This window comes from Candidatus Tisiphia endosymbiont of Empis tessellata (assembly GCF_964031035.1).
In the GTDB taxonomy this organism is placed as follows: domain Bacteria; phylum Pseudomonadota; class Alphaproteobacteria; order Rickettsiales; family Rickettsiaceae; genus Tisiphia.
On sequence record NZ_OZ034997.1, the window covers coordinates 519042 to 576712 of the forward strand.

General features: G+C 32.0%; 61 protein-coding genes, 1 tRNA gene and 9 pseudogenes (2 of these 71 cut by a window edge). 38 read left to right on the forward strand and 33 right to left on the reverse strand.

Going from position 1 to position 57671, the window contains the following annotated elements; translation table 11 throughout:
• From lpxD to AAHM86_RS02660, 7 genes are all read left to right on the forward strand, one after another.
• A protein-coding gene (lpxD, locus tag AAHM86_RS02630; protein ID WP_342268199.1) for a UDP-3-O-(3-hydroxymyristoyl)glucosamine N-acyltransferase crosses the window boundary here: on the forward strand, positions 1-562 show its 3' portion. 467 nt of this gene lie to the left of the window's left edge; the window shows 562 of its 1029 coding nt (coding positions 468-1029); the start codon falls outside the window, past its left edge; its stop codon occupies positions 560-562.
• A gap of 123 nt (positions 563-685) precedes the next feature.
• The gene (fabZ, locus tag AAHM86_RS02635; RefSeq protein ID WP_341755216.1) at positions 686-1120 is read left to right on the forward strand and encodes a 3-hydroxyacyl-ACP dehydratase FabZ; all 435 of its coding nucleotides are present in this window, start codon (positions 686-688) and stop codon (positions 1118-1120) included.
• 2 nt (positions 1121-1122) lie between these two features.
• Positions 1123-1941: an acyl-ACP--UDP-N-acetylglucosamine O-acyltransferase gene (gene lpxA / locus AAHM86_RS02640; RefSeq protein WP_341751114.1), complete on the forward strand. Its 819-nt coding sequence runs from the start codon at positions 1123-1125 to the stop codon at positions 1939-1941.
• Between the two features lies 1 nt (position 1942).
• On the forward strand, positions 1943-2770 hold the full coding sequence (locus AAHM86_RS02645) for an LpxI family protein (RefSeq protein WP_342268200.1): 828 nt from the start codon (positions 1943-1945) through the stop codon (positions 2768-2770).
• Positions 2771-3086: 316 nt separating this feature from the next.
• Positions 3087-4445, forward strand: coding sequence for a PleD family two-component system response regulator (locus tag AAHM86_RS02650; protein WP_342268201.1), 1359 nt, complete (start codon positions 3087-3089; stop codon positions 4443-4445).
• 48 nt (positions 4446-4493) lie between these two features.
• Entirely contained in the window at positions 4494-4700 is a 207-nt protein-coding gene (locus AAHM86_RS02655) for a palindromic element RPE1 domain-containing protein (RefSeq protein WP_342268202.1), read from the forward strand.
• Complete coding sequence (locus AAHM86_RS02660) at positions 4697-5200, forward strand: RNA pyrophosphohydrolase (protein WP_342260079.1); 504 nt, start codon at positions 4697-4699, stop codon at positions 5198-5200. Before AAHM86_RS02655 ends, AAHM86_RS02660 begins: the two co-directional genes overlap by 4 nt.
• Before the next feature lie 106 nt (positions 5201-5306).
• Here AAHM86_RS02660 and AAHM86_RS02665 read toward each other — a convergent pair whose 3' ends face one another.
• The gene (locus AAHM86_RS02665) at positions 5307-5786 is read right to left on the reverse strand and encodes a Na+/H+ antiporter subunit E (RefSeq protein WP_342268203.1); all 480 of its coding nucleotides are present in this window, start codon (positions 5784-5786) and stop codon (positions 5307-5309) included.
• A pseudogene (locus AAHM86_RS02670) lies at positions 5773-7201 on the reverse strand (DHA2 family efflux MFS transporter permease subunit). Before AAHM86_RS02670 ends, AAHM86_RS02665 begins: the two are co-directional and overlap by 14 nt.
• Positions 7202-7360: 159 nt before the next feature.
• On the opposite strand from AAHM86_RS02670, the gene AAHM86_RS02675 reads away from it, so the two are divergent.
• Positions 7361-8257, forward strand: a complete 897-nt coding sequence (locus tag AAHM86_RS02675; RefSeq protein ID WP_342268204.1) for a hypothetical protein — start codon at positions 7361-7363, stop codon at positions 8255-8257.
• Between the two features lie 142 nt (positions 8258-8399).
• Here AAHM86_RS02675 and AAHM86_RS02680 read toward each other — a convergent pair whose 3' ends face one another.
• From AAHM86_RS02680 to AAHM86_RS02690, 3 genes are all read right to left on the reverse strand, one after another.
• Complete coding sequence (locus tag AAHM86_RS02680; RefSeq protein WP_342268205.1) at positions 8400-10025, reverse strand: hypothetical protein; 1626 nt, start codon at positions 10023-10025, stop codon at positions 8400-8402.
• Between the two features lie 141 nt (positions 10026-10166).
• Complete coding sequence (locus AAHM86_RS02685) at positions 10167-11588, reverse strand: DASS family sodium-coupled anion symporter (RefSeq protein WP_342268206.1); 1422 nt, start codon at positions 11586-11588, stop codon at positions 10167-10169.
• A 12-nt stretch (positions 11589-11600) separates the two neighbouring features.
• Positions 11601-11870 carry a BolA family protein gene (locus tag AAHM86_RS02690; RefSeq protein ID WP_342268207.1) on the reverse strand — a complete coding sequence of 90 codons (270 nt, stop codon included), beginning with the start codon at positions 11868-11870 and terminating at the stop codon, positions 11601-11603.
• An 81-nt stretch (positions 11871-11951) separates the two neighbouring features.
• Between AAHM86_RS02690 and AAHM86_RS02695 the strand changes: the two genes are divergently transcribed.
• The 3 genes from AAHM86_RS02695 to AAHM86_RS02705 all read left to right on the forward strand — a co-directional run bounded on the left by AAHM86_RS02695 (position 11952) and on the right by AAHM86_RS02705 (position 15691).
• Positions 11952-13199, forward strand: a complete 1248-nt coding sequence (locus AAHM86_RS02695) for an EAL domain-containing protein (protein ID WP_342268208.1) — start codon at positions 11952-11954, stop codon at positions 13197-13199.
• Positions 13200-13686: 487 nt separating this feature from the next.
• Positions 13687-14319, forward strand: coding sequence for a lipoyl(octanoyl) transferase LipB (gene lipB, locus AAHM86_RS02700; RefSeq protein WP_342268209.1), 633 nt, complete (start codon positions 13687-13689; stop codon positions 14317-14319).
• A 43-nt stretch (positions 14320-14362) separates the two neighbouring features.
• Positions 14363-15691, forward strand: a complete 1329-nt coding sequence (locus tag AAHM86_RS02705; protein ID WP_342268210.1) for a DUF2748 family protein — start codon at positions 14363-14365, stop codon at positions 15689-15691.
• Positions 15692-15827: 136 nt separating this feature from the next.
• On the opposite strand, the gene AAHM86_RS02710 is transcribed toward AAHM86_RS02705, so the two are convergent.
• From AAHM86_RS02710 to AAHM86_RS02740, 7 genes and pseudogenes are all read right to left on the reverse strand, one after another.
• Positions 15828-16406: a ribonuclease HII gene (locus tag AAHM86_RS02710; RefSeq protein ID WP_342268211.1), complete on the reverse strand. Its 579-nt coding sequence runs from the start codon at positions 16404-16406 to the stop codon at positions 15828-15830.
• Positions 16407-16765: 359 nt separating this feature from the next.
• Positions 16766-17464, reverse strand: a complete 699-nt coding sequence (locus tag AAHM86_RS02715) for a hypothetical protein (RefSeq protein WP_342268212.1) — start codon at positions 17462-17464, stop codon at positions 16766-16768.
• Positions 17465-17936: 472 nt separating this feature from the next.
• Positions 17937-19337: pseudogene (locus AAHM86_RS02720) on the reverse strand (ComEC/Rec2 family competence protein).
• Positions 19338-19358: 21 nt separating this feature from the next.
• The gene (locus AAHM86_RS02725; RefSeq protein ID WP_342268213.1) at positions 19359-19676 is read right to left on the reverse strand and encodes a hypothetical protein; all 318 of its coding nucleotides are present in this window, start codon (positions 19674-19676) and stop codon (positions 19359-19361) included.
• Between the two features lie 59 nt (positions 19677-19735).
• Positions 19736-21616, reverse strand: a complete 1881-nt coding sequence (locus AAHM86_RS02730; protein WP_342268214.1) for an LTA synthase family protein — start codon at positions 21614-21616, stop codon at positions 19736-19738.
• A 196-nt stretch (positions 21617-21812) separates the two neighbouring features.
• Positions 21813-23114, reverse strand: a complete 1302-nt coding sequence (locus AAHM86_RS02735; protein ID WP_342268215.1) for a sensor histidine kinase — start codon at positions 23112-23114, stop codon at positions 21813-21815.
• Positions 23098-23778 carry a response regulator transcription factor gene (locus tag AAHM86_RS02740; RefSeq protein ID WP_342260065.1) on the reverse strand — a complete coding sequence of 227 codons (681 nt, stop codon included), beginning with the start codon at positions 23776-23778 and terminating at the stop codon, positions 23098-23100. The genes AAHM86_RS02735 and AAHM86_RS02740 overlap by 17 nt, the downstream gene beginning before the upstream one ends.
• Positions 23779-23831: 53 nt before the next feature.
• Between AAHM86_RS02740 and AAHM86_RS02745 the strand changes: the two genes are divergently transcribed.
• The 5 genes from AAHM86_RS02745 (at position 23832) to AAHM86_RS02765 (ending at position 27345) form a co-directional block, all read left to right on the forward strand.
• Entirely contained in the window at positions 23832-24734 is a 903-nt protein-coding gene (locus AAHM86_RS02745) for a branched-chain amino acid transaminase (protein ID WP_342268216.1), read from the forward strand.
• 25 nt (positions 24735-24759) lie between these two features.
• Positions 24760-25656: a 4-hydroxy-tetrahydrodipicolinate synthase gene (gene dapA, locus AAHM86_RS02750; protein WP_341747639.1), complete on the forward strand. Its 897-nt coding sequence runs from the start codon at positions 24760-24762 to the stop codon at positions 25654-25656.
• Entirely contained in the window at positions 25643-26101 is a 459-nt protein-coding gene (gene smpB / locus AAHM86_RS02755; RefSeq protein WP_342268217.1) for an SsrA-binding protein SmpB, read from the forward strand. Before dapA ends, smpB begins: the two co-directional genes overlap by 14 nt.
• A 98-nt stretch (positions 26102-26199) precedes the next feature.
• Entirely contained in the window at positions 26200-27114 is a 915-nt protein-coding gene (gene sppA, locus AAHM86_RS02760; RefSeq protein ID WP_342268218.1) for a signal peptide peptidase SppA, read from the forward strand.
• A gap of 3 nt (positions 27115-27117) precedes the next feature.
• Entirely contained in the window at positions 27118-27345 is a 228-nt protein-coding gene (locus AAHM86_RS02765) for an HU family DNA-binding protein (protein ID WP_342268219.1), read from the forward strand.
• Positions 27346-27391: 46 nt separating this feature from the next.
• Here AAHM86_RS02765 and AAHM86_RS02770 read toward each other — a convergent pair whose 3' ends face one another.
• Both AAHM86_RS02770 and AAHM86_RS02775 read right to left on the reverse strand, forming a co-directional pair.
• Entirely contained in the window at positions 27392-27697 is a 306-nt protein-coding gene (locus AAHM86_RS02770; RefSeq protein WP_341755193.1) for a hypothetical protein, read from the reverse strand.
• 451 nt (positions 27698-28148) lie between these two features.
• A pseudogene (locus AAHM86_RS02775) lies at positions 28149-28908 on the reverse strand (IS3 family transposase).
• 161 nt (positions 28909-29069) lie between these two features.
• Here AAHM86_RS02775 and AAHM86_RS02780 point away from each other — a divergent pair.
• Positions 29070-29249 (forward strand): annotated as a pseudogene (locus AAHM86_RS02780) (IS5/IS1182 family transposase); the annotation flags it as partial.
• Positions 29250-29266: 17 nt separating this feature from the next.
• On the opposite strand, the gene AAHM86_RS02785 reads toward AAHM86_RS02780, so the two are convergent.
• Positions 29267-29590 carry a hypothetical protein gene (locus tag AAHM86_RS02785; protein ID WP_342268220.1) on the reverse strand — a complete coding sequence of 108 codons (324 nt, stop codon included), beginning with the start codon at positions 29588-29590 and terminating at the stop codon, positions 29267-29269.
• 719 nt (positions 29591-30309) lie between these two features.
• Between AAHM86_RS02785 and AAHM86_RS02790 the strand changes: the two genes are divergently transcribed.
• The 4 genes and pseudogenes from AAHM86_RS02790 (at position 30310) to AAHM86_RS02805 (ending at position 33872) form a co-directional block, all read left to right on the forward strand.
• Positions 30310-31575, forward strand: a complete 1266-nt coding sequence (locus tag AAHM86_RS02790) for a hypothetical protein (protein WP_342268221.1) — start codon at positions 30310-30312, stop codon at positions 31573-31575.
• A gap of 203 nt (positions 31576-31778) precedes the next feature.
• A complete protein-coding gene (locus AAHM86_RS02795; protein ID WP_341747646.1) occupies positions 31779-32405 on the forward strand; it encodes a superoxide dismutase in 627 nt (208 codons plus the stop codon).
• Positions 32406-32744: 339 nt separating this feature from the next.
• On the forward strand, positions 32745-32918 hold the full coding sequence (locus tag AAHM86_RS02800; protein ID WP_342268222.1) for a hypothetical protein: 174 nt from the start codon (positions 32745-32747) through the stop codon (positions 32916-32918).
• Positions 32919-33106: 188 nt separating this feature from the next.
• Positions 33107-33872, forward strand: a pseudogene (locus tag AAHM86_RS02805) (IS5 family transposase).
• A 232-nt stretch (positions 33873-34104) separates the two neighbouring features.
• Here AAHM86_RS02805 and AAHM86_RS02810 read toward each other — a convergent pair.
• From AAHM86_RS02810 to AAHM86_RS02835, 6 genes are all read right to left on the reverse strand, one after another.
• Entirely contained in the window at positions 34105-34485 is a 381-nt protein-coding gene (locus AAHM86_RS02810; protein ID WP_342268223.1) for a type II toxin-antitoxin system VapC family toxin, read from the reverse strand.
• Entirely contained in the window at positions 34472-34729 is a 258-nt protein-coding gene (locus tag AAHM86_RS02815) for an AbrB/MazE/SpoVT family DNA-binding domain-containing protein (protein ID WP_410521563.1), read from the reverse strand. The genes AAHM86_RS02810 and AAHM86_RS02815 overlap by 14 nt, the downstream gene beginning before the upstream one ends.
• Before the next feature lie 510 nt (positions 34730-35239).
• Complete coding sequence (locus tag AAHM86_RS02820) at positions 35240-35509, reverse strand: type II toxin-antitoxin system RelE/ParE family toxin (protein WP_342268224.1); 270 nt, start codon at positions 35507-35509, stop codon at positions 35240-35242.
• Positions 35493-35711: a ribbon-helix-helix domain-containing protein gene (locus AAHM86_RS02825; RefSeq protein WP_342268225.1), complete on the reverse strand. Its 219-nt coding sequence runs from the start codon at positions 35709-35711 to the stop codon at positions 35493-35495. Before AAHM86_RS02825 ends, AAHM86_RS02820 begins: the two co-directional genes overlap by 17 nt.
• Before the next feature lie 210 nt (positions 35712-35921).
• Positions 35922-36266 carry a type II toxin-antitoxin system PemK/MazF family toxin gene (locus tag AAHM86_RS02830; protein ID WP_342268226.1) on the reverse strand — a complete coding sequence of 115 codons (345 nt, stop codon included), beginning with the start codon at positions 36264-36266 and terminating at the stop codon, positions 35922-35924.
• The gene (locus tag AAHM86_RS02835) at positions 36241-36465 is read right to left on the reverse strand and encodes an AbrB/MazE/SpoVT family DNA-binding domain-containing protein (RefSeq protein ID WP_342268227.1); all 225 of its coding nucleotides are present in this window, start codon (positions 36463-36465) and stop codon (positions 36241-36243) included. Before AAHM86_RS02835 ends, AAHM86_RS02830 begins: the two co-directional genes overlap by 26 nt.
• Before the next feature lie 562 nt (positions 36466-37027).
• Here AAHM86_RS02835 and AAHM86_RS02840 point away from each other — a divergent pair.
• The gene (locus AAHM86_RS02840) at positions 37028-38122 is read left to right on the forward strand and encodes a hypothetical protein (RefSeq protein ID WP_342268228.1); all 1095 of its coding nucleotides are present in this window, start codon (positions 37028-37030) and stop codon (positions 38120-38122) included.
• A 250-nt stretch (positions 38123-38372) separates the two neighbouring features.
• On the opposite strand, the gene AAHM86_RS02845 is transcribed toward AAHM86_RS02840, so the two are convergent.
• Positions 38373-38546, reverse strand: coding sequence for a hypothetical protein (locus AAHM86_RS02845; protein WP_342268229.1), 174 nt, complete (start codon positions 38544-38546; stop codon positions 38373-38375).
• 61 nt (positions 38547-38607) lie between these two features.
• Here AAHM86_RS02845 and AAHM86_RS02850 point away from each other — a divergent pair, with 61 nt between their 5' ends.
• Both AAHM86_RS02850 and AAHM86_RS02855 read left to right on the forward strand, forming a co-directional pair.
• Positions 38608-38865 (forward strand): AbrB/MazE/SpoVT family DNA-binding domain-containing protein, encoded by a 258-nt coding sequence (locus AAHM86_RS02850; protein ID WP_410521563.1) that lies wholly within the window; start codon positions 38608-38610, stop codon positions 38863-38865.
• Positions 38852-39232 (forward strand): type II toxin-antitoxin system VapC family toxin, encoded by a 381-nt coding sequence (locus tag AAHM86_RS02855; protein ID WP_342268223.1) that lies wholly within the window; start codon positions 38852-38854, stop codon positions 39230-39232. Before AAHM86_RS02850 ends, AAHM86_RS02855 begins: the two co-directional genes overlap by 14 nt.
• Before the next feature lie 285 nt (positions 39233-39517).
• On the opposite strand, the gene AAHM86_RS02860 is transcribed toward AAHM86_RS02855, so the two are convergent.
• A complete protein-coding gene (locus AAHM86_RS02860; RefSeq protein WP_342268230.1) occupies positions 39518-39736 on the reverse strand; it encodes a hypothetical protein in 219 nt (72 codons plus the stop codon).
• A 463-nt stretch (positions 39737-40199) separates the two neighbouring features.
• Between AAHM86_RS02860 and AAHM86_RS02865 the strand changes: the two genes are divergently transcribed.
• Positions 40200-40760: a recombinase family protein gene (locus tag AAHM86_RS02865; RefSeq protein ID WP_342268231.1), complete on the forward strand. Its 561-nt coding sequence runs from the start codon at positions 40200-40202 to the stop codon at positions 40758-40760.
• Positions 40761-40809: 49 nt separating this feature from the next.
• On the opposite strand, the gene AAHM86_RS02870 is transcribed toward AAHM86_RS02865, so the two are convergent.
• From AAHM86_RS02870 to AAHM86_RS02890, 5 genes are all read right to left on the reverse strand, one after another.
• Positions 40810-41031, reverse strand: coding sequence for a palindromic element RPE1 domain-containing protein (locus AAHM86_RS02870; protein ID WP_342268232.1), 222 nt, complete (start codon positions 41029-41031; stop codon positions 40810-40812).
• Between the two features lie 105 nt (positions 41032-41136).
• Complete coding sequence (locus AAHM86_RS02875) at positions 41137-41379, reverse strand: type II toxin-antitoxin system PemK/MazF family toxin (RefSeq protein ID WP_342268233.1); 243 nt, start codon at positions 41377-41379, stop codon at positions 41137-41139.
• Positions 41355-41633 (reverse strand): ribbon-helix-helix domain-containing protein, encoded by a 279-nt coding sequence (locus AAHM86_RS02880; protein ID WP_342268234.1) that lies wholly within the window; start codon positions 41631-41633, stop codon positions 41355-41357. The genes AAHM86_RS02875 and AAHM86_RS02880 overlap by 25 nt, the downstream gene beginning before the upstream one ends.
• A gap of 249 nt (positions 41634-41882) precedes the next feature.
• Entirely contained in the window at positions 41883-42296 is a 414-nt protein-coding gene (locus AAHM86_RS02885; RefSeq protein ID WP_342268235.1) for a type II toxin-antitoxin system VapC family toxin, read from the reverse strand.
• Between the two features lie 2 nt (positions 42297-42298).
• Positions 42299-42553 (reverse strand): type II toxin-antitoxin system Phd/YefM family antitoxin, encoded by a 255-nt coding sequence (locus AAHM86_RS02890; protein ID WP_342268236.1) that lies wholly within the window; start codon positions 42551-42553, stop codon positions 42299-42301.
• A gap of 338 nt (positions 42554-42891) precedes the next feature.
• Between AAHM86_RS02890 and AAHM86_RS02895 the strand changes: the two genes are divergently transcribed.
• The 4 genes and pseudogenes from AAHM86_RS02895 to AAHM86_RS02910 all read left to right on the forward strand — a co-directional run.
• Entirely contained in the window at positions 42892-44028 is a 1137-nt protein-coding gene (locus AAHM86_RS02895) for an ATP-binding protein (protein WP_342268237.1), read from the forward strand.
• Between the two features lie 242 nt (positions 44029-44270).
• Positions 44271-44429, forward strand: coding sequence for a hypothetical protein (locus AAHM86_RS02900; RefSeq protein ID WP_342268238.1), 159 nt, complete (start codon positions 44271-44273; stop codon positions 44427-44429).
• A gap of 124 nt (positions 44430-44553) precedes the next feature.
• The gene (locus AAHM86_RS02905) at positions 44554-45402 is read left to right on the forward strand and encodes a peptide deformylase (protein WP_342268239.1); all 849 of its coding nucleotides are present in this window, start codon (positions 44554-44556) and stop codon (positions 45400-45402) included.
• Between the two features lie 691 nt (positions 45403-46093).
• A pseudogene (locus AAHM86_RS02910) lies at positions 46094-47278 on the forward strand (IS3 family transposase); the annotation flags it as partial.
• A gap of 28 nt (positions 47279-47306) precedes the next feature.
• Here AAHM86_RS02910 and AAHM86_RS02915 read toward each other — a convergent pair.
• The 4 genes and pseudogenes from AAHM86_RS02915 to AAHM86_RS02930 all read right to left on the reverse strand — a co-directional run.
• Positions 47307-47612, reverse strand: a pseudogene (locus tag AAHM86_RS02915) (IS110 family transposase); the annotation flags it as partial.
• A 67-nt stretch (positions 47613-47679) separates the two neighbouring features.
• Complete coding sequence (locus tag AAHM86_RS02920) at positions 47680-48261, reverse strand: hypothetical protein (protein WP_342268240.1); 582 nt, start codon at positions 48259-48261, stop codon at positions 47680-47682.
• Between the two features lie 204 nt (positions 48262-48465).
• A pseudogene (locus tag AAHM86_RS02925) lies at positions 48466-48726 on the reverse strand (IS110 family transposase); the annotation flags it as partial.
• An 852-nt stretch (positions 48727-49578) separates the two neighbouring features.
• Positions 49579-49749, reverse strand: a complete 171-nt coding sequence (locus tag AAHM86_RS02930; protein WP_342268241.1) for a hypothetical protein — start codon at positions 49747-49749, stop codon at positions 49579-49581.
• A 288-nt stretch (positions 49750-50037) separates the two neighbouring features.
• Between AAHM86_RS02930 and AAHM86_RS02935 the strand changes: the two genes are divergently transcribed.
• The 9 genes and pseudogenes from AAHM86_RS02935 (at position 50038) to AAHM86_RS02980 (ending at position 56735) form a co-directional block, all read left to right on the forward strand.
• Positions 50038-50114: transfer RNA gene (locus AAHM86_RS02935), tRNA-Asp, on the forward strand.
• Positions 50115-50693: 579 nt separating this feature from the next.
• Positions 50694-50927, forward strand: coding sequence for a hypothetical protein (locus AAHM86_RS02940; RefSeq protein WP_342268242.1), 234 nt, complete (start codon positions 50694-50696; stop codon positions 50925-50927).
• A gap of 355 nt (positions 50928-51282) precedes the next feature.
• Positions 51283-51684, forward strand: coding sequence for a hypothetical protein (locus AAHM86_RS02950; protein ID WP_342268243.1), 402 nt, complete (start codon positions 51283-51285; stop codon positions 51682-51684).
• Positions 51685-51834: 150 nt separating this feature from the next.
• Positions 51835-52206 (forward strand): ankyrin repeat domain-containing protein, encoded by a 372-nt coding sequence (locus AAHM86_RS02955; RefSeq protein WP_342268244.1) that lies wholly within the window; start codon positions 51835-51837, stop codon positions 52204-52206.
• A gap of 15 nt (positions 52207-52221) precedes the next feature.
• A pseudogene (locus AAHM86_RS02960) lies at positions 52222-52806 on the forward strand (ankyrin repeat domain-containing protein); the annotation flags it as partial.
• Positions 52807-52836: 30 nt separating this feature from the next.
• Positions 52837-53595 carry an ankyrin repeat domain-containing protein gene (locus AAHM86_RS02965; protein ID WP_342268245.1) on the forward strand — a complete coding sequence of 253 codons (759 nt, stop codon included), beginning with the start codon at positions 52837-52839 and terminating at the stop codon, positions 53593-53595.
• A 15-nt stretch (positions 53596-53610) separates the two neighbouring features.
• Positions 53611-54333 carry an ankyrin repeat domain-containing protein gene (locus AAHM86_RS02970; protein ID WP_342268246.1) on the forward strand — a complete coding sequence of 241 codons (723 nt, stop codon included), beginning with the start codon at positions 53611-53613 and terminating at the stop codon, positions 54331-54333.
• A gap of 154 nt (positions 54334-54487) precedes the next feature.
• Complete coding sequence (locus AAHM86_RS02975; protein WP_342268247.1) at positions 54488-54802, forward strand: hypothetical protein; 315 nt, start codon at positions 54488-54490, stop codon at positions 54800-54802.
• Between the two features lie 82 nt (positions 54803-54884).
• Complete coding sequence (locus AAHM86_RS02980) at positions 54885-56735, forward strand: AAA family ATPase (protein WP_342268248.1); 1851 nt, start codon at positions 54885-54887, stop codon at positions 56733-56735.
• Between the two features lie 402 nt (positions 56736-57137).
• On the opposite strand, the gene AAHM86_RS02985 is transcribed toward AAHM86_RS02980, so the two are convergent.
• A protein-coding gene (locus tag AAHM86_RS02985; RefSeq protein ID WP_342268249.1) for an IS4 family transposase crosses the window boundary here: on the reverse strand, positions 57138-57671 show its final stretch. It continues 906 nt past the right edge of the window; the window shows 534 of its 1440 coding nt (coding positions 907-1440); its start codon lies off the right edge, out of view — the gene reads right to left on this strand; it ends in the stop codon at positions 57138-57140.

The following is a 57671-nucleotide window of genomic DNA, read 5'->3' on the forward strand; positions in this document are numbered from 1 at the left end:
TGGAGTAGTAATAGGTAATAGAGCCTTAATATACTCAAATGTTTCAGTAAGTTACAGTATAATAGGTGATGATGTAGTAATATTAGCGGGAGCGAGAATTGGACAAGATGGATTCGGTTTTGCAACAGATAAGGTAATTCATAAGAAAATTTTGCACACTGGTATGGTAAAAATAGGTAATAATGTTGAAATAGGTAGTAATACTACTATTGATAGAGGATCGATAAATGATACAATAATAGAAGATTTTTGTAGAATAGATAACTTAGTGCAGATAGGACATAATGCTATAATAGGACGGGGGTCAGTTATTGTTGCCCAAGTAGGTATAGCAGGTAGTACTAAGGTAGGAGCATATTGTGCTTTAGGGGGGCAGTCAGGCATATCCGGACATATAGTATTAGGCGATAAAGTCCAAGTAGCAGCCAAATCTGGCGTGATAAAAGATGTTGCACTAGGATCTACAGTTGGTGGATATCCTGCAGTACCAATTAGGGATTGGCATAAACAATCAGTAATTATGAAGCAACTTGTAAACAAAAAAATGAGTTTAGATAACTAAAAAATCTATGTTTGAAGAATTTAAGATAATAGCATGTCGTCCTTTAAATGATTACAAGCTCGATTTAAGATTTGCTGACCTAAAAATGAAATAGCTTACAGATAAGAAAGAGGAATGTATATAATGACAATTAATATTATAGAAATAATGGAAATGCTACCTCATCGTTATCCATTTTTATTAATAGATAAGGTACTAGAATTTAAGCTTCATGAGTCTATTGTTGGTATCAAGAATGTCACTTTTAACGAGCCGCAATTTACTGGTCATTTTCCCACAAAACCAGTAATGCCTGGTGTGCTAATTATTGAGGCTATGGCTCAATTATCTGCTATTTTAGTAGCCAAATCAATGGATTTCAAAGATAAAGATGTTTTCTTTATGACTATTGAAGAGGCAAAATTTCGTAAAGTTGTTGAGCCAGGTGATACATTACATATTTATGCTAAAATAGAACAAAATAGAGGCTCTGTTTGGAAATTTTCAAGTAACAGCAAAGTTAATGATCAGATAGTTGCAGAGAGCAAATTTACTGCAATGGTTAAAAATAGGAATTAACAATGACCTTATCAGCTATACACGTAACTGCCATAGTAGATCCAAAGGCTTCGATTGGTGCAAATGTCAGAATCGGTCCTTTTTGTACTGTTGGGTCGGATGTGGTTTTGGCAGATAATATTGAGTTAAAATCACACGTAGTTATAGAGGGAAAAACAAAAATTGGTGCTAATACAGTTATATATCCATTTGCTTCTATTGGTCAGCCCCCTCAAATACTTAAGTATGAGGGAGAAGAGTCAGAGGTTATCATAGGTAATAATAATACTATTAGAGAATATGTCACTATTCAAGCCGGTAGTAAAGGTGGTGGTATGGTTACCTCTGTAGGTAATAATTGTTTATTGATGGTTGGAGTGCATATAGCACATGATTGTATTGTGGGTAATAATGTAATTCTTGCTAACTATGTTAGCCTAGCTGGTCACGTTAAAGTTGATGATTATGCCATTATAGGAGGACTTTCTGCTGTTCTGCAATTCGTACGTATAGGACAACATTCGATGGTGGGTGGTATGTCTGCAGTGAGCAAAGATGTGATTCCATTTGGGCTAGCTACAAATGAAAGGGCATTTCTTGAAGGAATAAACTTAGTTGGGATGAAAAGACGTGGCTTTGATAATCAGGAAACGCTTGATACTATAAAAGCCGTAGATGAGATTTTTATTGGCGAAGGTATTTTTACTGATAGAATTGAGATAGTTTTAAAGCAATATAAAGGTAATCCTATTGTAGAACAAATTATCACTTTTATAAAACAGGATATTAGTAGAGCATTTTGCCAGCCAAGACAAGTTGAACATGATAAGGTAAGTAAGTAAAATGTTACAAATATACCCTTTAAAGCAAAAGAGTATAGTTGGAATTATAGCAGGAAATGGCTTATTGCCAATTTCACTCGCCAATAGTTTCATTAAGCAAGGCGGGCAATGTTATATCGCAGCTTTGGAGGGAGAAGCAAATCCGTTATTGTATCAGGATTTTACCCACCAATTTTTTAAAATCGGTATGGTTAAGCCAATAATTGAATATTTTCGTAAGTATGATGTAAAAAATATAATTCTTGCTGGTAGTGTAAATCGTCCTAATTTGCGATCAATTAAAGTAGATTTAATGGGATCAAGGTTACTTGCACGCATATTGAAACAAAAATTTTTAGGAGATGATAAACTTCTTGGTATAGTAACAGATTTCCTAGAAGAAAAAGGGTTTAAAGTAGTTTCTAGTTATGAAATATTAAGAACAAATAATGATGTTATGACCATAGCTGTTCCATCTAGAATAGATAATACAGATATCGAACTGGGGATAAAGCTATTAGATAGTATCGGATATCTTGATGTAGGACAGTCAGTAATTGTTGATAATGGGTATATTATAGGTATTGAAGCGGCTGAGGGTACAGATAATTTAATAGAAAGATGTTCATATTTACGTAAAAATTCTACAGGTGGTGTACTTATTAAAATGATGAAGAAAGGTCAAGATACTAGAATTGATATACCTACAATAGGAGAAAAGACAATAAGTAATTTAGCTAATTATGGTTATAAAGGGTTAGCCATACAAAAAGATAAAGTGATTATTCTAGAGATAGAAAGAACTATTGAACTCGCTAATGAATGCGGACTTTTTATTAAACTTATTTAGTGTATCTAAAGAATTAGGGTAATAAATTTTATCTTACAACCCCTACTATAAAATTGTAGTAACTGATTTTCTTGACAAAACAGTACAAAAAATTCAGAATAAAATTCTTTCGCGTATAAATGATAATTTCTAGGCTAGAATACCAAATTTTATTGATCTTTGAAACATCTTCTTCAAATTATTTGAGTAATATTACTTAGTGCTATGAGAAATTCATGCTAAAATAAAAAAAAATTTTTCCAAGAAACATGAGACCTATTACAAAATTCACTTATGTGTAAGGATTTGAAGAGTCTGTAGAAAAATATATTACTTTATGACAGCCAATGTACTAGTAGTTGATGATATAGAATCAAATGTTAAATTACTGGAAGCTAAACTTTTAGGAGAATATTACACAGTCTTTACTGCCAATAACGGCAAAGATGCATTGGATGTTCTTGCCCTTAATAGAATCGATATTGTATTACTTGACGCCATGATGCCTAATATAGATGGATTTGAAATCTGTAAACGAATTAAGTCTAATCCTTACACTATTCATATACCAGTGATTATGGTTACGGCTCTTTCTGATACTGAGGATCGCATAAAAGGTCTTGAAGCTGGAGCTGATGAATTCTTAACAAAACCTATTGATGACACTGCTCTTTTTGCAAGGGTACGATCTCTTGCTAGAATGAAGGCAGTTATTGATGAACTCAAGCTTAGAAACACTACTAATGCTGAATTAGGTGGTGACGTTATAGAGGTAAAAGATAATTTTTCAGATAGTAAAATACTTTTAGTTAACGATGATATAGTGCAGGCAAGAAACATAAATAAAATGCTTCTAAGCCTTACCCCCAATATCAAAATAATATCTGATATTAATGAATTAGAGAAAAATAGCGAATATACCCCGGATTTAGTAATTATCAGCTGCCAATTAGAGCAAGGAGATCCTTTAAGAATAAGCGTGATGCTACGGTCTGATGCTAAATTCCATGATACGGTACTCATATTACAAGCTGAAGAAGAAAATACATCGATAGTTATCAAAGGTTTAGAGCTGGGTATTAATGATTATTTTACATACCCAGTAGACAAAAACGAGCTATTAGCTAGAATCAGAACTCAATTGAAAAGAAAACATTACCAAGATACTTTACGCAATGATTTAGAGTTAAGCGTAAATTTGTCGATCAAAGATGGTTTGACAGGCATATTTAATCGTCATTATTTTGATACACACATAAAGCAAATGGTAAAAAAATCTACTGATAGTAAAAGACCTTTATGCTTACTTATGTGTGATATTGATCATTTTAAGCAAGTTAATGACACTTATGGTCATCAAGCAGGAGACATAGTGCTAAAAACCATTGCTAATGTTCTGAAGAGTATTTTTAGGGTTACAGACTTGGTTGCTAGATATGGCGGAGAGGAATTTGCTATCCTTTTAAATGACATAACGATTGACGAAGCTATGTATATAGCGCAGCGGGCAAGAACAAGAGTGGAGTCTATCGATTTTAAAGTTAAAACGCAAAAAGACCCTATTAAGAAAACTATCTCCATAGGAGTAACTGAATACAAAATTGGGGAATCTATTAGTGATTTTATAGAACATACCGATAAAGCTCTGTATCAAGCAAAGGAGGACGGAAGAAATAAAGTGATAAGAATAATTTAGATACACAAATGAAGACTAATCAGGTATACTATACTTATTAGACCTCTTTTGAAACTCGCTTATGCTGAGGGATTTGAAGGAGACGCTTCACCTCGAACCACAGCGTACTCTAATTCCGTTACGGATTCGAGTACCGCATCGACGTGCAAATCACCAGCAGAAGTAGAGTTTCGAAAAGGGTCTATTATAAAATTAGCTTATGAGAGGGTAGTTCTTAAAGAAGTCTACCTTTCATATAAAAACCTAAAATCATGAAAAATGAAACTATTTGTAAATGTTATCGTGAATTGCCATATAGGCCAAGTGTAGGCATGATGATAATAGATAGTGCTAATAGAGTATTTGTTGGTAAAAGAATAGATACCAAAATAGCAGCTTGGCAAATGCCTCAAGGTGGTATAGATCTAGGAGAAACACCTAGTGTTGCTGCCCTTAGAGAAATGTTCGAAGAGATAGGTTGTAATAAAGGTTATATTATTGCAGAAAGCAAATATTGGTATAGTTATGATGTACCTAAAATTTTAATACCTAAATTATGGGGTGGTAATTTCCGAGGTCAAAAACAAAAATGGTTTCTAATTAGGTTTACCGGTACTAACGAAGATATTAATATTAATACTCATAACCCAGAGTTTGAGGAATGGCGTTGGGCTAAGTTTGATGAGTTATTATCAATTATAATTCCCTTTAAACGCAAGCTTTATAAAGCTGTAGTTAAGGAATTCGCCCCTATCGTTCATGATATAGTCAATTGATGAGAATTTGGTGATATGTCGTCTTCGATCGCTCGCCTATTATCTATAGGCTTCGCTCTATCGTTCCTGCTATCCAATTCTCCTGAATTGACTATAGTCGTTCTTTTTAGTCGTTCTTTGAAATGTGCTGAACTCTTTTACTCATAGTAAAATTACCAAATTTTAGATTGTCGATTGATGATTGTTCTAGAGCATGAACTAATAACATACCATTTGATATGTTAAGTGTTACAGTTCCTGGTGTAAGAGTAATAGAATTACCATATATTACAAGACTTGTATCGTTTTTTTGTTCTGAATTAATCCACTCAAAGACTGGCTGTAGATTAAGATTTCTACGCCATATAATCTTCATTACTCCTAAGCTAGATACAACTATTTCTTTAATTAACCAAATAAAATATAATATAGAACGATAATTTAAATATATCCTATCAGGGATCAAATTGAGTTTTATTGCCACAAGATAAGATATACTGGGGATAATCAAGAAAACCAACAATGCAAAAATATCATTAGGTACTCCTGTTAGACCAAACAACACCAATAACAAAGTAATTAAAGTAAAGATTTTAGTGTGCATCATACTTTCCTCCACCTTTAACAGTTGATGTAAACGGTAGAAAGATCATTACCACAAAAAATAATGCACTTATAATACCAAAAATGCTATTTATCGCAATTACAAATGCTTCCTTATTTATATTACTGGCTAACCAAAAATACGAAGCCTTTTCTGGATCAACCACTTTACTATCCAATAATTGTCCTAGAAATTGTAATTTCATTAGAATAGAGGGTGAAGTGGAAGAAATATTCTCATTTAAATATTGGCTAAAAATCTTAGTTTTATCTGTAATAAGGGTGCTAATAATCGCAAGACCAACAGCTCCTCCAAGATTACGAGTAAGATTATACAACCCACTAGCATTCCCCACCTTGTCTTTACTCATACTGCCTAAAGCAATATTATTAGTAGGTAAAAAGCAAAACATCATCGCCAGTCCCCTAATAAATTGTGGTAAAAAAATTCGGCAAATTTAGCATCTGCTGTTAAAAAACTATTTAGGTAGCAACCTAAACTAAACGTAGCTAGACCGATAGCCAAAATAATTCTTAAATCTAATCCAGAACTAAGCATTTTTCCTGCAAGTGGAGCTGACAGAAATTGTGCTATACCAGTAACCATCATGGTGAAACCAATTTGTACAGTATTAAAACCAGCTATTGTAAATAAAAATAAAGGTAATAAATAGACTGCACCATACAATCCTATACCTATGACAAAAGAGTAGATACAACCAAAGGTAAAATTTTTGTTAGCAAAAGTTGTTAAATCTAAGATTGGATTAATAAATGTCAGTTCTCTAATAACTAGCATAATAAATCCAACAATAATTAGTATGATAAGGAATAATATCAAATTATCTTCTATCCAACCTTTCTTATTTCCTTCTTCTAAAACATATTGCAAAGAAGCAAGAGTAACAGTCAATAAAATAATGCCAAGATAAGTTTTCAGTAATGTAACCACCAAGTGTTGGGGCTATTGTTACGACTAATCCTACTATCACAGTAACTACGGGGCGTTTTGAGGTAGGAAAAATTATAAATATTGTAACTAAAAACAGTTGGTATCATTGCTCCACCAAAAAATCCTTGTAAAGCTCTAAAAATAATCATTGTTTCTATATTGCTGGCTAGAGAACATAGAATACTCATAACGGTAAAACCAAGAGCAGCAATAAAATAAGAAATTCTAGTGGAGAGAAGCTTGGCTGTAAAACCGGTTATTAGTATTATAATCACTTCTGCTATAAGATATGATGTTTGAACCCAAGATAATTCATCACTAGAAGCAGAAAGACCGGCTGCAATGACTGATAAAGAACTGGCAACAATTTGAATATCCAACACTGCCATAAACATTCCTACTATGATTGCAAAGAATGCAAGTAACTGCTTATTTGATAGTGGGGGATGGTCAAGATCTTGTTGCATAGAAAATGAAACCTAATTATAGCATATCACTTATATCACAAAAGTAACAATCTTACAAGCAAATATCCTCAAAAAATATATATTTGATAAAATTATTTAGTAGTATCTAATAGAATAAACTATAATAACTTATGTATTTAAATAGCGGGTTAGTTACATATGTCCAAGAAAAAATCTAATGATTTGAGTAAGAAAATACAAAATATTAATGAAAAATTTGAGAAAACACTTGGCGAGTTAGATAAGACATTGTTGGAATCCGAGATGGTGACAGGTATGATTAATGACTCATTAGATAGAATGGGTGGTTCTGTTTCTTCTTCGGAAGCAGATAAGTTGATGGAAGAAATACAATCTGAAGTTAATTTAGATAATAAATATGCTGAATTAGGTAAACGAAAAGATCGAGAAATAGAAGCTAGACTTAATAAATTAAAAAAATATCCAACTCCAACTGTGGAAGGTCCAATTCCAACTGTAGACGATTTGCGAGAAACACTGAAAAAATTAAAAGAAGATGAGAAAAAAATACTTCAGTCAACAAAACCAATAGGTAAAGCCCCACGCCCAAGGAATAATAATTTAGCAGCTAATTCTCGTAGGGTACAGGAGCAGAAACCATCTAAGCCACCGGAAATTAACAATAATAATAGACGATACGATGTTCCAAGGGAAAACGCTATTTTGGATGATATAAAGCCGGAAAAAAGCTGGTTTGCAAAGATTATAGATAAGGTTGTTGATATTGTTAAAGAACTCTTGAACAATTCACAAAATCAAGATACTCCATCTCCTAAACAACAAAATATACAGGAGTTTAGGCAGAGAAGACAAGAAATATTAGCACCAGTAATACAGGCACAAAAGGAAGCAAAATTATTAAAAGAAGAACAAAAAGTGAGTAGAGAAGTATTCAAGGCAAAAAGACTAAGGCATAATTTAGCAAAGCATGATAATAATAAACCTTTGCGTTCTAGTACTTCATCTATTACTTCACCACCTAGTACTCCTCCAGTAAAACCACCAGTAAATAAGAACGATAGGGGTGGTAGGTAACTTACTATTACCCACATCTTTTAAAAGCCATAAACTTTGAAGCTATTGACGTCATCCTGAATTTATTTCAGGATGACGTCCCATGAGTTCAAAGATGTGGGTAATAGTAATGGTATACTCAAATCAGAAGAGTATGGGTAAGTCACACAGAATGTTGATTATGGTTACCTATAGAATTACTTCTCTGCAGTTTTTTCCGATGAAGAAAGCGTTCTTCTTCTTGTAATAAATTTGGTACAGATTTACTTTTTCGTAACTGTGCTATAACCTCAGGTGTTACGATCTCTTTAGCAGATTTTTTAGCAGCCTCCATAGCTTTCGTTAATGGGCTATAATCCCTTATTACCTTAGGTTGTTTATAAAAAGGATTATGTGTCCTACCTAGATCTTTTAAAAGGCTTAGTGTACCTTTTGCAGCTGCTGTCAGCATATTATTACTTTTGTTCTTTTCTTTAGTTTCAGGTTCAGTTGCTTTTTCATTAGGTTTTTCTTCAAACTTATTGACTGTTGTATGAAGTGTAGCTCGTTTTTGCTCATCGGTTAACTTGTTATAATTTTTGTCAAACATCAGTTCAGTTAAAGCTTGTTGATATATATCAAATTTATTTTGTTTTTGCTCATCGGTTAACTTAAAATAATCTTTATCTTGTATTAATTCAGCCAAAGCTGCAGTTTGGATATGTTGTTTTTGGGTGATCTCACGTAGTTCTCGTAAATTCCTATAATAGGCAACATCATCCTTACGGAGTTCATCATTAATATTGATTTTAAATGCTGTAGTAAGGTTAGCTGAGTCCTTTTCAGTTACACCTGAGCCAATTATAGAAATAGCTGAAAGTGTACCACTTTTTAGTGCTGTAAGAATCTTAACAGGATTCCCACTAGTAGCAGCAGTTATGTTAGACGCTAAATTAGCGGCATTTTGAAGATTATCAACTATAAATTTGCTTGCACTAAATGCCATTTCTACTTTAGGATCTACATAATAGTAATGTTTATCTTTGCCATTTGGAACATGGTTATTTGGGACATGTAATTTCTTTTCCAATGCCTTGGCTAATTTGGGATCGAGTAGTAGTAAGTATTGTTGCTTGTCTATGTCTCCTCGATTTTGCATCAATAGGTCATTTTCTTGTGCAAGTTTACGGAGTCTTCTTGTTTTAATAACATCAACTACTATTTCGCTAGTTACTCCAACTAATGCTATTGTAGCTGCGACCAAGGCTACTGGAGGGGAAACCCCGGCTAGTGTTACTATTGCAAGTGCAATTGTAACAGTACGACCTATAGCACTACCAAATAGCACCTTAGCCAATTTTGTATCTAACAGCCACTCTATACTCTTGAAAGGTCTCGTACTCCTTGTCCAATCCCAAGCAGCTTTAATTTTATTTAAAAATCTCTTAAATTTTGATTCTGTCTTTGGTTCTGTACTTTCCTGTTCTAAAGATTTTGCAAATTCATCTGAAATTTTAACTTCATTTGTTTTAACCGATTTTAATCTTTCACTTTTCTCTTGCTCAATTATATGTAAATCATCTTTACTTTTTACAGATTTTTGAGAGGGAGTACGTTTTAACTTATTTTCACGTTCAAGCTCCATATCATCAAAGCTTTTAGAAAGCTCTGCTTTTCTTTGCTTGGGTTGCACTGTTTGATTGTCCAACGTATTAGCTATTTCTATCTCTTTAGGCACAGTTGTAGTACTATCTATCTCAGAACTTTCAAGGTTTTCAAACGGCGTAGATTCTTTTTTGTCATCTGTCATAATATATAACCTATTGGTATTAGACTCTTATCATATTTAATCTTAAAAGAGAGTCTAACAGCAAATTATACAAGGTTAAAGACTAATTTTATAATAAATAAAATTAGTCAGCAATGATTGCTATATATTCTAGTAGCAATTCTACCACAAACCTAGTGTTTTCCACCACATACCGCCTATAAAAATCCATATAATGCCATATACTAGACTCAAAACTAAACCAAGATACCACCATGTTCTGATCTTCATATATCCTGTCTCAAAATATATTGGAGCACTACTGAGTCCATAATGAGTAAGACCCGAAGATAATATTGATAAAAAACTAAGTAGCAATGCAGATAGTAAACTAGGCATTTTAGCATGTATAAATAACGCTAGAAAAGTAGGAAAAAGTATAGCAATATGGGTTGTAGTACTGGCAAAAAAGTAATGTATATAAAAATATATTATAGAAAGTATAATTATACCAATCATTGGAGAGAAAAAACTTAATAAATTGTCTCTAAGTTTATCACTAACCCATGATATTAAACCAAAATCAGACAAAAAACTTGAAATCATAACTAAAGTGCCATACCAAATAAAGGTATGCCATGCCCCTTTATCTGCAAGAGTATCTTCAAACTTAATTATTTTGCATAATAATAAAATACATACTCCCAACAGTGCAACTGTAGTAGCTGATAATCCCCATTTGCTGCCAAACATCCATAAAAAAATTAGAATTACAAAAGTTATTAGCATAATAATCTCTTGCAATGATATATCACCTATTTCTTGCAATTTTGCCTTAGCTATTTGTATAGCAGATGGATCGTATTTAATTGAGGGTGGATGTAGATAATAAAGAATAAGAGGCATGACAGCAAGAGAAATTACGCCTGGCACTATAGCTGCTATTGCCCAATCACTCCATGAAATTATAATCCCAGCATCAGCTGCAAACTTAACAGCTAAAGGATTAGCAGCCATAGAGGTAATAAACATAGCACTAGTTATCACATTTGATTGAAAGACTACTTTCATGAGAAATCCGCCGTTTGAAACGGATGTTTTGTAATTTGTTTTATCAGAGTAAGCGGTGCAGAGTGACTGAGCGATAGGAAAAATTATCCCTCCTCCCCTAGCACATACACTAGGAATAAAAGGTGCAAGTATAAAATCAACAATTACCAAAGCATATGAAAGACCAAGGGTACTTTGTCCGACAAGTAGAATGATGTGATAAGCTATCCGTTCCCCACAACCTGTTTTTATAAAACCCTGAGCAATAAAAAAAGCAAACAGCACCAGCCATATAATGCTATGACTAAACCCGGATAGACTTTGTTCTAAGGAAAGGGTTTGCGTCAGAATACAACAGAGTATGCTAAATAAGGCTATAGCACCCATAGGTAAAGGATTAAGAATTATAGCTGCAATAGTGGTAATAAATATAATAGAAAGATGCCACACCTTAACATCAAGTCCTTCAGGGGCCGGTATATACCATATTACACAAGCTAAAATAACAAGCATTAGAATAGGTAAATTTTTGTTCCAATTACACATATTAAGCATAATAAATTTATTTCAAGATCGAGTAAGGTGAGTGGGGGTTTTCGTATCAATTGATAATGCGTGTAGTCCGCTCGCTAGTTCATCTGCTAAAAGATTGTGAATTATTTTATGCTGTTCTAGCAAACTTTTTCCTATAAAAACTGCTGTAAAAATTTTGATCTTAAGATGACTTTCAGTAATGCCACCATTATGGCTGGCATGTTTGTAACTTTCGTCAACTATTTCGCAATAATGTGGTTTTAACACATCTAGTTTTCTTTTTATTCTATTTATTTTGGTCATAGTTATATATATATAAAACTTTTACTTGTATCAAGTCTACTGGGATTTTAGTATTTAGCAAATATTATTATTTAGTTGGTTATGGCAAAATTAGATACAAAAATTAGAAATTTGCAATCTGAGCTTGATAAAGCCGGGCATGGGTATTGTATCTCTTTTAAGTTATTAAATTACGACGAATTGAATGCTATGATGGGAGGAGATATTTATATAATTGACAAATTTAATAAAATTATTTCTGAAGTTTGTAATAAATTAATTACTGCTCCTTCTATATCAGTTTATAAACAAATTGAGCATGATAGAATATTGTTGCTTTTACCCACACTAGACCAAAATCTAGTTAAGGAAGTTGTCCTAAAAATATATTTATTATCTCAACTTTATGTCGATGATCTATTACCTGCAGTTTATATGAATTGCAGTAGTGCTAGCATAGAGTTTCCCAAATTTACCAATAAAGCTGAAGAAGTATATAATCTATTAAATTGGCTAGGTTCTTATCAAGGTGACCAAAGTTATTATCGTGAGTATGATAAATATTATAATATAGAGTGTGTTAAAGAGTCTAATAAGCAGCTGAATCTCTTAAGAAAAGCTTTATTAAACAAAACAATGGTTTTTGCTTATCAGCCAGTTATTGACCGTAAAACAATGAAAATTCATTACTATGAATGTTTACTAAGGATTCCTGACACAAATAACAATCTATTTTCTGTAGGAGCAATAATTCTAGAAGCTGAAAAGAAAGGTTTAATTTTTATAATAGATCAAATAGTGCTAGAAATGGCAATCAAAGAACTAGATGCTAACCCTAGCTTAGTGCTTGCAGTTAACATTTCAAATATTGGTATATTAGATGCTTCTCTCCTAGAGATAGCAGAAAAACTATTACAAACATATGATGTTTCAGGAAGGTTAATTATTGAGATTACTGAGACTACCCTTAATCAGCATTACCAACAAATAAAATCCTTTATGCAAAGACTAAGAAAATACGGTTGTAAATTTGCTTTGGATGATTTTGGAGCTGGGTTTACTTCATTTAAACAATTACAAAATCTACCGATAGATATTATTAAAATTGATGGTAGTTACGTACGTAACATCACTAGCGATATACAAAGTCAAGATTTCATTAAACGATTAATTAAAATTTCTGAGAATTTAGGCGTTCAAACTGTAGCAGAATTTGTTGAAAATGGGGAGATAGCCAATTTTTTAATCAACTTAGAAGTTGATAATATGCAAGGCGATTTCTTCTCACCGGCATCGGTTAACAGAATAAATAATCATCAGAACGATGCCCCCACAACTGTTGAAAGTTAGAAAAGGGAGCGGTTTTAGAGTTCATCATGGCAGTTTAAAAGTTGCAGAAAAATAACCAAGGTCATTGCGAGGAGGCGATGGAATCGCCTCCTCGCAATGATGGTTAAGGAAAAACTTGATTATCGAGTTCTACACCTGATTGTTAAAATATAATACTCCATTCAATATGTGATTTTAATAATTAAAATCACATATTGAATAATGAAAAAAGTTAAAATGCACCCGCAGAATTACTTCAAGAGTGCATTTTTCCTTATGACAAAACCAGTTCTATAGAAGAATTATTAATTCTTCTAACAAACTGTTCTAATAGTTTGTTTATGTTTTTACATAATGCGTAGCATTTTGTTTGGTGCTTATATCGAACTTAGGTTATTATAATATACTCTTCTGCTTTGAAGAATTGGTTTTTGCAAATAATTGCGGGGATTTCGCGTACTTATGTACTTCATGTACTGATTGCGTTCGCTCACCCTTGGTTAATATTATGGTTCAATTTGTTACCTTATCAGGCTTTTCAGAATATGAAGACACAGTAAAGTTGATGGAAGATAAGGTTACTAGTTTAATCAATAAATCTTCACAAGAGATTGTTTATTTAGTTGAATATAAGGATATTTATACCGCAGGTACTAGTTTTAAGGCAAATGAATTATTAAATCCTAGAGATATACCGGTAATTTATACTGGTAGGGGGGGGAAGTTTACCTACCACGGTAGCGGACAAAGAGTAATATACCCCATTCTTGATTTAGCCTCAGAACGAAGGCAAAAGGATTTAAAACTATATATTAAACTATTAGAAGAATGGATTATAAATAGCCTTTTATATTTTGGGATTAAAGCTTTTACTATAAGTGGTATAGTGGGAATATGGGTAAAAGAAAAAGGTGTACCCGCAAAGATTGCATCAATAGGTATTAGAGTTAAAAAATGGGTTACATATCATGGTGTTGCTGTAAATATTTCAACAAATCTTGATATGTTCTCTGGAATTGTTGCTTGTGGGTTAAAGGATATGCCTGTAACCTCGTTAAAGAAACTCGGTGTTGATGTAACATTCGAGCAATTTGATGAAGTTATTAAGGATAAGTTCTTTGAGGTTTTAGGTAGAAAATGAGAATATTCAGTATATACTCAAATGACTTGAAGAATATATTCCTATGAGTTCAATTTATCATATACTTGATAAGGTTCCTGCTATTTATCCTGAAGACATGCAGATAGAATATGAACAATTAGCTCAGCAATTAATCAAATCAGGTAAACTTAGAATAGATACGGATAATAGTTGTAATTTTGCAAGATTCTCTGATCCAAAATTCAATATTAGTTTGATGGTAAGTAAAGAGGAAATAACCGAGCCAAATTTAATTGAACAAACTAACCAGTTATTAAGATATCTATACAAATCTTCTATATCAGATAAAAAACTGGCATCGATTTATACAGATCTGAAAAAACAAATTCAAAAATTACAACCAGTTGACCAATCTATTACTGAAAAATTAACAAGGCTTTTTGTTCAGTCAGCCCATCCTATAGTTATTAGGTGGTTATTACATGATAAGGTCCAAGTATTTATTACTTATTCCCATAATATTGGTGATATGATGGATATAGTTGATTGGCAACGTTCTGGTTCTAATAGCGGTATGCAAAGTACTGACGGTAAGAATGTAGCAGTCTTTGTTTCCTGTGGTGGAAATCCATTTGCTGAAAATGATAAAAATCACCCAACTTATGGTGACGGATGGGCAGCAGCTGCTAGATTGCAAATTATAGCTGGGCAGGAACTTGGGCATTTTGCTGATATTAAAAGAGATGCTAGTGGTCGTCAAATAAGTCGTCATTCAGCAAATTTCTCTGGAACAAAAGCAACCTCCCATGTAAGACAGGCTAGAATAGATGATATTATTAATTGTAATAAATTATTAGCCACGCTTCTCTCTATAGGGATGAGGCAAATGATTATTTATGAAGAAAAGATAAAATTTTATAATAAAAACAAGGTACGGGGTATAAGGGCTTATTGGGCAAGATTACTTGGCTTTATATATAAACAGAAATTTTTATTTTTCGTTAATAGAAGAAAATTATTTTTTATTAAGAGATTCATAAAAGAGCAATATATGGGGATGATGATTAGAGCTATGATTGAAGATATGAAGTTTAATTTAGCACCAGTCGCAGATGTTTATAAAAATAGTGACCCTGAGATCGAAGAGACAATTGCCTGTATAGAAGCTCTAGCAAGAGTACCCCAACAAGTGATGAAATGGGGATATTTAACGACTATGGCAACAATGCAAGGATTATATAAAGTATATTATTCCGAAGTTATACCTTCCTTAATTTCTAACTATGTATTAATGACTAAGCAAAGCTATAAACGTGATATGTCAAAGCCAAGATCTCTAACTAATTTTTTTCGTAAAATAAACATATTTAGTAAAAAAAAATTAGTATTTAAACAAATCAGAGAAGTATAATTAGCTTTAAAAAGGTTTAAAATGCATTCGCAAAATCGCTTTAAGAATGCATTTTTCCTTTCTATGATATTTTCAAAAAACAATTCGTAGGAGCAGAAGAGTATAATCAAGTTTTTTTAAATAACCCTGCTATAGCCTATAATGTAGAACTTCTTATCTTAAAACTTTTTCTATGATAAGGCGAAAGACCGTGAAGGCTTATAGCATTTAAATGTTCTTTAGTACCATAACCGGAGTTTTTGTGCCACATATATTCCGGAAATTCTTTGGCATATTCAAGCATTAAGCGATCTCTAGTAACTTTCGCAATAATAGACGCTGCTCCAATAGAAATTGATAAATTATCGCCATTTATTATACTAATAAATCTTGGATCGTGAAATTTCATGTTACCATCTATTAATACCGTATCCGGTTTAACAGCAAGATTTGCTACTGATATAGTACAAGCTTTTTTAGTTGCTTCAAGGATATTAATTATATCTATCTCATCGTGATGCACTATACCAACAGACCAAACATAATTTTGGGTTATTTGTTTATATAACAACTCCCTCATTATTTTAGTAAGTTTTTTAGAATCTTTGATACCATGTATGATTTTTGTTTGATCAATGATAACAGATGCAGCTACTACAGGACCAACTAGCGGTCCTCTGCCAGCTTCATCTACTCCAGCGACTAATCCTGAATATATTTGTTCTAATTTAAACATCATGCCTCCCATAAAATGACACTCTATGTATTTCCACCTTATATACTCACCTTACGCATAACCCCTATGGCAATTCAAAAATTGCAGAAAAGTACAAGACGTCATTGCGAGACCACGTAGTGGTCGTGGCAATCCACATTTATTGGATTGCTTCGTCGCCACCAAAGTGGCTCCTCGCAATGACTCTAGGCTATTTTCCCTATAACTTTTAAATGCCATGCGTAAGGTGAGTTATATATAGTTCCTTATCACCGCTATCATCTATTGTTACTGTAGTAACAGACATTATGAACTCAAAATAAAACAGACTACTTAAACTGCTTAAATTGATACCCATGAGTTACGGCTACGGCAGGGATCTACCGTCCCTTATCTTTATTAGAATGCTTTGTGTTAGAAGGGGTAGTATTAGGTTTAATAGTACTACTACCATTTCCCATAGATATATCGTTTTTATTGAAAGTTTCTCTCAGACGGTGATATATTTGAGATCCAGCTGTACTCTCAAGTTTGCTTAATATCTTTTCTAATGCAGTCTTACTAGTTTGCAATCCATCACTTCTATTTGCTTTATCAATAGCTTGGATTGTCCCGACACTATTTTCAATAAAAGCCTTTTTCTGTTCCTCAGGTGATTTAACAAATGATTTAATATAATGCCTCAGTTTTGCACCTAAATCTGTAATGGTTCTAACATGTACTGGATCAGCCGGTGAAAATTCCAATGCCGAATACATTTTTTCTGTACCAGCTCCTATAGTTGCAATTGTCTCAATCTGTTCGGTTTTCTGTAAGGATTTATGTGGAAACTCTTCTATCAATGTATCCATTTGTTTAGCTTGTTGGCCAAATTTATCTAAATTAGGTTGTCCTTTAACATATTTGGCAGAATATCCTTTAGCAAGTTTACCATGAGCATCAAGGGTAGTGCTAATATTGCCTTTAAATTCACCAAATTTCTGGTCAGTAGTTTCAACAGCTTGTGAAAGTACATTTGTTGAGTCATCATCCAACGACACCTGTATTTTTACTTCTTTCTCTATTCCCATGCTTTCCATAGCTTCAGCAAGTTCAGGAGTATATTTCGAATCAAAGCTAAAGTTGAGTAGACTTTTGAACCTATCTATAATCCTGTACAAAGCCTTCCTTTGGTTCACCAACAATATTAGCTATATCTGATTTAAACTTCTCTAATTTGGGCATAAAAATATCTTTAATTAATGTTAGCAATCACTAAAAACTCTTGCAGTTACCCTGCCATCTTTTTTTATTATTTGTTTTAATTGTACATTCGTGCTGATTACAAAATATCATTATTACTTCAAACTCTCTTAGAAGTTCTCTAGTAATAGTAATTTTGTTACCTTTACATTGGTTTCTACTTGATATGTTAATATATATATCGACATTTTCACATATTTTATTTAGAGCAATTGATTTATAGTTTACCAAAATTGTGTATCCATCGGAAGTAAAAATATTTTTTTCTATAGGAAATATTTTAGCATCCTTTTGACCAAACCAGTTAGCTCAATATATACGTTTAAATTCTGGCATCTCATTGACATAAATGTCAAGTTCACCATTGTTATTTTTTATACCAATAGCATTTAAATTCATATCAAATATGAAATTAGGATTAGGAGAATTTAGCATTAAGATTACAGATATAATCATTATAATCAGACCTAAGAAATGCCACTTTGTTCTCCATAAACAAGTCCAAAAAAATCCAAATAAGAAAGTAATTAAACTAATTTTGGTTATATAACCAAAATACCATACTGATAATGGTAAGGTATTAGTAAATTTCACTGCTGCAATAATTATATCAATGAAAAAACCTATTAATTTTAAACAATATTGATCTATACCAAATATCATTAAGAATAATGAGATAATAGATAACGGCATCAGAAAGAAAGACATTATTGGTACAGCAATAAGGTTCATGGGAATAGAATAAGTAGGAAATGTATAAAATTGGTTTATTACTACAGGAGCAGTTACTATGCTTGCAAGGAAGCTTGAATAAATATTAGAGGCAATATAAAATTTTATGGAAGAAAATATCCCCTTGCTTTTACCTAAAATCTATTGATTTCTTATATAAAATTCGTAACCAGCAGTTAGCGATAATACTGCCACAAAAGATAATTGGAAGCTTGGATGAAATATATATTCGGGATTTACCGATAATATTATGCAAGCTGCAATCGCGAGCGATCTTAGGGGGTAGGGCTTCCGTCCTATCATAACTGCATAAATAAAAATTGCCGTCATAATGAATGCCCTTGTGGCAGCAATTTGCATGCCACTTAGCTGCAAATAACCATAACTACCTATTAAAGAACAAATTGCTGCAATTGACTTTATGTTGTAATTATAAGCAATATAATTTGATAGATTTAATAAGAATCTTGCTGATATGAAAAACAGCATTGCTACCAATGATAAATGTAGACCGGAAACGCAAAGTATATGAGATATACCGCTTTGTCTCATTTCTTTCATTAATTTTCGATCGATGGCTTTGGTTTCTCCTAGTAATATTGCTGCGGCGAAATTACCTTTAATAGGACCAAGTGTTTGGATTAGGCGGTTGTAAATATTTTTTTTAATTTTATAGATAAAATTATTAGTGTAAAGATTACTATGTGCTATAATTTGAGGGGAGGACAGTGCATAGCCAGTGGCGTTGATATCTGCCAAATATGCATAAAAGCCAAAGTCATAGCCACCTGGTAGGATACTACTTTGAGGCTTATAAAGCTGAGCCACTAGGTTAATGCTATCGTTAATATTAATTTCTTGAGCATATTTTGCTGGCATGCTTATCCTAACTTTCTCTAAAACCTGATTAGACCTATTAAGTCTTTGAATTTTGACCTGATGTAAGATAATTTGCATACCATGAGTGGTCGGTTTCATCGATTCTATAGTGCCATCTATTTATGAAATTATTGGCTTTTTAATACCAACAACATGTAAATTTGATATACGATATTTGCCAACTAGCATACCACAGGAAAAAGCGATAATTATCCCCGCAATAAATCGCCCAAATATGTTATTTCTTAAGATTATTAGTGACAAAGAAATTGTGAAAATAGCTAGAATAGATATAAAGGAAGGTTCGCTACTTAAAGTAAAATAAGTACCAATACCGCAAATGAAACTAACAAAATACCAAAGGCTGAGATTGTGATATTCTTGTTCTAAAATGCTTTTGGCAAGTTTAAAAATTAATTTATAATCTCTTAGGATCATTGCATCTAATAGTAGATTTTTACTTAAAATAAGCTACTATTAGATATAATTCAAGAAATCTATTCCCTCATTTCACCCTGAATATATAAATCAGAAGCTACCTGATAAAAACTAATAGCTTCTTCCACTAAACTAGGAATATTCTCAACCTCTATTTTATCTTCAGCAATTAATTTATAAGTTTTTGCTTGTTCCTGTGGTCGTAAGATAACTAAGTGATTATCCTTCATGAAGCCAAGCAATTGATAAGTGCTGATAAAAGCTCTGTTTGCTGGCATGTTTAATATATCTTGACCAAAAAACTTACTATTATACGAAAAATTTAATAATCCCAAAATAGTAGGAGCAATATCAATTTGACTGGCTAAATTATCAACTATCTGTGGTTTTAATATATTGGGAGCATATATTAATAGAGGTATGTGATATTTATTAACCGGTAAATCAGTTTTACCAGCACTTGATGCACAATGATCAGCCGTAATAACAAAGATAGTATTATCAAACCAAGGGTGAGTTTTAGCTAATTCAAGAAACTTACCAATAGCATAGTCAGTGTATTTAACAGCTGCACTACGTCCACCACCAGATGGCAAATCAATCCTACCTTCGGGGAAAGTATAAGGACGATGGTTAGAGACAGTCATAATTAATGAGAAAAAGGCTTTGCCTTCCTTATAATTTTGATCAGCTAACTCCAGTGATCTTATTAGTATATCCTCATCAGCTACTCCCCAAATATTAGAAAAACTTATTTCGTTGGATTTTAGATTGCCTTGATCAACTATATTATAGCCATTACCATGAAAATAATTTTGTAAATTATCAAAGTAACTATAGCCACCGAATAGGAAGTTAATAGCATAGCCTTGATTCTTAAAAATAGTAGCTATATTAAATAATGACTGATTATCAGGACGACGGATAATAGAAGAGCCAGGAGTTGGCGGTACTGATAAAGTAATAGCTTCTAAACCTCGTACTGTTCTAGTTCCTACTGCATATAGATTGGTAAAAAATATGCTTTGTTCAGCTAATTTATCCAAATTTGGCGTAATATTTTGTTGATTGCCAAATTTACCCATGAATTCGCTACTCAGGCTCTCGACGGTAATAAAAACAATATTATATTTATTACTGTTAAAAGAACTTGTCCTGATATTTCGTTCTATAGTGGTAGTATTTGAGTATATTTGTTGATCTTTCGATAAATTGCTGCGAACGATATTTAAAGCCTGGTTTTTATCAATTACTGGATAAAATTTATTATAATCTAAGCTATTATTAAAATAGGCAGAGAAAAACTCATATGGACCGTTTTTAGCAAGTTCGATAGCATATTTATTAGAATTAAAAGCAATTTTATTAGGGTTATAGAAATTAAAAGCAACTAGGCTAAGCAAAAATAGCATTATCACACAAAAAATATGTTTCTTGCCATTTAGAGTACTTGCTTGATTAATTATGTATTTTCTCAAGAAAAAAACAATTAATAGTGTAATAATTATAATGCCTAGTAATATTTCTATATAGGGCAAAGATTCCTTTACAGTACCAATGATTTCATGGGTATAAATTAGATAATCTACAGCAATAAAATTAAATCTAACACCGAACTCATCCCAAAAGATAATCTCGGCAATGGCAATAAATATTAGTAAAGCAATAGTACAAAAATAAGCGATAAAAGAGCAGCTTACATACAAAAATTTATACCGAGCCAATAACTTGTAGAAGCCAATGATAACAAGCGAAATTACTGGTAAAAAATAACAAAGAGATATTAGATCATTAAATGTAATAATAACAAAAATTGACACTAGATCATATATGGTTATTTGTTGTTGCCATAAAGCATATGAGCTTAATAGAATACGAGTAATAAACTGAAATATTAGGTAAATTCTAACAATAGGAAAATGAAGCAGTGTTTTTATCATATATATCTAAATTAACGTCATATATTGACGAAGTCCATATATGACGGTTTATTTCTTTCCTTTAAAGGGACGATTTTAACTTATCTCCCTAGCTATTAGTCTTCCTATTACCATAAATGTCAAGAAAAACTTATGGGTAATAGTAAGCTGCCTACGTAGGGATTGACACCCTAGGCTATTAAACTGATGTCTTACATCAAAACTTGAGGTTAGGTAGCGAAATTTCAACCAATAAACCACTTAAAATTTTACTATCCTGCAAGGATATTGTTCCATTATGATCAATGATTATTTCTTTAGTAATAGCAAGACCAAGTCCAACATTACCTGAATTATTAAGTGGGCGTGACTTATCTGAACGATAAAATGCTTTAAACACTAATAATTTCTCTGCATCCTTTATGCCAATACCATTATCTTCAATTTTTATTATGGCATTAGTAGAACTAGAATATACAGTAATTCTTATTTTTGTAGAATATTTTATAGCATTACTTATTACGTTAGATATTGCACGTTCAAAGTTGATAGGCTTGATTTGTGCTGTTATCTGCTCTGTTGCAAGCAACTCAATATTGGCAACAGGCCATTTATTTATGATAGTAGACATCCAAGAAGATAACTCAATTATTTGAGCTTCTTCACCATTTTCACCCTTAGCAAAGTCAAGGTATGATTTTATCATTTGTTGCATGGTCAGTATATCTTCCTTAAGACCTTCTGTTTCTTCAGATTTGTTCATTAACTCCAGTTGTAATTTCATTCTAGTTAAAGGAGTACATAAATCATGTGAAATCATAGCTAACATTCTAGTTCTTGTAGTGATTTGTTTTTCAATTCGTTCTTTCATTTTAAGAAAAGCAATACCAGCCTTTTTAATTTCTTTTGCACCAGAAGGTTTAAATGTTTGTAATCTTGTAATTCCTTGTCCGAATTGATCAGCAGCATCTGCAAGAGTTAAAATGGACTTAATTTGATTTTTAGAGAAGATCAAAGAAACAGAAAGTAATAAAATAGTTAAAAAGATTAACCATAAAACAAAAATATAAGCCGTTGGATTCATCAATAATTTTGCAGGGAAAGTGATTTTTAGTAAACCATCAGTCAATTGGAATAATACTTCAATTCTTCCTACATCATTAATCTGTACTATATTTTTCTTATTAATTTTTACGTTAATAATATTTTTAAAAATCTCTAATTCTTCACTAATTCTAGGTTGTTTGCGTGGCAAGTTTAATTTTTGATGAAACTGATACGACAAATTTAAATAATTTGTCTCTGTTGTGTTTTTTTCTAATAGATTATTGTCGTCTTGTTCAAGAAGGGAAATAATTTCATTAGCAATAATATTGCTAGTATAATAAGAAACATTATACCAGTGACGATCATAGAACAAAAACACTGCTAGAATTTGTCCTATTAATGTTGGAACAATAATAATGAGAACAAATCTAGCCAGTAAAGTTTGTGGTATAAGTTTATGTATAAATAGCATAACCGCTATTCCGTATGGTTTTTAGATATTTTGGTTCTTTAGGGTCATCTTCAATCTTACTTCTTATTCTGACAATTTGTACGTCGATAGAGCGAGGGCTAAGCCCTCCCATTATTTTTGACAACTCATCACGTTTCATTTCTTGTCCATTGTGTTTTAATAATACTTCTAGCAATTTTTGTTCTGTAGAACTCAATTGTACAGGTTGATTATTTTTTATAAATTCCTTTGATTCTAAATTATAATAATTATTGCCAAATCGCTTGATTTCATCTTGTTTTTTATAATTATTATAGCTATTTAATAGGTTATTAATCCTGAGTAATAATTCTTTCGGTTCGAAAGGTTTGGTCAGATAATCAGATGCACCAGATTCTAATCCCTTGATACGATCACTTGGTTGTGATAGTGCAGTTAGCATAACAATTGGTATAAGGTTTTTACTTGATCTTATAGTATGGGCAAAATCAAGCCCTGTAACATTCGGCAACATAACGTCTAGAATAATTAAGTCATAAATAGAGGATTTTAATAGTTCCTCAGCTTCTTGGACAGAAGCTGCTGTTGATACTAAAAAGTTGTTTTTATACAAAAACTGTTTTAAAAGTTTTTGTATTCGAGTATCATCATCGACTACAAGAATGTGGGGTTTTGAGCTTTGCATAAATAAATTTTCGGTGATAAGAATTACTATAGTTTAATAGTGGAACATTGACAATGACAATAATACAAGAAAATACATTAACTGAAAAGCCGTTTAAGAATCTTAATCAACTATCAGGTTATATCTGGATTAATGGTAGATTTATTGATTGGCAGGAGGCTAAGATACACGCTCTTACTTATAGTTTACATTATTCTGGTGGAGTTTTTGAAGGAGAAAAAGCCTATAATGGCAAAATCTTTAAATTAGAAGAACATACCCAACGTTTGATAGAGTCGGCAAAAAGTTTAAGTATAGAGGTACCGTATAGTTTTGAAGATATTATAACAGCTCACCAGTTACTTATAACAAAGAATAATATTAAAGATGCGTATGTTCGTCCTTTAATTTGGTATGGTAGTGAATCTCTTAATCTAACTAATGTAAATTTATCGGTTAATTTATTAATTGCTGCTGTTCCATCAACTCCTATATCTTCCAGTGATTTAAATGTCCATATTGCTCGTTGGCGGAAATGCCATCCAAACTCGTTGCCGCCGCAGTGTAAATCGTCAGGGCATTACAATATGATGATAGTATGCCAGAAAGAAGCTAAATTTGTGGGTTATGATGATGCAATTTTATTAGATTGGCGGGGGTATGTTGCTGAATGCAGCACGTCAAATATCTTTTTTGTTAAAGATGAGCAATTATTCACCCCGATAGCTGATAGTTTCTTAAATGGTATAACGCGTCAAACAATTATTAAACTTGCTAATGATTTAAATATCAAGGTTATAGAAGAGTACATAACTATAGATAGGCTAGGGGAATTTAAAGAATGTTTTATGACTGGTACAGCTGCAGAAGTTAAGGGGATTAAATCGATTAACCGTGGTGATCAAAATATTATCTTTGAAGATAGTAAAATTACTAATTTGTTAAAAAAAGAATATAATAGCTTAGTGCGTAAATAAATAGTGATATAATGGAACTGATGCGATGAACAATAATATATTTAAAGGGCTTATTACAGCTATTATAACCCCGTTTAAGGATAATAAATTAGATTTTGTTTCTTTGGAGAAAATACTTAACTATCAAATTGATAATAAAGTTGATGGAGTAGTGATTGCTGGTTCTACTGGTGAAGGCCCTAGCTTAAGTTTACAGGAATATCAATCTTTGTTAGAAATAGCTGTAGAAATTACTAAAAACCGTACCCAAATAATAGCAGGTTGTTCCGCTATCACTACCAGTATAGCCATAGATATGATAAAAATATGTACAAAAATTCCTGTTGATGGGCTTATGTGTAGTATTCCTTCTTACGTAAAACCCATGCAAGAAGGAATTTATTTACATTTTGAAGCTATACATAATGCTTCTATAGATAGGGCAAGTAATTTGCCCATAATGCTGTATTCAGTACCTAGTAGAACTGTGGTTGACTTTTCAGATGACACGATAGTTAGGCTCAGTAAACTACCACGTATTGTAGCTTTTAAAGATGCAGGTAATGATTTAGAACGTCCTTTGAGAATTAAGGCTGCTGTAAGCAAAGATTTTAACTTATTGTGTGGTAATGATGGATTAGCGTTATCTTATAATGCTCAATCAGGAGTAGGGTGCGTTTCTGTTGCCTCTAATATAGCACCTAGTTTGTGCAAGAAATTACAGGATAATTGTCATGCTGGTAATTATAAAGAAGCTCTGCGAATAGAGCAGCAGTTACTACCCTTATATAAAGCATTATTTGCAGAAACAAACCCAATACCAGTGAAATATGCAGCGTGCAGATTAGGGTTATGTTCTAACGAGTTAAGGCTTCCTTTAACTTCAGCGTTGAAAGTTACTGAGGAAAAAGTAAATAAAGCTATGGACTATGTCGGAATATAAGAAAATAATAGCACAAAATAAAAAAGCATATTTCAATTACTTTATTGAAGAAAAAATTGAAGCTGGCATAATATTAACCGGGAGCGAAGTTAAATCGCTGCGTCAAGGAAAAGCTAGTATAGAAGATAGTCATGCCGAAAATTCGGCAAATGAAGTGTTTTTATATAATTGCCATATTGCGGAATATGACAAAGCTAACAGATTTAATCATTCGACTAGAAGGACTCGTAAGTTGCTTCTTAATTCTAGTGAAATAAAGAAAATAATTGGTAAAATTCGCCTAAAAGGCTACACTCTTGTTGCTCTTTCTTTATATTTCAATAAAAAAAATAAAGTAAAAGTTGAGTTAGGCATAGCAAAAGGTAAAAAATTACATGATAAGAGACAGACAATTAAAGAACAAGATTGGAAGAGGGATCAGGGGCGGATTATGCGTGCGAAGTAGGATAAAAATAATTTTTATGCGACCAACCTCACAGCACCTTAACTTCTTAGAGCCTAAAGCACCCATTATACTTCCATATAAACAAATAGGTAAAGTTAATGACAATAACTCCTGACTACATAATTGAAAGAAAACAAAATAAATTAAAATTAAGGCTGTGGAAGTTAGCAACAATTTTAATGTTTATAGTTTTAATTGTTGTGATGATTAAGAAATTTAATTTGCCAAGTTCTGAATATGTAACTACTAATAGTAACTATATAGCTGTAGTTTCAATAGAAGATATAATTTTTGAGGATACAAAACGTGATAAAAGATTGGAGAAAATCATTGATGATGATAAGATTAATGCTCTAATTGTTAATGTTAATTCTCCTGGTGGGACTGTGGTTGGATCAGAGAAAATTTACAATATACTCAGAAAAATATCAGCAAAAAAACCGGTAGTGATTGTTATGGGCACATTGGCAGCGAGTGGAGGATATTTGATATCATTAGGAGGGGATTACATAATTAGTCATAATGGAACGATTACTGGTTCAATTGGTGTGATTTTCCAAACTCTAGAAGTAACAGATTTAGCAAAGACACTAGGTATTACCTTCAATAATTTTAAATCTGGGGAATTAAAAGCTGCTCCTAATCCTACTGAGAAAGTTACAGAAGCTGTTCGTCAAGCTATAATGTCTAATGTACAGGATACTTATGATTATTTTATTGAACTCGTTGCTTTAAGAAGGGGATTAGCAATTGAAGAAGTTAAAAAAATAGCTGATGGTCGGATATATTCTGGTCGCCAAGCTTTGAAACTAAAACTTGTTGATGCTGTGGGTTCTGAGGATGATGCGATTAAATGGTTACAGGAAGTCAAAAAAATTGATAAAGATTTGAAGGTAAAAGAATTTAAAATAAAACCGAAATCAAAATTTCTTGAAATTATTATGGAGGATTTTGATAGTGTTTTACCAAATTTTTTTAAAAATAAATTTCAAGGAATAAAAGCAATTTTTTAATTTATGGCAAGAAAGTCTGATTTAGTGGATAAAATATCTAAGGAACTTAATTATCTTTCTAAGGAAGATATAAAAGATTCTATAGATTTGGTATTTGATTATTTACAGTTTAGCCTCGCTGAGCAAAATCGTATTGAAATTAGAGGCTTCGGTAGCTTCTCGATTAGGGAGCGGAAATTTCCCAATAGTGAGCAGTCATATAAAACTATCTATTATCGTGGACATCGCTAGGCTTTTGGAAAAGGGAGGGAATAATTCTTATCCCGAATTCGCGTTCTCATGTTATACTATTAGCCAAAGCCAACTTCCTAGCCTCTGCTGATTTACCAGTATAAACTATATTTTGGTAATTAAGTTTGATAGCGGTAAATAAAGCTGCGTGATCGTTTCCTACATTAACAATAATTTTTACGATTTGGGGAAATTCTTCAATTAGTTTTTTAAAAATATAATCCCACACTAGCATACCGTAATATCTCGTGCTACCACTTTTGTTAGTTAAAATAACCGGCTCATGGAATTTGGATAAGAACTCTCGTGCATCGCTTAAGTTTTCTATTGTGTAAGTTATTGGATTTGGCATATTTTTTGACTTTTTACTTACTCAAATTAGGCTCTTATATCTTAAAAACATGTTATAAGTAGTTATAAGAGGGTGACTTGATAGGTTCTAGACAGAAATAGTCGTTCACAGAATAAGTACCCTCTTACAAGGTTTGCTTTGAACAAATTGCAGAAGGTGCTTGAAATACAGTAGCCTTGCACAATAAGAAGAAGGAGATTATATCATGAATAAAATAATAGGTCTAGATGTAAGTAGAAAATGTGTCAATAACATTCTAAAATGTCCGGGTTTTGTAACAAGGTAATTGTCCGTTTTATTGTGAATCTTTTTTTTTAAATTCTTAAAAAATATTTTTTAAAATTTAGATGGTTGTGGTTGTGGAATTGTGGGAAACTTCGTTAGAAGTTGATACTGGACTGAAAAATCAAGACAAAAAAAATAATAATGTTGTTTCCCATTTTTGCATTTTTCAAGCTGCAATTTGTTCATAATTTTGTATAGAATTTAGATAGGCATTCATAGGCTTTTTGTAACCAATACTTGAATGGAATCTTCTATAATTATAGTGATTAATGTAATCATCAATACCACTCTTTAGCTCTTTAACATCTTTAAAATCATTAATAAATATACAATTATATTTTAAAGTTCGGAAAAATCTCTCCATAATTATATTATCAATACTTCTTCCTTTACCATTCATCGAAACTTTAATGTTATGCTCTTGTAAAATTTCAATGTGTTCATGACTAGTATATTGACTGCCCTAATCACTATTAAATATCTGCGGTGCAGGATATTTGTTAAGTGCATCCCGCAATACTTCAGTTACCAAACTTACGTCCATACTATTTGACAATTTATAACTCAACACAGCTCTACTATGCCAATCTATAATCGACAAGTTCTTTTCTATTTGATAAGTCCAAGCTTTGTAGCTTTCCCACAGCCCAATCTCTCTCTACTATTGTTTTTCCAAGAGTTTTCGCTAATTCATCATTTTGTTCTTTCAGCATATTAATTTGTTCCTGATATTTACTTACCAGTTTTGCTGGTTCAAAAGCCAATGCTGCATTTGATATAAATTGTTTTTTCCAATTACTAATTGTCTTGGAGTTTATCTCATATTTTGATGCTATCACTGATAATGGACTCTCTTCTTTCAGCACTTCTAATACTATCCTAGTTTTTTCTTCAGCACTAAAAACTCTTACTTTTTCTTTTGTCATTTTTTCTCCTAATTTTTTCTTATTATTTTATCTTAATTAGGAAACTTTTAACTCTATTTTTTTGTCCATTTTCTTCAGTCCATTATATTCTCTTAGCGACTATTTTAGTCAAGGTCTATTCAAGTCACCCTATTTAATTACTTATAACACATTTTTAAGATATAAGGTCTAATGATAAAAAGAATAATCGTAGGTTAGCAGAAGAAAGAGCTCTGAATGAAAAAGTTATTGGTATGCTAAAACGGTTCAAAATTATTGCTGACAAATATTGAAATAGACGTAAAAGATTCGGTCTTAGATTTAATTTGATCTCTGGCATTTATAATTTTGAATTACGTTAACCAGTTTCGAAAGAGGTCTAATGATACCTCTGGTCATTACTTGGGATTTGCAAGAGTTTTTTGTTATAGGAAACAGTATTATCTTTTGCTACTACTCTTTCCTCTTGAATCGATAATATATCTTGTAAATCCCTTCCAGTATAGGGGATAAACGCACTCTCCTTAAGCTCTGGGGTCACGCAAAACTGCTCATTATATTCTAGAACAAAAACTTCCTTAAGATAACAATTTGCCTCTCTAATCGTTCTAATACCAGCTACTCTGAATTCTTGTGGTAACCGCTTCTGAAGAGAGCCAAACATCCTCTCTGACCTACCCTCTCGCCTCTGGGGAATAGGCATGGATAAGCTGAATGCCAAGTTGCTTGCCACGCTCTTCCTACTTGTGTCGGGTTATTCTTATCTACCTTACCACCGGCTATTGCCGTGTAAGCATACAAGTTCCATACCTAACCCTAACCTATGTTTGTGCCACCTATGTACCGTTTACCAGTAACTCGGCTATTGTATGACAGCTAGTTACCTGATTTTATAAGCTCTTCGAAACCCATAATTTTGACAAAAAGAAGACTCTCTCTATACTTAAATACAGTGATTCACTTTCGTTCACCTCCATAGGTCATACCTGACTGTTTCCAGCCTTTTCCTTAACACTCACCACCATATTCCTTAGAATACAGCAGCTTAAGGTAGTTTAATATCTGCTCATACCAGCCGATTCCGGTGGACCTACCACCATGTTAAGTACAGCACCACTCCTCACTTCTACAGTGACTCGTACTCTTGGTACACCGAAGATAAGTCGTGCTTGCAGCGACTCCTCGCAATGACGGTTTAAGCCTTACAACAGCACTTCGCTAATAGACGATTTTTAACTTTCAACAGTTGTGGCTAGCAGGGGGGTGACATCGAAAGGGAATCAATGCTTCAGCCCTAAGGGAATTATACTGATAATTTATTACATCGCAATTTGTGTTTTTTTGCTTAGAGTCCTTGACTTCGTTAAATTAATAACGTTATATTGTATACTTAAGAAATATTAATTAAGTAGGAGTAGTTGTATGATAAGTGGTAAAGAAAACTTAAGGTTTGCCAATGAATCTGTGAATAAGCTAGCTGAGGCTGCAATTGCAGCCTATGTTAGCTTACCACTATCTTCTCCTGATAAGAAAAATTTAGAAGATGTTGCTGAGATTATAACTAGTACGATAAATGTTGCGGATGGAAGTAACTTACAGAAAAATATAGAAGCGTTAACCAAAAAGGTTGAAAACAGTAAAAATCGTTCCCCCATTGTTATTAAAGCAAGGGAATGGACTCGTTCTCTTATTAAGTTTTTAAAATTTCCATTTAGTAAACAACATAAAGAAGAGTTAAAACAAGTAGAATCAGATTTTATTAAAGAGCTTGGACTTATAAAAAGTTACTATAAGGCTATTTCCCCTGTGCAAGAACAAATATCTACAAGCATTCCAGTAAAAGAAACCGGGGTTTTGCCCCCATCTTTGGTAGAAACTCAGCAGAAACCTCATATAATGACGGCTACCACAGCACCGGTAGTAGTACATGAAACTGCACACTTTACTATCTCAGTGCAGGCAACAGTTACTCCTCCTAACGATCCAGTTACGCCACCACCGCCACCACCTCCTCCGCCTTCACCTCTTCATTCTAATGTAGTGCTGCAACAGATATCTCAAGCTGATTTGTTGGCGGCTATAACAAAAGGTAACTTTAAGTTAAACAAAGTAGAAGACCGAACATTAAATGAATTACCTGCAGACCAAGCAGATGATCCCTTTATGAATGAGTTGCAGAAAAAGTTGGCAGTACGTCGAGGATTTGTTGAGGGACAAGACGATAAGAAGGTATCTCCAACATATGCTAAAGACGCTGCTGAATTTGAAAGGCTGCGAAGAGAAGAAGAAGCACGCCAAAAAAGACAAGAGGAGATAGAGGCTTCAAGGATAGCAGCAGCACTAAAGGAAGAGGCGGAAAAGAAGGCAGCAGCTGAAAAGATACTATCTCCTCCTAAGGCTCAATCTAAGCTTGGAGAAATTCCACCACCACCACCTCCTCCACTTTCTTCGCCTAGTACAAACTCGCTACCTAATATTAGAAAATTAGAAACAGCTGTAGAAGTATCTCCAACAACCAAGCCGCAGACTGAGCAAAAGAGACCGGGGTTTGTTGTCGGCTCAGCAGATATCACAAATGCACTAGCAGGGTTGAGGAAAGCAGCTACTTCTCCTCAAAAAGAAACAGAAGCACCTACACTAAATTTGGGGGTAAAGCTTAAACAAAAAACAGATACACATACTAGGTAACCGACAAAACAGTGCAATCCAGCTCAATAGTCTTCGATGTCATTCCTAGCTAAAAGTGGGAATTCAAAAAATAGCCTGCAAAAGTTATATAGTTATGATATACTAAACCTCAATTTCGGATTAATTTTATTAATCCAAAATTGGAATGACAACGAGAGTGCTTAATAAAAAAGTAAGTATTTTATACTAAAATTGAGGAAATTATGATATATTGCAAACAATCTAACCAAACATCTTATCCTTTTGTCTTACCGGAATTACCTTATGGTAAAAGTGATTTTGTTCCGCATTTTTCCCCTGAAACTTTTGACTACCATCATGGGAAACACCACCAAACATATGTAACTAACCTGAATAATTTTTTACAAGATAATCAGGAATTGCAGAAAAAAAGTTTGGAAGAATTAATAATTTCTACAAGCATAAAACCAACTGAAGCAGCCATATTTAATAATGCAGCACAAATATGGAATCATACTTTCTTTTGGCATTCTATTAAGCCTTCAGGTGGAGGGAAGCCTACTGGTAAGATATTGGAACAGATAAATAAAGATTTTGGTAGTTATGAGAATTTTGCTACTGAATTTAAGCAAGCAGCAGTAAGCCAATTTGGTAGCGGTTGGGCGTGGTTAGTCTCTAATAATGGGAAATTACAAATAGTAAAAACTAGTAATGGTGAAACTCCTATTACTAAATCTATGAAACCTTTGCTTACCTGTGATGTTTGGGAGCATGCCTACTATATAGATTATCGCAATAAGCGTCCGGACTATGTCTCAGTTTATATAGAACATATGATTAATTGGCAATTTGCTGAAAGCCATCTTTGAAACTTAATTTTAGAAAAAATACAATCAATAATTAAGGTAATTAGTTATGAAAAGAAAGCATACTGATATAGAAAAATCATTAGTAAATGTAAAGGAATATCAAGACCTTTGTTCCTATGCAGATTCACAACACTACAGCGAACTAGAAAAGCATGATAAGAGATATCTTAAAACAGCACTAAGAGAAGTACAAGATTCATTAGACATAAAGAAGAAGAGAAAGAACTCTGCGACAATTATGATCCAAACTATTACGGTACCGTAGGCGTATTAAAGGTTATTAAAGTAGCCCAAAAACATAAAATAGAACTACCAGATAGATTAACATTCTGTAACTCTATGAATAAAAAAGCAAGTTGCTCAGAAGATGAAGCTAAAAATATAAAAGATAGAGTTGAAGAGTCTTTACAAAACCTACTATATATAAAGCCTGTAGAAATTAAGATGGTCTTGATGGCAAAATTAAATCAAATCGTTGAGGAAAAATCGCCACTATTTAGGAACAACAGATAAATGAACTATTACAATTAAAAATACCTAAATTTAATGAAGCAGACCTAAATTTAGAACATTACTTTAAAAGTTTATCTCGTGATATACAGCAAGATATACCTATCGATCCTAGGGCATATCGTCACGAGATTATAGTTGAATAATTTGTGAAGTTGGTTATACTAATTATAGTAATAGGGATAATAGTTATGGGGCTAGCACATAGAAGACATGATATAAATGATGAACTTTGGAATAAGATACAAAGGCATTTGCCTGGCAGGGAAGGTTGTTGGGGAGGGGTTGCAAAAGATAATAGAACCTTTGTAAATGCAGTAATGTGGATATTTAGGACAGGAGCTCCTTGGAGAGATTTGCCACCTGATTATAGGAATTGGAAGAATGTACACAGAAGATTCTGTAGATGGTGCGATAATGGAGTATGGGAGCATGTACTAAATATTTTTATAAATGCTCCTGATTTCGAATGGTTAATGATAGATTCAACATTTGTAAAAGTTCATAAAGCAGGACTTGGGGCAAAAGGCGGGAATCAAACGATTAGCCGTACAAAAGGGGGCTCAATACAAAGATACATATGGCCGTGGATGCACACATGGTATGCCGGTCAGAATTATTGTTACAGAAGGTTCCAGAAACGATTGTACTCAAGCTTGTGAATTAACCCAAAATATAGAGGCAGAGTACCTTATAGCAGATAAAGCTTATGACACAAATAGCATCGTAGAATTTGCTGAACAAGCAAATATAATTCCTGTAATACCATCAAAAAGAAACAGAAAGATTCAAAGAGAGATAGATAAGGATTTATATAAGTTAAGGCACATTATTGAAAATACATTTTAAAAATTTAAAGAATGGCGTGGTATAGCAACAAGATATGCTAAAAATACAAAATCATACATGGCAGGCCTTTGTCTAAGGGGATTACTAATGTGGGCTAAAATCTCGTGACGATATACCCTAGAATGCAGTATGCAAACTAAATTTTGCTTGCTTACGATACTTTGTAAATCTTTATAGTATAAGGTTTAGCAAAGACTTTGTTGAAATTATATTTGCGATTCAAAAAATAAGAAAAAGCAAGAAAATTTACTTTTTCTTGAATCTCATAATTTGAGCTAGATATTTTTCGCGGTCAATTAAAGCGAGCCACATTGAATTTTGAAAGTCAGTTAATATGATTCTAATAACTTAATTCTTTTTGAAGCTTTTTATCAAAGGTTTTTATTTTGTGACTTTTGTTTTTTTCACCTTCTACTAAAATCATATAATCTCCAAAATCAGCTTTGCCAGTTACGTACTTTTCTAGAGCTTCTAGTACTACTTCCCTTTGACCTATAACGATACCTGTTGAATCAGTTAGTGTTATTATTGCTTGATATATCTCATCCCTAGAGAATCCTTTTACTTTCAAAACCCATGCAAATTCTAAAATAGCGTAAGAAGAAATAAACAATGAGTTTTCCTGAGTAAATTTTAAAAGAAACTCTTGAGCTTCTTTTGCCTGCTCCTGATCATCCTGTAAGTAAGCTCTAACTAGTACATTGGTGTCAACTCCTATCATTTTCAGCTATCGCTTTACTAATTGCATCATCTATGTCTTCAATAGACATCGATTCCTCTTGAGATTTACTTTTACCCATACCAAAAAAGCTGGTAATACTTTTCTTTACAGAAAAAATTTCTAAGCTATCATTGTTTTTTATATTAATTAGTAGTTCTGAGCCAGAATGTAACCCTAACTTTGTTCTTAATGTCTTAGGAATTACTAATTGACCTTTTGAAGATAAAATTGCCCTCGCACTCATAAATATAAACACTTAAATAAATAAAATGTATCTAAAGTAAGTTAACATAACTTACTTTAGTTTGTCAATATATAAAAAATCTTAAAAATTTATTTCTATAATTTTTTGAATCATCCTGAAAGAAAAGTAATTTTTTCTTTCAATTTTTTTTCGTAAAATCTTTCTACTTTTATAGTTCTATATTAACCCATCCATTTTTATAATTTCTGAATTTGAAAATTAAGTTATAACTAACATTCGTAGAAATTTAGTTATACGCAGTATGCAAACTAAAGTTTGCTTGCTTACGATACTTTGTAAATCTTTATAATATAAGGTTTAGCAAAGACTTTGTTGAAATTATATTTGCGATTCAAGAAATAAGAAAAAGCAAGAAATTTTACTTTTTCTTGAATCTCATATTATCAAAAGAAAGCTGACTTTCAAAAATATCGGAAAGTTTTGATAATCCTAGTTCTCTTTTCTTTTTTTCTGATTGCAGTTTTGGTTTTTTATAAATATTCCTTGTGGTCATTGAGTATAAACCTCATCCCTTATTGCTACTCTTAAAACAAGCACTATTGATAGCTCTTCTTCTATGCTACAAATCACTCTATACTTTCCTATTCTATATCTCCATAATCCAACATAATCATATTGCATTGACTTGCCTAAATCTTTAGGATGGCTACATCTTAGTACCTTATTTTTAAAATAATTACTGATTAACCCTTGCGATATTTTATCTAGCTTTCTAAATTCTTTAACAGCCTTGAGATCAAATTCAACTTTCCAAGTCATTATTATCTTCCAACTGCTCTAAAGATATTCTAGGATTTTTTTGCTCTAATCTGTTTAAAGCTATAAAATAATCTTCCCTTTCTTCCAAAAAGCCTTCGACTGCTTTTCTGATAAGATAACTTTTCTTTCTATCTATAATTTTGCCAAGTTGGTCTAGTCTATTATAAAGATCATCTGGTATCTTTGATGTGATTGTATGCATAGGTATACTTTTGATACATTATATACTATTGAATATAGTATATACTTCTTGTAAAGTCAAATTAATCGTTCCAAATTGAAATTTGCATTTATGATTACTATTAAAAAAAATGCTTATGAAAAACACCTTACCTAGCCGCTCAGTATTAATTAAAGAAAAGCTAGATGATATTGTTAAAGAAATTCTAGTATGAATTCACAGCACCTAAAGCTACAAGTACTTTTTTAACTTAATAAAAACAGACTCTCTATCTTCATTTGCCAAATAACCTAATTTTCCTATTATAAGATCACAATCCAAAGAGAAAATTTTAAGCCTAATTTTAGATGGTGAAGGAAGACCAGCAATCTTAAGATTTGCAATTGTTATATCATCTTGCCAACTTGTCTGTTTAGCACTTGTGATCATAGCTAGTATACAGTGATTATAATTTATTTGATATTCGCTTGTTGATATTACTAAAGCTGGTCTCTTCTTGACCGCTGCTTTATCAGTAAAAGGAAAAGAAACTTTTATTACGTCAAATTTATTATAAATCATTATATGCTTCGTCATCTTCTGGTGACAACCATTCAGGAAGAGATTTAGATAAAGAATCTAGATACTCGTAATCAGTATAAGGCAACTTCTGTACCATTACCTTATCTCCTTCGATTTTAAACTTTACTCTATCTCCTTTCTTTAAATGTAGGAAATTTCGTACCTCATAAGGAATAGTTGCTTGATATTTCTCTGTAACTTTTGATGCTAACATATATCTACAAAAATAAGTATACTGTATACGTAATACTAACACTTCTAGAGAATTTGTACAATGATAATTTTTAACTGTAGTTATAGCAAACATTTGGAGAATTTTGTTATATGCAGTATGCAAATTAAAGTTTGCTTGCTTACGATACTTTGTAAATCTTTATAGTATAAGGTTTAGCAAAGATATTGTTGAAATTATATTTACTGTAAAACTAGATAGTGAACTAGTTAATTCTTTTATGTGCAAAATTCAATATACAACTATCTCTTTATTACTCGTCACCCTATTCAATGTATTTAACTATATTTGGTACTTTTGTAAGTTCTCTAATTAAATGGCGTGAATATGGGATTCTATGTCTTATTTCCTGTAGTTTCACTAGAGTAGAGCTGTAACCATGATAGCATTCTAGCCATCTCTTTAATTTTTCTTTAACTCAAATACCGGTCTATGTTTTCTTTAGTACTCTATTTTTTAGACCAAAATAATATGAGTTTCTTTAACTAAAAATTATACTTTAATCAAAAAAAATGTTATATTTAAGAGGTAGTACTTTATTAATTTGATAGGAACAGCAATTGATAACGAAGAACATTTTATGAAGTATAAAAATTATAGCATATCTAATCATATAAAACTTGCACTACAAAAAGCAAATTTTATAGTTTATTATTTTAATAATTTGCCTGATAGGTATCAAATTACAGAAGACAGTTTTAGAGAAGAAAACATGTGCCTAGATTATCCAAGGAGTTCTTATAAAATTAAGCTACATGATAAATTAACAAAAAGTACTATTGAAGTAAAACAGTTTAATTATGACTGGGCTCCTCCTGCTTATGATTGTCCATCTCTTTGGGCTAATAATATAATATTTGACCATACATTAATTCCAAAACCTTTACATTTTGTAGTTAATAGTAAAGTAGGTTGGATAGGAAAGAACTATAGAAATGAACAAGCATTATCAGTTATACAAAATAGAACTACAACTGAGATTTGTATTAAAGACAGTGCTGGTAAAGAAGTAGATGTTGATTTACAGGAACTAACAAGATATTTAAAGCCCGCTGATTTAAAAGCACAAAGTCAGTTACTTGATAAAACTTATGCAGAATTAAGCTATGCCGGTTCAGGTAGTGTAAATATAGTTGATGTACCATTTAGTTTTTGGAGAACCTCTTCAAGTAAAGAGCTAAAGTATCAGAAAGCTTTTTCATATCCTAATTTGCCTGATTTTATGGCTAAATTAAAAATTAGCATACCTGACAGTTATAAATATAACCTTGATACAGTTTTTTACTATTTTAAAACTTCAGAAATGGAGAAAACAGGTAGGGTAGAATTTATATATTCATACCAAAATGATAGAGATGTAAATATTAGGGTTGTGGTATGGTCTAGTTCTGAAAATCATAGTATAAAATATCCCCCAGAACCAGACATTACTCAAAAGTTTGAATATTCTGTTTTAAAGATAGGTGATAAAGAAGTTTATGTTGCATATAGAAACAAAGAGGTGGGACCCTTTGAAGCAGTGTGGAGTAGAGAAGACTACAATTACCTGTTAATTACTAAACCTGAGGTGTTCACGGACGATAAATGGTTTAAAAATTTACTAGGGGATGTGATTCAAGATAATAATTTTGATACATGACTAGAAACAACCTAGGTGTCTTTTTGGAAACAGACATTACTCCTTATGAACAAAACAAGAAAGAGTTAACAGATATTAACTATAAGCATTGGTATACCCAAAAAAGGTGAACGTTTAAAGAAATTTTGTTTTGACTAACATTAAGTGAGAATATAATTTTCTTAGCTAATCTGCTAAACGCAGTATGTAAACTAAAGTTTGCTTGCACTAATGAACTACTAAACGGCTAAAGACCATAATATAGGTAGGATTATTTTTGTTTCTTGGTTTGTGACGTAGTATTACTAGAGTTAGCAAATATTCTAAATTCATCAAGTAGCATTTTAAGATGCATATTTATATCTTCTAACTGAAAGGTAACATGCAATAAGTGATGTTCTTTCTTAGCTGCATTGTTAACTAGCTCTGTGGTTTTTTGATACAAACTAAAGTAAGTTATGTTAACTTACTTTAGATACATTTTATTTATTTAAGTGTTTATATTTATGAGTGCGAGGGCAATTTTATCTTCAAAAGGTCAATTAGTAATTCCTAAGACATTAAGAACAAAGTTAGGGTTACATTCTGGCTCAGAACTACTAATTAATATAAAAAACAATGATAGCTTAGAAATTTTTTCTGTAAAGAAAAGTATTACCAGCTTTTTTGGTATGGGTAAAAGTAAATCTCAAGAGGAATCGATGTCTATTGAAGATATAGATGATGCAATTAGTAAAGCGATAGCTGAAAATGATAGGAGTTGACACCAATGTACTAGTTAGAGCTTACTTACAGGATGATCAGGAGCAGGCAAAAGAAGCTCAAGAGTTTCTTTTAAAATTTACTCAGGAAAACTCATTGTTTATTTCTTCTTACGCTATTTTAGAATTTGCATGGGTTTTGAAAGTAAAAGGATTCTCTAGGGATGAGATATATCAAGCAATAATAACACTAACTGATTCAACAGGTATCGTTATAGGTCAAAGGGAAGTAGTACTAGAAGCTCTAGAAAAGTACGTAACTGGCAAAGCTGATTTTGGAGATTATATGATTTTAGTAGAAGGTGAAAAAAACAAAAGTCACAAAATAAAAACCTTTGATAAAAAGCTTCAAAAAGAATTAAGTTATTAGAATCATATTAACTGACTTTCAAAATTCAATGTGGCTCGCTTTAATTGACCGCGAAAAATATCTAGCTCAAATTATGAGATTCAAGAAAAAGTAAATTTTCTTGCTTTTTCTTATTTTTTGAATCGCAAATATAATTTCAACAAAGTCTTTGCTAAACCTTATACTATAAAGATTTACAAAGTATCGTAAGCAAGCAAAATTTAGTTTGCATACTGCATCTAGCAAATTAGCTAAGAAAATTATATTCTCACTTAATGTTAGTCAAAACAAAATTTCTTTAAACGTTCATCCTTTTTGGGTATAGCAATGCTTATAGTTAGTATCTGTTAATTCTTTCTTGTTTTGTTCATAAGGAATAATGTCTGTTTCCAAAAAGACTCGTGTATTTTTATTAATTATAGCTACTGGTTTTGAAAAATTTTTATCCTGTTTTATTTTTTGATACACCCCTTGCTTAGTATAGTTCCATCTTTTAGCTAAGTCTATTATTCCCAATAACTTCATAAGTTTTTGTATTCGATTTGTGCATAATTATTATTTAAACTCACCCATTGACGAAAGTCAATGTATAAGTGCACTATTGGCAAAAACTGAATGAATTGACTATACCTAATTATTTCACCACTTATATAAACTTTATCATCTTTTATATTACAAAGGGAGGATAATGAGGGGGGCTACGTTCCCTCATGTCACCCTATTTTATCTCCCGAACAATGAGGTTAGATATTTGTTATGTTACATAGCTAACTTATTAGATTTTAAAAAAGACATGGCAATTGCCCAAGTGCGTTATCATAACGACAGGCTGTAAATTTGAAGGAAGTAGATTGTGACTGGGTTTTTTTAATCATAAACTATCAAATATAAATGTAAAGCAAGTAAATGTAAAATATAAGTATATTATTTGACAGTTATACTAAAATGATATATTATAACTCTCCGTGCTAACAATAAGGTATAAAATATGAAAATTGGTTACGCTAGAGTCTCTACTAAATATCAACGCGAATCTTTAGACCAACAAATAGCTTTATTAAAAACTGTGGGATGTAAAGAAGTCTATTTTGAGATTATTAGTGGTACGAATTCTAAAAGACCTGAGCTAACAAAACTATTAGATAGAATTCAAGCTGGTAATACTTTAGTTATTGCTTCCATTGACAGATTAGGTAGAAGTTTAAAAGATTTGATAGATATAATTAGCCACTTAAAAGAGCATTCTATAAATTTTCAAAGTTTAAAGGAACAAATGGATACTGGAACAGACGCAGGAATGTTGATGTTCAATATGATGGGTTCTATAGCTGATTTTGAAAGAAGATTAATAAATAGAAGAATTTATGAAGGGGTGAAAAGAGCAAAAGAACTAGGAAAGTATAAAGGTCGAGTTCATTCAGCAGATGAATCCGTAAGAAAGGAATATATAAAAATGATGAAAACTGGCGATTATCCAGTATCATATATAGCAAAAATGGCAAAAGTTTCTAGACAAACTCTTTATAACTGGCAAGCAGAGTTAGCATAACTATATAGCGTTTACTAATCGATTTAAGTTACATTATTTGTAAGCACTGTCATGGTCTGTATGCAATAGACTTCTTTCGAAACTCTACTTCTGCTGGTGATTTGTACGTCGATGCGGTACTCGAATCCTCACGTACATTAGAGTACGCTGCGGTTCGAGGTGAAGCGTCTCCTTCAAATCCCTCAACACAAGCGAGTTTCGAAAGAGGTCTAATGTTAATAAGCGTAGGTGGACTATCAGACGACTTAAAGTTTAGTAGTTCATAAATCAACTAATAATCGTAACTTATATAAAATACTATTTAATTCAGCATAGGTAGTTTGTGCTAATCTAGGGTAAATAACACGATTTACAGTAATTGAGCGACAATGCTCTACTAAAGCATAACTTTAACTTGTAAATTATCCCTAACCTCTAACTCAAAATGAAGTTTACTAAATTCAGTTTGTGACTTATTACTAAGAGGACAGACGAAAATGATGGGTGGACTAGCATTCAATATTATTTGTGAGTTTAATATTATGACGGGGCGTATTTTTCCAACCTCAGATTTCTTTGCTGGGTCAAGTCTAGCTAAGTAGATACCACCTTGAGTTAAAATTTTCTGTTGTTCCACCATTCTTCTTTTTCTTGCGGTAGATTTGAGTTTAAACCCTCTATTAATTCCCCTGACTCCTTAAGATATTCTTTCGATTTTTTCATAGCGGTAAAACTCTTAATAATATAATTTTGTTCAAGATGAACCTGAAAATTATTTAATTCATGTATAACTGCTTTGCGTATAAATTCAGTTCGAGATATACCTAACTTTTTTGCTACTTCATTACTGGCTGTAGCTATGTTATTTGGTAAAGTTATGGACAAACTTATCATATTAAAAACCATATGAGATAATATATAAGATATTATACTAATAAATAATTTAAAAACAAAAACCTACATTGAAACGTATTGAATACTTTAAGAAAGAAAAAGAATGGCAATATAAAAGAATGGCAATATAAGGGAGATTGTTTTAATGACGATTTAACCAAATTAAAGCAGATGCTTTTAAGGCTCTTACAGAAGAATTTTATTTTTTATATAAGTACCTAAAAAACAAATATCAGTACTGTAATAGCTTTATGGTAGCCTATATAATAACATTCCTCCAGCTTTACCAGCACGCTTTAGTAAGTTATCAGAGGTCGCTAGTGGTAAGTTATAATGTAATGCTAATTCTAAATAACTAGCGTCATACAATGTTAATCCGTGATACTCTGCTAATTCCATTGTTTCAAACCAAGCATGTTCTAATCTTGTTTGATCAATTTTTATTGGAAGATCTTTTAAAATATACATTACTTGTTTACGTTGAGTTACAGTAATACGCTTAGCACGCTCTGCACATAGTAAAACATTACCTGTTTCAAGTAACCAAATAGTTGGAACAATTGCACCTTCTTTCACAGTTTTTTTTAATAAATCCAAATATGCTATCTCGTCAGGCATAAACCACGAAAGAACTATTGAAGAATCTAAAACAAAAGATGTCATAGTTACTTCTTTCCTACATCTCTATATTTTTTCCATTCTTCTAAATCAGATGGTTGTAAATTAATTTCTTTAGCAAGTTTTCTAAGTCTTACAGCTGCCATTTCTGCAATTTCAATATCTTGTACAGTATTAACTGGAACAATTTTTGCAGCAGCCTTTCCTCTCCTTGTAACCAATATTTCTTCACCCTTGCTAGCTCGGTCTAATATTTTAGAAAAATGAGTTTTAGCATCAAAAGCTGTAATTGAATTTTGCATAAAAAGAGTTATCTAGTTTATTGTCTAGTTCTATTATAATTAGTACTTTAAAAAGTACTTTAAAAAAATGCTATAAAATTTTTTATCAATGTATTATCGAAACAATCAGATTTGAGACGGCTCTACATCTGATTGTTAAATTAATATTTTGCCAACTATTAGAGCTTCTTGGATTTTTCCCATTTTCTCGGGATTAATAGCCACTGGTCTTCCACCATATAGACCGCGACGTTTAGTTAATATAAAAAATTACTAGAAACCATTAATAAGCACAAAATAATTTACTAACTATGAAAATTAGAAGTATAATTGCTAATTTTCATAGTTAGTAAATTAAAATGCTTAGACAAAAATTCCTTTCACTAGTTGAGCAACATTTTCAAATTCATAAAGTTTGTGCATTACTTGGACCAAGGCAGTGCGGTAAAACAACATTCTCTCGACAATTTGCTAGTTTAAAAAATATCCCCCAAATTAATATTTTTGATCTTGAAAACCCTTTAGATTTAGCAAGACTTAGAGAACCAATGCTTGCTCTTTCCGACTTACAAGGTTTCGTTATTATTGATGAAATCCAATATAAACCTAATTTATTTTCTATTATTAGAGTGTTAGCAGACAGAGAAAATATTAAGTTCTTAGTATTAGGAAGTGCCTCAAGAGACTTAATTAAACAAAGTTCAGAAACATTGGCTGGACGAATTGGTTACATAGAAATGACCCCATTTGAGATATCAGAAATTTCAGACACTAACCAATTATGGTTACGTGGAGGATTCCCTTTATCATATCTTGCTAAAAGTGATGAATTAAGTTTTTTATGGCGACAAAATTATATCAAAACCTTTTTAGAGAGAGATATACCAAATTTGGGATTCTCGATACCTGCAATGCAGTTACGTAAGTTTTGGATTATGATTTGTCATTATCACGGAGGGATATTTAATGCTTCAGAGTTAGGTAAATCTTTAGGTATTTCTTATCACACGGCAAAGCATTATCTCAATATTTTAGAAGGAACATTTATGATTCGAGTCCTGCAACCATGGTATGAAAATTTAAAAAAGAGACAAGTTAAAACACCAAAAATCTATTTTAGAGATAGTGGCATTTATCATACTCTCTTAGGACTAAATAATAGTGAAGCTATTATCTATAGTCCTAAAATAGGTGTATCTTGGGAAGGTTTTGCCTTAGAACAAACCATTAGATATTACAATGCAGAAACAGAAGAGTGTTATTTTTGGTCTTCTCATAACATGGCGGAAATAGACCTTTTAATTTTCAAAAATGGTAAACGTATAGGATTTGAATTTAAGTACACTGATACTCCTAAAATTACACCATCAATCAAAATCAGTTTAGAAGATTTAAAACTTGATCAAATAAAAATCATTTTTCCCGGAGACATCAATTTTAAATTATCTGAAAAAGTAGAGGCTATTAGTCTAACATCCTTAATCAAAAACTCTTAAATTTAGCTTTAGCTATCCAAGTTAAAGCTGTTAATCAGCAAGTTTCAATGACAGAGATCATATCATAATAGATGCTTTAGAAAAATATGTTAAGTAATATATATGTTTTAACATATATATTCAAAAAATTGTATAAAAATCATAATATATGATATTATGATTTTATAATCATTAAATGAGGGTAAAAATGCTAAGAAGAAACTTTTAATATTAAGAAAAGGGGGAATATAGTAGCAAGAATTATGCAAGTTAAAGCAAGTAATACAATAGCGATAAAAGACTTAAATGAATTTTTTCGTAATGGTTATCATCTTGATCAAGATGATATAGATGAATTTGAGAAGGATATTAATGCAGTTAAATCATTGAAGTTACAGGATTGGGGAAATAAATGGGATTAGTAATTGATAGTTCGGTAATTATAGCAGTAGAAAAAGGAAAAATAGATTTTGTTAAGAACTGTTGACAAATAAGATTCCTTCTATAAACATATTCAAGCATTAATTTTTTATAGGTATAAAAAATATGGGTATTGATTTAATAGTATTTAATACTAAAAAAGTGGAAGACAAAGAATGTAATTCTTATTTTGAACAAAATATCTCTAATGAATTAGAACGGAAACAGAATTATTTTAATCAACCTTGCATAGAATTCCCTATTACTGATGATAATAAGATACTCATTGATAGAATAGTAAAGGACATGCATGAGTCTATCAAAGATTGCGGCATAGGTCTTGCACATAGTCAATATCCTCAACAAGGAAATGCAACAAATCCTTATGCTGTCTTTATTATAGAAGCTCAAGATGTGCCATTTGAAGCTTTTATCAATCCTGTAATTGCTGGACATACTACAGAAAAAATAGGCTTTTATCATGGTTGTTTAAGTGAAATAGGGCATGATCGAGCAAAGATGGCTACCTACAAGGAAATTTTAGTTATCTTTCGTAACCAAAATTTTCAAGTTCAAGTTAAAAAATATACTGATTTGGCATCAGTAATTTGCCAACATGAATTTAATCACCTAACTACCAAAGGTACTTACGTAGATGCTGTTAAGTATCATGTACATCAACACCCTGAATCAAATGAACCATCATTTTATTCTACTGCTGAGCAGGTAAGATTAGATGAGCGTCGTTACTCATTTGATTTAGTAGGAGATGAGATTCCTTGTTTAATTCCTGATTATGTTTTATTAAAATGTCCTAACTATATAAAGAGTCACGAAGCTTATGAACAAGCTCTACAGCTTTATTTACAAGAACATTATGAAGATCAACTATTATATGACAACCTCTTAATGAGTCATCAAGGGAAAGAAACCTTGCCCTTATATGGAGAAGTTTCTCATCCTGAAAGCATTTAGCCAGTTTGTAAAGTAACCGTCTAGTAAAGGTGATCCTCTAATTTAAAATGTTGTGGAATTGTAAAAGACTGCTTGGCATCTTTATCCTTAAAATTAGGGAAAGCATGAATCTTCCTGAAAAACATTCTATAAGCACTATAAGTGAACTATCAAACAGCTAAAGACCATAATGTAAGTAACCTCAGCATCCGTAATGGAAGTCAATAAGAAAATAATAACTTAACATACTGTACTCCATCTGTCCAACTCTAACCCCACTTCCGATATTATCGTTTGTACACTTAACTCACTTAACCCTAGGATTGCAGTAAAATCTACTCCTGCGGCATTATATAATGATTGTTGTAAATCAAACTTTTGGGAGTTCCTGCTCTTGTGTTGCTTTTTACTATTTGTTAAATCACCATCACCACGTTTATCAAACTTTTTTTAGCATGTTTCTATTGCTTCGTCACACTCTCTGATTTGTTTTAGGTAAAATTCATAAATATCTAATTCTTGCTTTAATACTATAAGATGCTCTTTGCGGTAATCTCCTTCTAGTGCTTTGACGATAGTCTCTAAATGCAGCTAATTTATTTGCATCTCTCTTGCCCTCTATAAATTGCTTTTATTATGTTTATAATGGACTGAAGAAAATGGACAAAAAAATAGAGTTAAAAGTTTCCTAATTAAGATAAAATAATAAGAAAAAGTAAGAGTTTTTAGTGCTGAAGAAAAAACTAGGATAGTATTAGAAGTGCTGAAAGAAGAGAGTCCATTATCAGTGATAGCATCAAAATATGAGATAAACTCTAAGACAATTAGTAATTGGAAAAAACAATTTATATCAAATGCAGCATTGGCTTTTGAACCAGCAAAACTGGTAAGTAAATATCAGGAACAAATTAATATGCTGAAAGAACAAAATGATGAATTAGCGAAAACTCTTGGAAAAACAATAGTAGAGAGAGATTGGGCTGTGGGAAAGCTACAAAGCTTGGACTTATCAAATAGAAAAGAACTTGTCGATTCCAAGCTAGCAATGTTACCAAAGACAAGGCAATATGAATTATTAAAGATTAATCGTTCTTCAATGTACTATAAAGCAAAACCATTTAGTGGGTATAACTTAAATATTTTAAATAAAATAGATGAAATATATACTGATAATCCTGAATTTGGTTATCGTTATATCCATAGACAATTATTAGAAGATGGCTTGGTTATTGGTAAGGATCGGGTTCTAAAATATATGAACATGATTGGCATAGAGGCTATTTATCCAAAGAGGAAAAAGTTAACATCTGGAAAAGATAAACAGCATAAAATTTATAGTTATTTGCTTGATAAATATTGGTCTAATCTAGGTATAAGTAAAACTGTAGATGTACCTAACGCTAACGAGGTTTGGAGCGGAGATATCACTTATGTTAGAACTAATTCGGGATTTATGTACATGGCGGCAATTATAGATTGGCATAGTAGAGCTATGTTGAGTTATAAATTGTCAAATAGTATGGATGTAAGTTTGGTAACTGAAGTATTGCATGATGCACTTAACAAATATCCTGCACCGCAGATATTTAATAGTGATCAGGGCAGTCAATATACTAGTCATGAACACATTGAAATTTTACAAGAGCATAACATTAAAGTTTCGATGAATGGTAAAGGAAGAAGTATTGATAATATAATTATGGAGAGATTTTTCCGAACTTTAAAATATAATTGTATATTTATTAATGATTTTAAAGATGTTAAAGAGCTAAAGAGTGGTATTGATGATTACATCAATCACTATAATTATAGAAGATTTCATTCAAGTATTGGTTACAAAAAGCCTATGAATGCCTATCTAAATTCTATACAAAATTATGAACAAATTGCAGCTTGAAAAATGCAAAAATGGGAAACAAATTATTATTTTTTTGTCCTTGATTTTTCAGTCCAGTATCGTTCATGCCTGTTACGCCTGTTATATTGCTAATCACATGATGTAATTGGATGTTCATCTCATTAAGTGCTTTTTGCATACGGTTCACATGGGTTGCAGCATTCTTTGTTAATCTGTCTCTTTGTCTAGTAAGAGTTCATAATTCACATATCTGCTCTTCTGGACGAAATGAACCACTTAATAATCCATAGCTATGAAGTTGTTGTAACCACTGGCAATCCTGAACATCTGTTTTACGTCCAGGTACATTCTTTACATGCCTAGCATTTACTAAGTGATAATATTGAGGATTTTTGCCTTAAGTTTGGAAATAATATAAGTAATAGGGCTTTGAGCAAACGTTATATACTTCTTTTTTTCTCTTTAATTCTTTTTTTGTCATGTGATTGAGAAGGTGTGATTGGGATTACTCTATAACCACAACAATTCATTTTTAGCATAAAATATAGCCATGTTGTTTGTACTAAATATGCTGATATGAAACGATATAGCCAATCACTAACTATAAAATGCTGTATAATTGTATTAAACGTACCACAACCGAGAGTAAGAATAGTAATAAACCGGATATCGTCAGTAATTCTACCACTTCTAGAAATTTTAAAACTCTTAGGAGAATAATGTTTTAAAAGGTTAATATGACTATAGCTAAAACAACCAATGATTAATATTATAACAAAAGATGCACCTATAAAAAAATTGAAATTAAAGAGTTGTTGTAAATCTCCGGTCTTGATATAATCAGATATTGCTTTTTCCGCCCAGCTGCTATTGGTTAATCTTTGGTTTATATATTCAAAAAATTTAAATCCTGATATGACTGGTATTACACTGCAAGATATTAACGTATAGTCATATCTCATAACAAATATCCATAGTGATATTTGCTTTTTAATCATGTTAATAAATGCTAATCTATTCATAAATTACCTTTTTATTATTTAATTTATATCATAGTTAACTCGTTTTTAGATAACTCCTTCGTCATTGCGACTTATCTTCCAGACAAAAATGACCTGAGATTATGCGGCTTTGTTTTTTTTCTGTCAAGTATTATTTTTTTCTTGCATTTTTGGGTAGTTCCATACATAACACCATTTTGACATAGGCAAATGCTAATCGGGTATTACTTCAAAGCCACTAGTCTCTAAAATTTGAAATACTGGAAGCCAGTATACCCCAGTTGATTCCATAGCTATTGTCTTTACCCCACATTTTTTTAACCAATCCGCCATTTCTCTCAAATCACTGGTAAAAGCGGCGAATTTTCGCACGTTCTTTTCTTCCCTATCAACTGGTACGCAAACGTAATGTACTCTAGAACCAACATCGATACCTGCTGCGTCAGGATTAATTACAGCCAATTTTTGCTCTTTATTATTTGTCATAAAATTACTACTCCATTAAATTAGACCGAGCTAATTTAAAGTTGGAGTGTTTAGTGAAATTAATCTCTTAAACGAGGTCACTTATGTATTATAGAACACATAATGCTATCAATGATTTTACCAACAGCTCTAAAACCATGCTTCCCAACGGACTTGCATTGCACCATTGACAGTACCGGTTATATCTCTTTAACCAACTCGGCTGACTTAAACTTTAACACAGGATAACCGCAAACACCACCCCTTGTGGTTGATAGTTCACCGATAACAGTTTGTTTATGTTATTACATAATGCGAAGCATTTTGTTTGGTGCTTTCCACATGAAGCCCTTCGCTCCACTCCCATTACAGGAGCTTCATCACTACTCCAACTTCATCCGCCCCAATAGCATGGAAAATTTGCTATTGGTTCCCAAGTTCCATACCTAACCCTAACCTATGTTCGTGCCACCTATGTACCGTTTGCCAGTAACTCGGCTATTGTATGACAGCTAGTTACCTAATCTTATAAGCTCTTCGAAACCCATAATTTTGACAAAAAGAAGACTCTATATATACTTAAATAACCTGAATTCGATGTAACAAGTTACATCGAATTCAGTGTTATATATAGAAATAATCAGGTTTGAAGCGGCTGCCCACCTGATTGTTAAAATATAATACTCCATTCAATATGTGATTTTAATAATTAAAATCACATATTGAATGATGAAAAAAGTTAAAATGCACCAGCAGAACCGCTTCAAGAGTATATTTTTCCTTATAATAAAGCAAGTATCGATATAAGAATTAATAATTCTTATATCGAGCTGAGGTTAAATACAGTGATTCACTTTCGTTCATCTCCATAGGTCATACCTGACTGTTTCCAGCCTTTTCCTTAACACTCACCACCATATTCCTTAGAATACAGCAGCTTAAGGTAGTTTGATATCTGCTCATACCAGCTGATTCCGGTGGACCTACCGCCATGTTAAGTACAGCACCACTCCTCACTTCTACAGTGACTCGTACTCTTGGCACACCGAAGATAAGTCACGAGTTTGCTAAAGATATCTAATATAAGCAATCAAGTTAAATTAGTTACTGATGAGTTCTTGACAGGGGAGTTGACTTTATATATATTACGGCTTACCTATATATACTCGATGAAAATCAAGAATTGCGTTGTCGTCTTCAGGGATCGTAGGTAGCCACGTACTAAATGTACTCTCCGCTCCTTGACCCTTCGACTCCTGCTACTATCATAATTTTGATCTTCGTCTATCAACTCTTCATTTACGAGTAGTATATCATACTAAGCATGATAAAGGGGGTGTAGCTCAGTTGGTTAGAGCGTCTGCCTGTCACGCAGAAGGTCGCGGGTTCGAGTCCCGTCACTCCCGCCAATTCTTATCAGCGATATTAGAAATATTTCCGTTAAAAGCCTGATACTCATGGTATTTCCTCCGGTTAATTAGGTTGAATTTTAATAGTATAGGAAATTGTATTACTTGTCAATTTACAACTAATTCGTAGGTTATTTTGGTAAAAAAACACATATCGTACACACACAAAATTAGTATTTTTTAGTACTTTATTTATTGAAATACTTAGCAAATAATAGTTAATTATTTCTATCATCAACAATGAATTGAATCAACTTAAAATTGAGTCTTGCAATTTTAAAAATAATTGCTTGTCCTAGTTTTAATTACTAAAAATATAATTCAAGTTGTCAAAATACCACTTTTAAACACTTCCTTATTTTAATTCTCATTCTTATAAATTAATTCTTGCAAACTATTTCTATCAGCGGTAATTATTTAATTATGACTAGTGTAGAATTAGTTAATTCAATTAACTAACTTTAAGACAATTAGATTGAGCTAGGTTAGTTTTATCACCTAATAAATATAATTTAAGGTAGGTATCTATGGCAAAAAATTCATTTAACTTTACTAGGGCATATCGTCACGAGATTATAGTTGAATAAGGTTATCAAACAGAATTCTAATAACAAAACTGTAGCTAAAATATATTTTCGTCATAGTGGAGTATATGATGTAACATTATCGGGTATAAATTTTGGTGGTCTAGATGGTTTTGTCGTTAGTGACAAATCAGTTATAGTTCCAAGACATCTTTATCATACAGAAAATATAACAGATCCAACTGCCATTCAGAGTTTGATAGGGGATAGTTCACATCATGACGGATAGTTTAAAGATTCTTTGAATTTATAATTTATTCACTATCTCAAAAATCATTTTAATAACTTTTGAGATAGTGGGCTATAAAGTATCTTTAGAATTACACGATGATGCGATTGATTATATATGGATTCATAATTAATTAAATGAACCCTACTGATACTATTAGGGTGATTATAGATGTATTTAGCACAATAGACCTCTTTCGAAACTCTACTTCTGCTGGTGATTTGTACGTCGATGCGGTACTCGAATCCTCACGTACATTGGAGTATGCTGAGATTCTGCGTTCCGCGTCTCCTTCAAATCCCTCAGCATAAGCAAGTTTCGAAAGAGATCTAATATTGAATATAGGTGATAATTTATGAGTAAGAGTAACCTAGAGAATTTATCTAATCAATTAAGTCAGTCACTAGCACAACAGGCTACTTTAAATAGTCAACTACAAAAGCAAGTAAGTATTTCTGAGACTTTTAAACATTTATTTAATTCATATCGAGAATTAAAGGATATTGCTTTAAACCCCCTGATAGTAGTAACTAAAAATATTTCTGCAGAGGAATTAGCTCATACTGATGTGCTTAAAGAAGTAAGTAAATCTAAACACTCAGAAGGTTTTGATCTAGCACTTGCCAAGATTACAAATTTAGATTATCAAGATACCGATGGCAAAACCGTTTTGATGCATGCGATTATTAATGGCTTTTATTATGGGGTTGAAAAACTTTTGCAAAAAGGAGCAAATGTTAATTTACTAGATAATTAAGGTGCTAATGCTTTAATATATTGTGCTCAGATTCCTCATATAAAATATATAAAACAAATTGCTGAGAAAACCTCTGATATTAATTATAAGGCTATAGGTTTTAGTGGTAACACTGCTCTACACCTTTTAGTTGCTAACACAAGAGAGATAATGTTTGCTAGTGAATTAAATAATGAGTTACAGGATGCAAATCAAGTATATATAGGTGGACAAAAATTGGTAGTAGTTGATGAAGATCTTACCCTAGCTGGACTTGGTGGTATTAGGTTATCTGATGGTTACACTGTAAATCAAGAAAAAACTTTAAGAATAATAAAATTTTTAACCACAAAGGGAGCGGATATTAATAGCCAAAATGATCAAGGTCAAACCCCTTTCTTTTTAGCATGTTCTCATGATTTTAAATACCTAGCACATGAACTCATAGAGCAATATAAGTTAGATTTCAATTTAGTAGATAACAGTGGACGTTCAGTTTTACACTGGTCTGTTATGTATAATTTGCCTGATATGGTAAATTAGTTAGTTGAACACGGAGCTAAAATTAGTATGACGGATACGTTTGGTAATACGGCTTGGCATTATGCAAGTCAATGTAGTGCTATAAACACAATGAAGTTTTTAAAAAACAAGATTCCTAATATTATAGACTTGAAGACTACTAATTCTGTAAACGCAACAGCATTACATATAGCTTCAGAATTAGAGCATTTAGTTACTGTACAATGGCTCATTGGAGAAAATGCAGATATTAATGCTAAAACTACTCAACAAGGATTTACTCCGTTTTTTCTAGCTTGTAAGCAGAAAAATACTGCTATAGCCGAATATATATTTAACCATCCAAAATTTAACAATACTATTATAGATAACTTCGGATATGGATCTTTGCATTGGGTTTTAGAATTTAAAGATGTATCCTGGGTGCAAAAAGTATTAAATAAAGGTGGCATTGATATTAATCATCAGGATGCTAAAGGTTTAACAGCTCTATCCTGGTGTGCGTGTTATAATCTACCTCAAGTAATTAAGTTTCTATTAGATAATGGTGCAAATTCTCTAATTTTAAGTCAAGATGGAGCATTCCCAATACATGAAGCAGTTGCTACAGAAGCATTATAGGCTATCAAAGTGTTAATTAGCCATGATAGAATGATCGTAGATAAACAAGGTGACGAGAAGAGAGTCTTATGGTTTGCTGTTCAAGAAGGTAAATTAGAATCAGTAAAAACTCTACTTCATCTTGGGGCTAATATAAATGTAATAAATGCTGTTAATGGTATGCTGCCACTCTATATAGCTATGAAGCAAAAACATATCGCAGTAGTACACGAATTGCTTGATAAATGGGCTAACGTTAAAATAGTTGATGCTCAAGGTCAGACAGCTTTACATTACGCTACCCTTTTGGAAGATACTAATATTTTACAATTAATTTTAAACAAAGGTGTTGACATTAATAGCAGAAATAGTGGTGGTGGAACACCTTTATATAGTGCCGTTTATGAGAATAATAAGGTTGCGGTAGAATTTCTACTAAATAAAGGGGCTGATGTTAATATTTCAGCCAAAAATGGTGGGTATCCATTACATTTGGCTGTTAATAATAATTCATTAGAACTAATAAACTTATTAGTTAAGTATGGTGATATAAATGCTAGAACTACTGATGAACATAAGATTACTGCTTTATGGCTGGCATCTCAAGATGGTAAGTTAGAGATAGTTAAAATGCTAGCATATCTAGGAGCAGACTTAAATATTATTCGAATGACGGATGGTACATCACCTATGTATGTAGCGATGCAGAAAAAGCAGATAGCAGTGGTAAAAGAATTATTAGCCAGAGGTGCTGATGTTAATATTCCGAGTGAAGAGGGTTGGTATCTATGGCACGGGGTTAGTTATTAAAACTTCTTAGACATAATGCAATTACTTTTCCTAAAAAATCCTGACATAAACTTAAAAACAGCCAATGCCGAGCAATATACTGCTTTATGGTTAGTATCACAACAGGGACATATTGAAACAGTCAAGTGGTTGGCAGAACTTGGTGCTGATGTTAATATTGCAAGGCAGAGGGATGGGACTACTGCTTTACAAACAGCAATAGTCAACAACCATCTACCAGTAATAAAGGTTTTAGTAGAAGAATGTAAGGCAGATATTAATAAGACGAATCTAGATGGAGCATCACCATTATATTATTCCTTGGGTTATTGGCATCAAGCTTATAAACTTGCGATTACCAAATTTTTACTGGAACATAATGCTAATATTCATGCAAAAACAATCTTCGGAGACCAACCTATCCATCGAGCAAGTAATTTAGCTGATGTAAAAGCTATAAAATTATTACTTGATCATGGAGCCTCAATAAATGAAGTTAACAATGATGGTAATACACCTTTACATTTTTTAGTTAATGCAGAAAACACGGCTGAAGTAGATAAGAGGCTAACAGCAGTAAAATATCTACTAGAGCGTTCAGCTTCTGCTACTATAAAGAATAAGGAAGGTAAAAGTGCCATTGATTTAGCAAAAGATAATTTCCCTGAAGCTCTAGCCTGGCTTGAACATCCGGAGAACTTGCCACAACTTAGTGAGTTTGAAGCAACTATTATAGGTTTAACTGATTTTACCATTTAATTAGATTGCTTTCTGCATAATACTTTTGAACAAGATAAATAGTTGTAGTTCATGGATGCTAATTTTTACTACAATTATTTTTTTATAAAACACTTAGTGCAAGTTATAATCATGTTATGATGACCTTGTTTTTATAATTTAATAAAAATATATAATGATTCTCATACCAATATTTAAAAGTTATTTGGAATGCATCCGCATTCCAAACATTGGAGTAGTGTTTTTATCGGAACTCTCTACTGATGTTTTGTCTGATAAAGTTATAGTATCGGGCTTGCGGCATTTTGATAAAAGGTTTGTACCTAGGCGTTTATTTGACGTGCCTGTAAAAATGGGGTGGATCAAGCATCCTACTTTAGAAAAATATCTTAATCCTTATCCAATATTTTTTTTAAATGAGTACAATATGACGTTTATTATGGATAAATTAGGCGGTATAGTCACTAGATGTAATTCTGTATTTGCTTAAATTACTAGTGATGCTAGCTTATTTGTGCTACAATTTGTTAGATATAAGGCTTTATGGTAATTTTCAAATATAATCAACTAGTATGATAGTTAAACTTTCGGATACTAATACACAATTTAAAGATACTGATCCTGTTAAGGATAATAGTAATCCACCTAGAATGAGGGTAGGTACTGATGACTTTAAAACATTATTATTAAATAGTGACGTATTTGTTGACAAAAGTCTAATGATCAAAGAATTCCTAGAAGATAGTGGAGATGTTATATTAATCACTAGACCAAGACGGTGGGGTAAAAGCCTTAACATGGACATGCTCCGCAAATTCTTTGAAATTGAAGTAGATGAGAGAGGTAAGCCTTTAGCTCAAGAAAAGAGAGTAAATCATAAACTCTTTACTGGAGGCATAGTAGATTTGGACTTTGATGAAACCAAAGAGTTACAGCCTTTAAAAATATCCATTCATAAAAATATAATAAAGCGTCAAGGTCAATTTCCAGTAATATATATAAATTTTAAAGAAGTGAAGGGGAGTAATTATAAGGAAATTGTTAGTAGCATTATAGATCAAATAATAGAATTATACGAAAGATTTAATTATTTAGAACAATATATTCAAGAAGATAATAAATTTTTCAGTATTCCGCAAAAAGTAAAGTTAAAAAATTATCTAAGTGGTGATATTAATATAAGCTATTTAAAAAATAGCCTGAAGTTTTTAAGTCAAATATTGTATAAACATTTTAAACAAAAAGTATACATATTAATAGATGAATATGATACACCAATTAATAATGCGTATTTAGAATTTGGCCATAAAACAAAAGAATTTGAGCAGATTCTTAAGTTGTTTAGAGGAATATTTGGGAGCAGCTTAAAAACGAATCCCTACTTAGAGAAAGGAGTAATTACTGGCATATTACGGGTTGCTAAAGCTAACTTGTTCTCAGACTTGAATAATGTTACTGAATATACTTTACTTGATGATGATTTTTCTAAGTTCTATGGCTTCACTCAAGCAGAGGTAGATGATTTGCTTACAAAAGTACCGCTCGACACTAATACTGAACAAATTAAGGATTGGTATAATGGTTATACATTTGGTGGAGAGGTCATTTACAATCCGTGGTCAATAATGCAATGTTTAGCACACAAAGGTAAGCTTGATTATTATTGGCTAGATAGTGGAGGCACAGGTCTTGTTGATAAAGCATTATTGTCAGACGAAATGCAAGAAGATTTACAGAGCTTAGCTGCTGGAAAAAGTATTATCTCACCTATTACTAAACAAATAAGTTTTGCTGATATCAATAAACCAGTAGGATTGCTCAGTTTATTACTGTTCAGCGGTTATTTAAATCCTACTGCCAAAATATCAGAAAAAAATATCTATGAGCTATCTATCCCTAATTATGAACTAAAATATATCTATGAAACAAGAGTGCTGCAATGGGTTACTGATCAATTAAAAATTGATAGCTCTAGATATTATTCGTTTATTAGTTTATTGCCAACAGGTAAAGTAGAGGAATTTAAAGAGCGTTTACAAGAATTGTTGCTAAATTCTACTAGTTTTCATCAAACAGGAGAGAAAAAGGCAGAATTATTTTATAGCGGCTTTATGCTTGGTTTAATTAATATGTTAGCACCTAGTTACATAATAGCAAGTGAACAGGAGTCAGGAAGTGGCAGAGCTGATGTGATCATGATCCCAAAAGCTGGTAAAGGAGATAAAGCAATTATTATTGAGTATAAGATAGCTAAAAATACAGAAGATTTAGCCTTGGTAGCCCAAATGGGATTAAAACAGATTATAGATAAGCAATATGACACTAAGATAAAAGAATATTCTCATGTCAAAAAAATCATTAAACTTTCTATAGCTTTTTGCGGTAAGAATATGGAGTTACAATACCAAGTTACAGAGCTTTAGTAATAGACTGTAAGCGTTTGAATAACTAATAATTTTACGTCTATCGTGGTTCTGAAATTGTCCACTACGCCCCGCCAATCCCTATCAGCCGTCTAGATTTTCTGACTTTACTAAAAATTTCATATGTAATTTATATGTAACTTCTCAGACAAATTTCCTGAAATTTGACCTACAAAAGAATCTATTTTTAACCCTGTTACAAGGGGAGGAAATATGACAGAATCGTTAATTTTTCCGACAACTTAATTGAAAATCCTGATATAGCACTTAACATATAGATTCATACATTATTTTAAATGTTCTACAACTTGCCTCAAATACAGAGATTCCTTTATCTAATAATTTTCTAATGTTATTTTTTATCGGAAACCAATGATGTTCAATAAGATTTAAATCTTACTTTTACCCACAATTTTGGGAAAGAAATATAGATAATATTTCGATACTTTCTGTAAGATTTTCGTAGCCCCTCCATAATGTCATAGTTCCTGGTAATTTATCATTTTTTCTATTCATAAATCCTCCTAATTTACCAAGCCAAATAATAGCTTGTTTCATAGTTGGAGGTTCTTCAGGTATAAAAATAGTTTTATGCTCTCGAATATAAAGAGCTTGCCATTCTTGTGAAGTTAAAATCTTAGTACACACTTCTTGCGGATGAGATATTGCTACTTTTGATAAATATAAAATTTTAAATGCAATGATGCTTTTTATGGCAATTAATTTTTCTAGTCTTTCTTTTGTAGCTAAACGAGAATTTTCTATTTTACATCCAGATTTTAGAACTCTAAAATATTCTTCAATTCTCCATCTTAACTTATACCAATTTATCCTTTCAATCGCATCTTCAAAATTACTGACAGGAACATTAGTTAGCAAGAGCCAATCAATTGCTTCCACTCCTTTAGGGGGGAATTTTTCTTTAGCTCTTACAAC

Excerpts from the sequence above, each read along its gene's own strand:
- sppA (WP_342268218.1), top strand. The coding sequence starts at position 26,200 with ATGACAATAACTCCTGACTACATAATTGAAAGAAAACAAAATAAATTA.
- AAHM86_RS02875 (WP_342268233.1), bottom strand. The coding sequence starts at position 41,379 with ATGGTGGAACAACAGAAAATTTTAACTCAAGGTGGTATCTACTTAGCT.
- AAHM86_RS02765 (WP_342268219.1), top strand. The coding sequence starts at position 27,118 with ATGGCAAGAAAGTCTGATTTAGTGGATAAAATATCTAAGGAACTTAAT.
- AAHM86_RS02890 (WP_342268236.1), bottom strand. The coding sequence starts at position 42,553 with ATGCAAAATTCAATTACAGCTTTTGATGCTAAAACTCATTTTTCTAAA.
- AAHM86_RS02660 (WP_342260079.1), top strand. The coding sequence starts at position 4,697 with ATGAAAAATGAAACTATTTGTAAATGTTATCGTGAATTGCCATATAGG.
- AAHM86_RS02905 (WP_342268239.1), top strand. The coding sequence starts at position 44,554 with ATGGGTATTGATTTAATAGTATTTAATACTAAAAAAGTGGAAGACAAA.
- AAHM86_RS02740 (WP_342260065.1), bottom strand. The coding sequence starts at position 23,778 with ATGCAAAGCTCAAAACCCCACATTCTTGTAGTCGATGATGATACTCGA.
- dapA (WP_341747639.1), top strand. The coding sequence starts at position 24,760 with ATGAACAATAATATATTTAAAGGGCTTATTACAGCTATTATAACCCCG.
- AAHM86_RS02710 (WP_342268211.1), bottom strand. The coding sequence starts at position 16,406 with ATGTTTAAATTAGAACAAATATATTCAGGATTAGTCGCTGGAGTAGAT.
- AAHM86_RS02885 (WP_342268235.1), bottom strand. The coding sequence starts at position 42,296 with ATGACATCTTTTGTTTTAGATTCTTCAATAGTTCTTTCGTGGTTTATG.
- AAHM86_RS02850 (WP_410521563.1), top strand. The coding sequence starts at position 38,608 with ATGAGTGCGAGGGCAATTTTATCTTCAAAAGGTCAATTAGTAATTCCT.
- AAHM86_RS02745 (WP_342268216.1), top strand. The coding sequence starts at position 23,832 with ATGACAATAATACAAGAAAATACATTAACTGAAAAGCCGTTTAAGAAT.
- AAHM86_RS02665 (WP_342268203.1), bottom strand. The coding sequence starts at position 5,786 with ATGATGCACACTAAAATCTTTACTTTAATTACTTTGTTATTGGTGTTG.
- AAHM86_RS02770 (WP_341755193.1), bottom strand. The coding sequence starts at position 27,697 with ATGCCAAATCCAATAACTTACACAATAGAAAACTTAAGCGATGCACGA.
- AAHM86_RS02730 (WP_342268214.1), bottom strand. The coding sequence starts at position 21,616 with ATGATAAAAACACTGCTTCATTTTCCTATTGTTAGAATTTACCTAATA.
- AAHM86_RS02855 (WP_342268223.1), top strand. The coding sequence starts at position 38,852 with ATGATAGGAGTTGACACCAATGTACTAGTTAGAGCTTACTTACAGGAT.
- AAHM86_RS02900 (WP_342268238.1), top strand. The coding sequence starts at position 44,271 with ATGCAAGTTAAAGCAAGTAATACAATAGCGATAAAAGACTTAAATGAA.
- lipB (WP_342268209.1), top strand. The coding sequence starts at position 13,687 with ATGGTTCAATTTGTTACCTTATCAGGCTTTTCAGAATATGAAGACACA.
- AAHM86_RS02965 (WP_342268245.1), top strand. The coding sequence starts at position 52,837 with ATGATCGTAGATAAACAAGGTGACGAGAAGAGAGTCTTATGGTTTGCT.
- AAHM86_RS02650 (WP_342268201.1), top strand. The coding sequence starts at position 3,087 with ATGACAGCCAATGTACTAGTAGTTGATGATATAGAATCAAATGTTAAA.
- AAHM86_RS02820 (WP_342268224.1), bottom strand. The coding sequence starts at position 35,509 with ATGACTTGGAAAGTTGAATTTGATCTCAAGGCTGTTAAAGAATTTAGA.
- AAHM86_RS02795 (WP_341747646.1), top strand. The coding sequence starts at position 31,779 with ATGATATATTGCAAACAATCTAACCAAACATCTTATCCTTTTGTCTTA.
- AAHM86_RS02980 (WP_342268248.1), top strand. The coding sequence starts at position 54,885 with ATGATAGTTAAACTTTCGGATACTAATACACAATTTAAAGATACTGAT.
- AAHM86_RS02825 (WP_342268225.1), bottom strand. The coding sequence starts at position 35,711 with ATGCATACAATCACATCAAAGATACCAGATGATCTTTATAATAGACTA.
- AAHM86_RS02865 (WP_342268231.1), top strand. The coding sequence starts at position 40,200 with ATGAAAATTGGTTACGCTAGAGTCTCTACTAAATATCAACGCGAATCT.
- fabZ (WP_341755216.1), top strand. The coding sequence starts at position 686 with ATGACAATTAATATTATAGAAATAATGGAAATGCTACCTCATCGTTAT.
- AAHM86_RS02785 (WP_342268220.1), bottom strand. The coding sequence starts at position 29,590 with ATGCCTATTCCCCAGAGGCGAGAGGGTAGGTCAGAGAGGATGTTTGGC.
- AAHM86_RS02645 (WP_342268200.1), top strand. The coding sequence starts at position 1,943 with ATGTTACAAATATACCCTTTAAAGCAAAAGAGTATAGTTGGAATTATA.
- AAHM86_RS02690 (WP_342268207.1), bottom strand. The coding sequence starts at position 11,870 with ATGACCAAAATAAATAGAATAAAAAGAAAACTAGATGTGTTAAAACCA.
- AAHM86_RS02975 (WP_342268247.1), top strand. The coding sequence starts at position 54,488 with ATGATTCTCATACCAATATTTAAAAGTTATTTGGAATGCATCCGCATT.
- AAHM86_RS02955 (WP_342268244.1), top strand. The coding sequence starts at position 51,835 with ATGTTTGCTAGTGAATTAAATAATGAGTTACAGGATGCAAATCAAGTA.
- AAHM86_RS02835 (WP_342268227.1), bottom strand. The coding sequence starts at position 36,465 with ATGTTAGCATCAAAAGTTACAGAGAAATATCAAGCAACTATTCCTTAT.
- AAHM86_RS02920 (WP_342268240.1), bottom strand. The coding sequence starts at position 48,261 with ATGAATAGATTAGCATTTATTAACATGATTAAAAAGCAAATATCACTA.
- AAHM86_RS02685 (WP_342268206.1), bottom strand. The coding sequence starts at position 11,588 with ATGCTTAATATGTGTAATTGGAACAAAAATTTACCTATTCTAATGCTT.
- lpxA (WP_341751114.1), top strand. The coding sequence starts at position 1,123 with ATGACCTTATCAGCTATACACGTAACTGCCATAGTAGATCCAAAGGCT.
- AAHM86_RS02830 (WP_342268226.1), bottom strand. The coding sequence starts at position 36,266 with ATGACGAAGCATATAATGATTTATAATAAATTTGACGTAATAAAAGTT.
- AAHM86_RS02800 (WP_342268222.1), top strand. The coding sequence starts at position 32,745 with ATGAATAAAAAAGCAAGTTGCTCAGAAGATGAAGCTAAAAATATAAAA.
- AAHM86_RS02695 (WP_342268208.1), top strand. The coding sequence starts at position 11,952 with ATGGCAAAATTAGATACAAAAATTAGAAATTTGCAATCTGAGCTTGAT.
- AAHM86_RS02970 (WP_342268246.1), top strand. The coding sequence starts at position 53,611 with ATGCAATTACTTTTCCTAAAAAATCCTGACATAAACTTAAAAACAGCC.
- AAHM86_RS02895 (WP_342268237.1), top strand. The coding sequence starts at position 42,892 with ATGCTTAGACAAAAATTCCTTTCACTAGTTGAGCAACATTTTCAAATT.
- AAHM86_RS02675 (WP_342268204.1), top strand. The coding sequence starts at position 7,361 with ATGTCCAAGAAAAAATCTAATGATTTGAGTAAGAAAATACAAAATATT.
- AAHM86_RS02815 (WP_410521563.1), bottom strand. The coding sequence starts at position 34,729 with ATGAGTGCGAGGGCAATTTTATCTTCAAAAGGTCAATTAGTAATTCCT.
- AAHM86_RS02860 (WP_342268230.1), bottom strand. The coding sequence starts at position 39,736 with ATGAAGTTATTGGGAATAATAGACTTAGCTAAAAGATGGAACTATACT.
- AAHM86_RS02950 (WP_342268243.1), top strand. The coding sequence starts at position 51,283 with ATGAGTAAGAGTAACCTAGAGAATTTATCTAATCAATTAAGTCAGTCA.
- AAHM86_RS02880 (WP_342268234.1), bottom strand. The coding sequence starts at position 41,633 with ATGATAAGTTTGTCCATAACTTTACCAAATAACATAGCTACAGCCAGT.
- smpB (WP_342268217.1), top strand. The coding sequence starts at position 25,643 with ATGTCGGAATATAAGAAAATAATAGCACAAAATAAAAAAGCATATTTC.
- AAHM86_RS02810 (WP_342268223.1), bottom strand. The coding sequence starts at position 34,485 with ATGATAGGAGTTGACACCAATGTACTAGTTAGAGCTTACTTACAGGAT.
- AAHM86_RS02715 (WP_342268212.1), bottom strand. The coding sequence starts at position 17,464 with ATGGAAAGCATGGGAATAGAGAAAGAAGTAAAAATACAGGTGTCGTTG.
- AAHM86_RS02725 (WP_342268213.1), bottom strand. The coding sequence starts at position 19,676 with ATGATCCTAAGAGATTATAAATTAATTTTTAAACTTGCCAAAAGCATT.
- AAHM86_RS02705 (WP_342268210.1), top strand. The coding sequence starts at position 14,363 with ATGAGTTCAATTTATCATATACTTGATAAGGTTCCTGCTATTTATCCT.
- AAHM86_RS02790 (WP_342268221.1), top strand. The coding sequence starts at position 30,310 with ATGATAAGTGGTAAAGAAAACTTAAGGTTTGCCAATGAATCTGTGAAT.
- AAHM86_RS02735 (WP_342268215.1), bottom strand. The coding sequence starts at position 23,114 with ATGCTATTTATACATAAACTTATACCACAAACTTTACTGGCTAGATTT.
- AAHM86_RS02680 (WP_342268205.1), bottom strand. The coding sequence starts at position 10,025 with ATGACAGATGACAAAAAAGAATCTACGCCGTTTGAAAACCTTGAAAGT.